Below are 57022 nucleotides of genomic sequence, written 5' to 3'. Positions count from 1 at the left end.
GCGCGGGCCGGGGATCGGGCAGAAGCGGGAAGGCGCTGTCGCGCGCGGCGCGCTGGGGGGCCGTCGCGGCGGCGGGCGCGGGCTCGCCGCCCGCCCGGTCGGTCTCGTGCCGCTCCCAGGGGCCGGCGCCCAGGGTCACTTCGGAGACGCCCTCGGGCGCGCGCAGGATCTCGTCGTAGAAGGCCGCGGCGCCGCCCTCGGCGGGCACCAGGGTCACGCCCTGGGCCTCGAACTTGGCGCGCACGGCCTCCGAGACCATGCCCGCGCCGAACTTCGTGGCGTCCCAGGGGCCCCAGTTCACCGCCAGCGCCCGGCAGTCCGGCCAGCGCGCCGACAGCGCCGCGGCGATGCGGTTCAGAAGCTCGTTGGCGGTGGCGTAATCGGTCTGCCCGGAGTTGCCGTAGCGCCCGGCGACCGAGGCGAACAGCGCGCAGAAGGATGGCGGCGCGGCGTCGAGCCCGGCAGCCAGCGCCAGCGCGCCCATGACCTTGGTCTCGACCACGCGGTCCCAGCTTTCGGGCGTCTTGTCCTCGATGCGGCGGTCCTCGATCACGCCGGCGCCATGCAGCACGCCGTGGACCGGGCCGAGCTCGGCCAGGAGCGCCGCGACCGCGGCGGGATCAGCCATGTCGCAGGCGCGGTAGTCGACCGAGGCGGCCCCGAGTGCCGCCAGATCGGCCAGGTTGGCGCGGATCTCGCGGTCGCGCTGGATCACCGAGATGGCGCGGTCGATGGCGGCGGGCGTGGGTTTCTCGCCCCGGGCCTTGGCCGCGCCGGCGAGGTGACGGCGCAGCGCCCCGGCATCGGAGAGAGCCGCCAGTTCGGGGGCCTCGGGCTCCGGCGGCTCGGAGCGGCCGATCAGCACCAGCCGGGCACCGGCGCGGGCGAAGGGGCGCAGCACCTCGGCGGTGATGCCCCGCGCGCCGCCGGTGGCCAGGATCAGCGCGCCGGGCGGCAGGTCGCGGGCGGGACGGTCGGCGACCTCCTCGGGGCGGCTGCGGAAGACATGGCGCTGCCCCTCGGGGTAGCCGACCTCGATCCGGGCCTCGGGGGCGGAGAGCTCCTCGAAGAGCCGCGCGGCCATCTCATCGGGCGCGAGCGCGGGGTCGAGGTCGACCGCCCGGGTGCGCGCCTCGGGCCATTCCTCGCGCAGCGACTTGGCCAGGCCGGTGGCCCCGCCCGCGAGCATCAGCCCCCGGGCCCCGCTGCGCCCGAAGTCGCCGCCCAGCGCCGAGGCGAAGACCACCCGGCCCTGCTTCAGCCCGTCGGCAAAAGCCCGGACCAGCCGGTAGGCGCTTTTCTCCGTGCGGGCGAGCGCGTCACGCCAGGCGTCGCGCCCGGCCTCGAGCGCCAGTGGCGCGGCGTCGAGCGGGGCGAGATGCACAAATCCCGCGGGGGCCCCCTCGAGCGCCACGGGCGCCGCGGCCTCCTCGGCGGTCAGGAGCCGCGCCTTGGCCCCCGCCGCATCGATCCGGGCGGCCAGCGCCTCGGCCACGCCGCCCGCGTCGCGGGTCAGCAGGTAGAGCCCCTTCGGCAGGGGCGCCGTCGCCGGGCCCGGCTGGGCCTCGGCGGTGATGACGAACCGGGGCGGTCGGGGCGCATCCGCGCGCTCCGCATTCTCCGCCCCGGCGGGATCAAAAGGGACCGGCGCCCCTTCCTTCTCGAGATGCGCGGTCAGCGTCTCGACGATGGCGCCCAGGGTCTTCTGGGCGTTCAGCGTCTCGCCGATCGGCGCGGCCGCCGCGGATTGCGGCGCGGGCAGCGCCTTGACCAGCGCGCCCACGATCTCGAGCCGCTTGATCGAGTCGATGCCGAGGTCGGCCTCGATGCCCTGCTCGAGGTCGAGCATGTCCGAGGGGTAGCCGGTGCGGTCCTCCACGATCTCGAGGAGCAGCGCGGTGATGCCCTCGCGGTCGAGGCCGGCGCTTGCGGCGGGTGCCTCGGGCTTCGGCGCGGGCGCGGGTGCTGCCGGCGCCGAGGCGGCGGCGGGCTGCGCCGGCGGCACGGGCGCCGCGGGCTGGGCCGGCGGCGCGACCGGCGCGGTAACGGCGGCGGCGGGCGCTGGCTGCGGTGCGGGCGCCGGGGCCTGGGCCGGGGCACTCAGCACCGCCTGGGGTGCCGCGGCCACGGGCCGGGCCATGGGCCGGGCGGGACGCGCGCTGCGCATCGGGACACCGGCCCCGAGGCTCGCGAGCATCACCCGCTCCTGGATCTCCAGGAAGCGCGTCATGGTGGACTGGAACCCGGCCATGATCGCCTCGGCCGGACTGTCGAAGGTCTGAGGATAGACCGCCTCGCTACGAGACAGGTCCTGCGGGCTCTGGTCCATGATGGTCTCCTTTCCGGGGCCAGTCGGAGCGCCCGCCAAGCTGGCGGGGGCGTGGGACGCGCCGGCAGCGGGCGCGAGGGGCGGAAGCGTCACGCCGGTCAGGGGCGCGGCACCGGGGGTCTCGGGGGCGGATGCGGGGGCGGCGGCCTTGCGGGCCTCGATCTCCTCGAGGGTCAGCACCGGCAGCGGCGGGCCGTCGGCCGGGCGCGCGCCCGAGCCGTTCAGCATCCAGATGTTGCGGCCCGGGGCCTCGGGCAGCTCGATCGCGCCCTTGAGCGCCACGATCCGCGCGTCGCGGCCCCGGAAGAGCCGCGCGAGGTCGAGCGACGCGCCTTCGGACAGAAGCTGCCCCAGCGCCGCGAGGACACCCTTCAGGCCGCCCTCCTCGTCGTCGGTGACGATGGCGGCGTGATCGGCCTCGCCCAGGATCTGCCGGACCATGCCGGCATGGGCGGCCTTGGGCCCGACGCTCAGGAAGACCCGCGCGCCGTCGCGGTGCATGGCCTCGACCTCGGCCACGAATTCCACCGGGCGCGAGAGCTGCCGCGCCAGGGTCCGGCGCACGGCCTTGGGTTCGGGATCGTAGGGCGCGGCGGTGGTATTGGCGTAGACCGGGAAGCGCGGCGCGGCGACCGGCAGCTTGTTCAGGAAGCCCGCCAGCCGCTTCTCGGCGGGGGCGACGATCTGCGAATGGAAGGCCGCGCCCACCGGCAGGAGCCGGACCGACAGGCCCTCACCCTCGGCCTTGGCGCGGGCCGCCTCGATGGCGGCGCGGCTGCCCGAGAGGATGCTTTGCTCGGGCGCGTTGTGGTTGGCCACGCAGAGCCCCTCGATGCCCTCGATCAGCGCCTCGATCCGGGCTCGGGGCGCGCGCACGGCGGCCATGGTGCCGAGATCCGCGCCCTCGCCCGCCTCGACCATGAAGCGGCCGCGGGCCCGCGACAGCTTGATCAGGTCGCCGCGCGTCAGCGCGCCGGCGGCATGCAGGGCGACGAACTCGCCGTAGCTGTGCCCGGCGGCCATGTCGGCGCGCAGGCCCAGCCCCTCGAGCAGCGCCCAGAGCCCGGCCTCGACGGCGCCCAGCGCGGGCTGCGCCATGTCGGTGCGGGTCAGCGCGGCGGCGGCGGCGGCGCGGGCCTCGGCGTCATAAGCGGCCTCGGGCAGGATCGCCCGGCTGAGCGGCTCGCCCAGCGCGGCGTCGGCCTCGGCCAGGCTTTCGGAGAGCTCGGGCAGCAACGTCGCGAGATCGGCGAACATCTCGGGGTATTGGCTGCCCTGGCCGGGGAAGATCAGCGCGAGCTTGCCGCCGGAGGCCAGGCGCGGGGCCTCGGACCAGCTCGCACCCGGGGGCAGCTTGCCGCCCTCTTCCAGCGCGGCGATCAGCGCACCCATGCGCGCCGCCAGCGTCGCGGGGTCCGAGACCACCAGCGTCGCCGTCAGCCCCGAGGCGGGCGCCGCCTCCCAGAGGCTGCGCGCGAGGTCGGCGAGCTCCGGTGCCCAGCCCTGCCCCAGCCGGTCGAGCTGGGCGCGGATCTGCTGGACCACGGAGCGCGCCGAGGCGCCGCGCCAGACCAGGAGCTCATGCGGCCAGCGCCGCCGCGCGGCGGGCCTGAGCGCCGGGATCGCGCGCTTGGCGTCGTGTTCCTCCAGCGTGACGTGGAAATTGGTGCCGCCGAAGCCGAAGGCCGAGACCCCGGCCCGGCGCGGCAGGGCGCCCGCGTTCCAGGGCCGCGCGCGGTCCACGAGGTAGAGGGGCAGCTCTTCCTCCAGCAACTTCTCGTTCGGCGCGCCCTCGCGGCCATGCGGCGGCAGCACGCCGTGGTGACAGGCCAAGGCCGCCTTGATCATGCCCGCGATGCCCGCGGCGGCCTTGGTATGGCCGATCTGGGTCTTGACCGAACCGATCGCCGCCGAGCGCGGCGCCGCCCCGGCCGAGGTCAAAAGCCGGGTCACGGTCTCCATCTCGGCGGTGTCGCCGACCACGGTGCCGGTGCCATGGGCCTCGAAGAGGCCGACCGTCTCAGGCCCGTAGCCCGCCATCTCGTAGGCGCGGCTGAGCGCGCGGATCTGCCCGTCGGGATGCGGGGCGGTCATCGACTTGGCCTTGCCGTCCGAGGAGCCGCCGACGCCCTTGATCACCGCGTAGACGCGGTCGCCGTCGCGCTCGGCATCGGCGAGGCGCTTCAGCGCCACCATGGCGAGCCCCTCGGAGATCGCGATGCCGTCGGCCCCGGCCTCGAAGGAGGCGCAGCGCCCGCGCGGGCTGAGCGCCCGGGTCTTGGAGAAACACAGGTAGCCGAAGGGCCCCTGCACGGTGTCGATGCCCCCCGCCAGCACCATGTCCGAGCGCCCGGTCTCGAGCTCGAGCACGCCCTGGTAGACCGCCGCGAGCGACGAGGCGCAGGCCGCGTCCACGGTGTAGTTCACCCCGCCGAAATCGAGCCGGTTGGCGGTGCGCCCGGCAGCGACGTTCAGCAGGATCCCGGCGAAGCTGTCCTCGGTCCATTCCGGCAGGTAGCCCGCCGCCTCCGGGTCGATCCCGCCCAGGAAGCGCGGCATCTCGGAGCGCACGGCGTATTGCGCGCCCACGTCTCCCGCCCCGCCCGAGGCGCCGAGGATCACCGAGGTCCGCAGCCGCGGCCCCTCGATCCCGGCGGCGCCGGTCAGGCCTGCGTCGTCGAGGCAGCGCCGCGCCACCTCCAGCGTCATCAGCTGCAAGGGATCGAGCGACTTCACCGCCCGCGGCGGGATGCCATAGGCCATCGGGTCGAAGGGCATGTCCTCGATGAAGCCGCCCCAGCGCGAATAGATCTTGTCCGGCACGCTGGGATCGGGGTCGAAGTAGATGCGCCAGTCCCAGCGGTGCGCCGGGATCTCCGAGATCGCCGCCCGCCCGTCGAGCAGGTTCTCCCAGTATTCCCGGAGGTCACGCGCGCCCGGCAGAAGCGCCGACATGCCGACGATGGCGATATCGGCGGGCTCGGGGGTCTTGGGCCGCGCCGGGCCCCGGTCCTCGGTGGCGGTGCCGGCGATCTCGCGCAGGCGGGCGGCGCCCTCCTCGCAGATGCCGCGGTGCAGGCTGCGGATGTCGGTCAGCCCGTGCCGCAGCTGGGCGACCTGGCCGATCATATACATGCCCTCGGCCTGCTGGCGGTCGACCGGCACCTCGCGCAGCGCGTCGCCCTGGCGTTCGGTCGCCTTGGAGGCGATGCGCAGCCGGCCAAGCGTCAGGCTCTCCAGCTCCTCGCGCATGTCCTCGGCGCCGGTGCCCGCGGCCTCGAGCGCCCGGCGCTTGGCGGCGAACTCCTCGGCAAAGGGCGTGAGCGCCGCGCGGCTGGCATGGCCCGCGCCGGTCTCCAGGGTCACCGTCTCCGAGCAGGCGAGCAGCGTGTCCTGGAAGGTCTCGGCGATGGCGCCGTCGCGCACGGCCTCTTCGGTGAAAAGGTAGGCGGTGCCGATCAGCACGCCGACCTTGACCCCGCGCGCGGCCAGCGGCGCGGCGAAGGCGCCGACGATGGCCGCCGAAGCGGCGTCATGGATGCCGCCCGCAAAAAGCACCGAGATCTCGGCGGCGGTCTTCTTGTCGGGCACCTCCTCGAGCAGGGTGCGGACCATGTTGTCCCAGAGCACCAGCGAGGACATCGGCCCGACGTGGCCGCCGCATTCGCGGCCCTCGAAGACAAACCGCCGCGCGCCCTGTTCGAGGAACATCGACAGGAGCCGCGGCGAGGGCACATGCAGGTAGGAGGGGATGCCATCGCCTTCGAGCGCGATGGCCTGGTCGGGACGCCCGCCCGCGATCAACGCGAAGGCGGGCCCGTGTTTTCGGGCGACCGCCACCTGTTCCTGGACCAGTTGCGAGGGCGCGAAGCCCAGGAGCCCGACGCCCCAGGGCTTGCCCGCGAGCCGCTGGGCCACATCCGCCAGCAGTGTGTCGGCCTGGGCCGGGCGCATCAGCGCCAGCGCCACCATCGGCAGGGCGCCCCCCTCGGCCACGGATTGCGCGAAAGGCGCGGTGTCCGAGACCCGCGTCATCGGCCCCTGGACGATGGGGAACTCGGTGCCATGGTCGGCGGCCAGCGGTGTGCCTGCCCCAAGAATGTCGGTATCGGCGGCCCGGGCCACGGCCTCGGCGGAAAGCCGGTCGAGCGCCGCGCAGAGCCGCCCGAGCCCGCCGTAGCGCTGTGCGAGGTCCGGCGCGAAGGCCGCAGCCTGGCCCATGGGCGCAAGCTGGCCCGCGGCGAGGTCCCAGCCGAAGGCCGCTTCGGCGCGGGTGGCCTCGGCCCCGGCGCTCTCCGCAGCGGCCAGCGCCGCGCGCAGCCCGGCGGCGGCCTGGCGGCCCGGCGCCTCGACGCCGCGTCAGCGGATGCCCGCGCGACCCTCGATCAGCGCGGTCTCGCCGCCGGTCATCCGCGCCAGCACCGGGGCCAGCGCCTCGCCCAGCGCGCATTCGCGCAGCATCAGGCATTGATCGTCGAGCACCACGCCCGCCGCGCCCCCGGCGCGCACCGCGCCGGCCGAATGCAGGCCGATGCCACCGCGGGCATAGACCGTCGCGGCCCCCGCCGCGCGGGCCTGTTGCAGCAGGATAAAGGTGGTCGCCTCGCCGACCCGTCCACCGGCCTCGTGGCCCTTGAGGACCACGCCCTGGGCCGCCGCCGGACCGGCGAGCCGGTCGTCCCAGGCGATGGCTTCCAGGAGGACCGTGAGCCCCGCCGCGCGCAGGGCATCCAGCGGCTCGGGCGCCGCCAGTGCCGCCTCGGCCGGCAGGATCACCAGCCCCAGCCCGCGCGCCTTGTAGAGCCCGGCAAGCCGCGCCGCCGCCTCCATGTCGGTGATCTGCAGGCCCCATCCCACGGGCGCCGCCTCGGCCAGCCGGTCGAGCCCGGCCTCGAGCGCGCCTTCGGCCAGCGGCAGTTCGGCATTGAAGACCCCGGTGCGGCCCGCCCGCTGCGCCGCGATGGCCAGTGACGGATCGCCGGTCCCGGCGGGGGTCAGAACGAGAATGCCGAAGGGATGGGTCATGTCGCGTCTCCGGATGCCGCCGAAATATGGCGCTCCTGTCAGGTTTTCTTGGCCGCGGCCGGGGGCGGGGTGGTCTCCGTCACCTCCGCGTCGGGAATGTCGCTGTCCTGGGACTGGGCGCCCTCGAGCGCGTCGAGCCGGGCCTGGAGCTTGGCGATGCGCTCTTCCAGCGCCTCGCGCAGCTGGCCGGGGGCCGGAGCCGCACCGCCACCGCCCGCAGCACCTGCGCCCGCGCCGCCGGCCTTCTCGGCGAGGAGCCGCCGGAGAAGCGGCCGGTCCTGGCCGCCGCCCGCGCCGCCCGCAGCCCCGGCGCCGCCGCCCGCGAGCCGGGCCCCAAGCCCGCCGCCGAGACCGCCGCCGCCCAGCCCGGCGCCACCGCCAAGCCCGCCGCCGCCCGCCGCGCGGGCCTTCAGACGTTCACGCAGACCGCCGCCGCCGAGGCCGCCGCCGCCCAATCCGCCGCCGCCAAGCGCGCCGCCGCCGCCAAGGCCACCACCCGCAGCACCGCCGCCGGCCTGGCGTTCGGCCAGCATCTTGCGAAGGAAGGCGCCGCGCTCTCCGCCCGGGCCCGCCGCGCCGCCGCCGCCGACACCCTGGTTGTTCAGAAAGGGCCGCTGCGCCGCCCCGGGACCGCGCCGTTCGCGCAGCCGTTCCAGCGCCGCCCGGCGCTTGTCGTCGTCGTCATGTGCCATCGTTCCGCTCCCCTATGACACACCGGACGCGGCCCCGACGGGGCGACGGCCCGTGCTAATACATCACATCAAACTGGCCTTTCTCGGCCGTGCCCCCTCCACGAAGGGGACCTCGAATACCTTGTCGTGCATGACCGGCCCGTGCCCGAAATAGCCCCCTTCCCCGAAGGCCTCGCCGTGGTCGCCCATGATCATAAACCAGGTGTTGGACGGCGCCTTGTCGAAAAGCGCCCCCAGAAGCTCGTCGAGGTAGTCGACGCAGCGGATCTGCTGCTGGTGCAGCCCGCGCATAACCTCGTCCGAGAAGAATTCCTCGAGGCTCATCGCCTTGCCGGGACAGACCCGCCCGCCCGCGTCGCCGCCCTGCGCCAGCGTCTTGGCCACCCCGTGCAGCCCCGAGATATGCGGCAGGGCCTCGTCCTTGAGCATATAGGGGTAATGGGTCTCGCCGAGGTTCAGGAAATGGAAGCTCGGATGGTCCCGGGAAAAGCTGATCTCCTCGATCATGCCGGCGAAATCATTGTGGTTCGACATGAGCTTGTAGTCGTCGAAGGCGTTCGAGATCACCGTCTGCGGGTTCAGGACCGGCATCGAGACCCGCGCCACGGTGCGGTAGCCGTATTGCCGCAGCATCCCCGGCAGCGAGAGCTGCGGCAGGAAGGTCTCGAAGGCGAGATCGGGGATCTCGAGCCGGTCGGACCACTTGGCGAAATCCTCCTTGTAGACCTCGGAGGCATAGACCTTGGCGGGCGAGAGATGCGGCACCAGCCCCATCATGAAGGTGTAATGCGAGGGTGCCGTCCAGGAGGCATAGGCATGGCGCTGCTCGATCTCGCCCAGGCGCCGCAGGTTCGGCGCCGCGGCGGCCATGACGCTGTCATACCGGCAGGAATCGTAGGTGATGAGGACGAGGTTGCGAGGCATCCCGCGCCCCTCCTCAGCCGGCGGCCGCTTCGCGGCGGGCCGCGAGCCGCGCCCGGAGCGCGTCGCGCCGGTCACCGCCCCGCTCCTGCCGGGCCGAAAGCTTCTGCGCGATGCTGTCGCGCAGGAGAACGGCATGGGCGGCGGCATCCTCGGGCACCTCGGCCTCGGCCAGGGTCTTCAGCTCGGGATGCGCCTCGCAGAGCTGCGCGGAGTTCAGGATCGCGGCGCGGTAGCAATCCACCGCGTCGCGGTTGCGCTCCATCGCCAGGTAGACGTCGCCCAGCGCCTTCTGCACGAAGCCCGAGCGCCGCGCCTTGGGGCCAAGCTTGGTCAGCATCGCCAGCGCGTCGCGGTGGCGCCCGGTCTGGGCGCGGGCCTGGGCGGCGCGGATCGTGGCGCGCAGGTTGTTGGGCTTGAGCGAGATGGCGCGGTCGAAGCTCTTGAGCGCCTGGGCGTGATCCTCAAGCTCGCTTTGCACCTGGCCCAGCGCCTGGTGCACCGGCACCCGGTCGGGCGCCAGCGCCGCGGCGCGGTCGAGCGCCTCGCGGGCGGCGGACAGATCGCCCTCTTCGCGGTAGATCCGGCCGAGCTGGAAATGCGGCATCCAGAGGTCGGGATTGATTTCCGAGACGCGGCGCAGCTCCTCGGCGGCGGCCGAGGTCTCGCCGGCCTTGGCGAGATGCGTCGCCAGCGCCATGCGCAGCCGCACCTCCTGGGGATTGTGCAGCACCGCGTCGCGCAGGAGCGCCAGCGCCTCTTCGGGGCGGCCCTTCTGCTGCAGCAGCCGCGACTTGCGCAGATAGGCCGCCGAGGCGGTGGGATCGAGGTGGATGGCGGTTTCCAGCTCGGCCATGGCCTCGTCGGTGTCGCCGAGCTTGCCCAGCATGCCCGCGCTCAGGATCTGCGCCGGCACGAGGTCGGGCTTCAGGGCCTGGGCCTCCTGGAAGTGCTCGAGCGCGCGCTGGGGGTCGTCGAGCTTCTCGAAGACCCGGCCAAGGCCCAGGTGGGCGACCGCAAGATCGGGCTGCGCCTCGAGAAGGTCGGTGAAAATGTCCCGGGCGCTGTCGATGTCGCCCTCTTTCAGGGCGGCCATGCCGTCTTTCACGCGTTCGCGCAGAAGCGCCTGACTTTCCCGACCAAAACGACGGTCCGACATCATAAAAACTCCCGGCAGCAGGGGCAGCCCCTGGGTCCGCCTCGTCCAATTTCAAGAGAGGTTGACGAGGCGTAATCGGTATAAAAGCTGCCGGGTTGTCCGTCTACTCCGGTAAGCCTGACCTTGACCGGGATCCGGCCCTCGGAGCGAGGCGGAAAAACCGTGGCAGATTTGCCCAAGCCCTTGAAACATTGGTGAATGCGGTCGGTCCCGGCGGGCGGGAACCCGTGTTCGCGCTGCAAGCAAAACGTGAATATGACACGAACTGTGACCCATGCGCCGCAGCATCTGCTGCGGAAACGAGCAGTAGTCGCGGAAACGAATCACCCCGTTGCGGGGTGACTATCGCGCGAATCAAGGCGAAGCGGCTGATTCCAGAGGGATTCGGCAGAGGATTGCCGACGGGGCGTTTTTACCCCGCGACGGACCGGCGCGGGCGGCATGTCCGCCGCCCGATCGGGCGCTTCGCCATAGTCTCTACCCCGCCGCCGCTCAGGTCACCCGCGCGCGGCTCTGGTATTCCTCGGCGCGCCAGAGCTCCTCGCCGATCACCTCGGCGATGACCTCGACCGCCGCGTCGATGTCGCCGGCGTCGAGGTAGAGCGGGGTGAAGCCGAAGCGCATGATGTCGGGCGCGCGGAAATCGCCGATCACGCCGCGGGCGATCAGCGCCTGCATGGCGGCGTAGCCCTCGGGGAAGCGGAAGGAGACCTGGCTGCCGCGCTGCGCCGGGTCGCGCGGGCTGGCCAGTTCCAGCCCTGGGCAGCGCGCCTCGACGCCGGAGATGAAGCGCTCCATCAGCGCCACGGCCTCGGCGCGGACATCCTCCATGGAGACCGCGTCCCAGACCCGCAGCGCCTCTTCCAGCGCGGTCATCTGCACCACCGGGGGTGTGCCGACGCGCATCCGCTCGATCCCCGGCGCGGGGCGGTAGTCGAGGTCGAAGGCGAAGGGCGCGTCATGGCCGAGCCAGCCCTGCAGCGCGGGCTGCGCCTCCTCGGCGAGGTCGGAGCGCACGTAGATGAAGGCCGGGGCCCCGGGGCCGCCGTTGAGATACTTGTAGGTGCAGCCCACCGCGAACTCCGCGCCCGAGGCGGTCAGATCCACCGGCAGCGCCCCGGCGCTATGGGCAAGGTCCCAGATCATCACCGCGCCGGCGTCCTGCGCGGCGCGGGTCAGCGCCGCCATGTCGTGCCGCCGCCCGGTGCGGTAGTCGACCTCGGTCAGCATGACGGCGGCGACCTCGGGGCCCATGGCCTCGGTCACCTCCTCGGGGGCGACCACGCGCAGCTCGTGGCCCTGCCCCAGGGTCCGCAAGAGCCCCTCGGCCATGTAGAGATCGGTCGGGAAGTTGCCGCTGTCCGAGATCACCACCCGCCGGTCGGGCCGCATGGCCAGCGCCGCGGCCAGCGCCTGGTAGACCTTGATCGAGAGCGTGTCGCCCATGACCACCGAGCCCGGCGGCGCGCCGATCAGCCCCGCCACCCGGTCGCCGACGCGGGCGGGCTGGCCCATCCAGTCAGCGGCGTTCCAGCCCCGGATCAACATCTCGCCCCATTCCTCGCGCATCATCGTCGCGGTGCGCTGCGCCACGGCGCGCGGCAGCGGCCCCAGCGAATTGCCGTCGAGATAGATCACGCCCTCGGGCAGGTGGAACATCTCCTTGCGGGTCACGGTGGGCATGTCTCAAAGTCCTCCTCGGACGCTCCAGAGCTCGGGAAAAAGCTCCACGTCCAGCATCTTGCGCAGATAGACCACGCCGCTCGTCCCGCCGGTGCCGCGCTTGAAACCGATCACGCGCTCGACGGTGGTGACATGGTTGAACCGCCAGCGGCGGAAGTAATCCTCCAGGTCCACCAGCTTCTCGGCCAGCTCGTAGAGCGTCCAGTAGCGGGTGGTGTCAAGGTATACCTCGCGCCAGGCGGCCTCGACCTCGGGCACATGGGCATGCGGGGCGCGGCGCTGGTAGGCTGCGTCCGGCAGGTCGTGGCCGGTCGCCCCGGCCAGCGCCTCGAGCGTGACGTGGTAAAGCGAGGGCCGCGCCAGCTCCGCCTCGAGCAGCGCCAGCACGTCGGGGCGGTGGTCGTGCACCTTCATCAGGTTCAGGTTGCGGTTGCCCAGCACGTATTCGATCAGCCGGTATTGATGCGACTGGAAGCCCGAGGACTTGCCGAGGCTCTCGCGGAAGGTCGTGTAGTCGCTGGGCGTCATGGTGCGCAGCACGTCCCAGGCCGAGTTGAGCTGATCGAAGATCCGCGCCACCCGCGAGAGCACCTTGAAGGCGGGCTGGAAGGCCCCCGCCGCGATGGCCTCGCGCGCGGCGTTCAACTCGTGCAGCGCCAGCTTCATCCAGAGCTCGCTGGTCTGGTGCTGGATGATGAAGAGCATCTCGTCATGCGCCTCGGACAGGGGCGCCTGGGCCGAGAGAATGCGGTCGAGCCCGAGGTAATCACCGTAGCTCATGTCCCGGTCGAAGGACATTTGCGCGCCGTCGTCTTCGGGGTTGTAGGGATCGGACATGGGCGAGCTCCGGGGCGGGCGTGGCGGGCGCCGCTCGGGCGCCCGGATGGCAGGGTGTCGGGCCAAGGCGCGGCCGGGGCCGGACCCAGGCGGTCCGGCGGCGCGGCGCTCAGGCGGGCAGGACGGCGGTGGCCTCGATCTCGACCAGCGCCTCGTCCTCGATCAGGGCGGCGACCACGACCATGGTCATGGCCGGGAAATGATAGCCCATGACCGCGCGATAGGCCGCGCCGATCTCCTTCTGGCGGGCGAGGTATTCCGTCTTGTCGGTCACATACCAGGTCAGCCGGGTGACATGCTCCACGCTGCCGCCGGCCTCTTCGACCACCGCGGCGATGTTGCGCAGCGCCTGGGACATCTGCCCGATGAAGTCATGGGTCTCGAAGACCTGCTGGGCGTTCCAGCCGATCTGCCCGCCGACATAAAGCGTGCGGCCCTCGGCCAGGATGCCGTTTGCGTAGCCCTTGGCGGGCTTCCAGCCCTCGGGATGGATGGGGATCAGGGCCACGGCCTCACTCCTCCTTGTAGGTTTCCAGTATCGAGCGGCGCGGCTCGGGCCAGCGGCGCGAGGTCATGTGGTCGAGGTCGACCAGGATCAGCGTCACCCGGGCGGTCAGCCGCGGCTCGCCCTCGGCGCTGGCGGCGATCTCGAGATCGAGGCTCGCCCCGCCGATGCGCTGCACGGTGAGACGCCAGTCGAGCACGTCGCCGAGGCGCGAGGGGGCGTGGAAGTCGGTCTCCATCTTGCCCGCCGGCACGCCGACGCGCTCGGCCACATGCATCTGGCCGAAGGACCAGCCCACGGCCTCGGCGAAGAAGGTCTCGACCGTGGCGTTGATCATCTCGAAATAGCGCGGGTAGAAGACGATCCCCGCGGGGTCGCAATGCTGGAACATCACCGGGATGCGGTGCTCGAAGGCGGCCATGGCTCAGCTCCCTGTCGCGGCAGTTCGAAGCATCGGGCGGTCCTTTCCGGCAAAGCGCGCTAGGTCCTGCCACGCATGGGCGCGCGGATCCCGCGCGTGACCCTGTCAATGTCCCCGCCCGGGCTAAAAATTTCAAGCCTAAAGTTTTAGGCTTGAAATGATTGCCCGGGTTTGGGAGTGTCGAAGCCAGTCTACTGGGAGGACAAGGCGATGAAGACCGTCTGTCTGGGCGGCGGCCCCGCCGGCCTGTATTTCGCCATCAGCCTGAAGCTGCGCCAGCCCGAGGCCGAGGTCGTGGTGATCGAACGCAACCGCGCCGACGACACCTTCGGCTGGGGCGTGGTGCTCTCGGATGAGACCCTCGACAACCTCGAGAAGAACGACCCCAAGAGCGCCGCCGCGATCCGCGGCCATTTCGCCTATTGGGACGACATCAAGGTGGTCAAGGAAGACACGGCCATCACCTCCACCGGCCATGGCTTCTGCGGGCTCGGGCGCAAGACCATGCTGCTCCTGCTGCAGGAGCGCGCCCGCGAGCTCGGCGTCGAGATGCGCTTCGAGACCGAAGTGGAGGACATCGAGGCCCTGCGCCGCGACTACGACCTGGTGGTCGCCGCCGATGGGGTGAACTCCAAGACCCGCAAGGCCTACGAACACGCCTTCCGCCCCGAGATCGACACCCGCGCCTGCAAGTTCGTCTGGCTCGGCACCCACGCCAAGTTCGACGACGCCTTCACCTTCATCTTCAAGAAGACCGACGCGGGCTGGATCTGGGCCCATGCCTACCAGTTCGACGCGGACACGGCGACCTTCATCGTCGAATGCGCCGAGGACACCTGGCGCGGCCTCGGCTTCGACCAGATGGACCGGGAGGCGATGATCGCCCGCTGCGAGGAGATCTTCGCCGATCACCTCGGCGGCCATGCGCTGATCTCCAACATGAAGCACCTGCGCGGCTCGGCCTGGCTGAACTTCAACCGGGTGCTCTGCGAGACCTGGCACCACGAGAACGTGGTGCTTCTGGGCGACGCCTCGGCGACCGCGCATTTCTCCATCGGCTCGGGCACCAAGCTGGCGCTCGAAAGCGCCATCGCCCTGGCCGAACTGGTGACCGAGAAACCCACGCTGGAGGCCGCCTTCACCACCTACCAAGAGGACCGCCGCCTCGACGTGCTGCGCCTGCAGTCTGCGGCGCGCAACTCCACCGAGTGGTTCGAGGAGGTCGAGCGCTACCTGCACCTCGACCCGGTGCAGTTCAATTATTCGCTGCTGACCCGCTCGCAGCGCATCAGCCACGAGAACCTGCGCCTGCGCGACGCCAAGTGGCTGCGCGAGGCCGAGGAGTGGTTCCAGGCCCAGGCCGGGGCCAACGGCGTGCACCGCGCGCCGATGTTCGCGCCCTTCCAGTTGCGCGACATGCGGCTGAAGAACCGCGTCGTGGTCTCGCCCATGGCGCAGTACAAGGCCAAGGACGGCTGCCCCACCGACTGGCATTTTGCCCATTACGCCGAACGCGCCAAGGGCGGCGCGGGCCTCGTCTACGTCGAGATGACCTGCGTCTCGCCCGAGGGCCGGATCACCCCGGGCTGCCCCGGGCTCTACGCACCGGACCACGAGGCCGCCTGGCGGCGGCTGACCGATTTCGTGCATGCCGAGACCGACGCCAAGCTCTGCATGCAGATCGGCCACTCGGGCCGCAAGGGCTCGACCCAGCTCGGCTGGGAGGAGATGGACGCCCCGCTGCCCGAGGGCAACTGGCCCACCATGTCCGCCTCGCCGATCCCCTGGGACGAAGGCCATGCCGCGCCGAAGGAGATGGACCGCGCCGACATGGACCGGGTGCGCGACGAGTTCGTCGCCGCGGCACAGATGGCCGACCGCGCGGGCTTCGACATGATCGAGCTGCACGCCGCCCACGGCTACCTGATCTCCTCCTTCATCTCGCCGACCTCCAACCGGCGCGAGGACGACTACGGCGGCCCGCTTGAGAACCGCATGCGCTACCCGCTCGAGGTCTTCCGCGCCATGCGCGCCGCCTGGCCCGAGACCAAGCCGATGTCGGTCCGCATCTCCGCCACCGACTGGGTCGGCGACCGCGGCGTCGAGGGCGAGGAGGCGGTGGAGATCGCCGCGATGTTCCGCGCGGCCGGGGTCGACATCGTCGACGTCTCGGCGGGCCAGACCAGCGTCGAGGCAAAGCCGGTCTACGGGCGGATGTTCCAGACGCCCTTCTCCGACCGCATCCGCAACGAGCGCGGCATCCCGACCATGGCGGTCGGCAACATCTACGAGCCCGACCACGTCAACTCGATCCTGATGGCGGGACGCGCCGATCTTGTCTGCCTCGCCCGCCCGCATCTCGCCGATCCCTACTGGACGCTGCATGCCGCCGCCGCCCTGCAGGACGAGGAAAGCGCCTGGCCCCTGCCCTATCTGCCCGGCCGCGACCAGATGCGCCGCCTCGCCGAGCGCGGCGAGGGCCTGGGGATCCGGGTATGAGCGATCTCACCGGCAAGACCGCGCTGGTCACCGGCGGCGGCACCGGGCTCGGTGCCGACCTCGCCCGGCGCTTCGCCGAGGCCGGGGCCCAGGTCTGGGTCGCCGGCCGCCGCGCCGCGCCGCTCGAGGCCCTGGCCGCCAGCCATCCCGGCATCCAGGCCGCCCCCGCCGATGTGACCGACGAAGCCTCGGTCGCGGCGCTTTTCGACAGAACCGGCCCCTGCGAGATCGTCCTGGCCAATGCCGGTAGCTCGCTCAGCGCGCCCTTCACCCGCACCAGCGCCGAGGACTGGCGGCAGATGGTCGAGGTCAATCTGACCGGCGCCTTCCTGACCCTCAGCGAGGCCGCCCGCCGGCTCGGCAAAAAGGCCCCCTGGGGCCGGCTGATCGCCGTGGCCTCCTCGGCCGGGCTCAAGGGCTATCCTTACGTCTCCGCCTATGCCGCCTCGAAACACGGGGTGATCGGCATGGTGAAATCCGCCGCGCTGGAGTTCGCCCGGACCGGCGTGACGGTGAACGCGCTTTGCCCCGGCTTTCTCGACACCGAGATGACGGAACGCTCGATCGCCAATATCACCGAGAAGACCGGCATGAGCCCCGAGGCCGCCCGCGAGAGCCTGGAGAAGATGAGCCCCCAGCGCCGCCTGATCCGCCCCGAAGAGGTCAGCCGCGCCGCCCTCTGGCTCTGCGGCCCCGGCTCCGAAGGCGTGACCGGCCAGGCCATCGCCATCGCCGGCGGCGAGGTCTGAGACCAGCCCCGCCCCGAAGCGCAACCGCCCTTCCCCCCTCACATTCCGCGCGCCCACCGCAGACCCGGCGCGCCACCCCCAGCCCTTCAGCTTGTGCAAATACCTCGGAGAGCGCGAGAGGCAGAGCCTCTCGCCCGGCCCAGGGGGCCGGCGCTAGCGCCGCGCGCGGACCGCGGAGAACCCCGCCATGGCCGCGTAGCCGCCGACGATGGCGCGGCGATCGGCCTCGGTCAGCACCCTCTCGATGTCGCGGAACCCGGCGGGAGCCAGCTTCTCGACCACGTCGATCACCCGCTCGGGCCCGCCGGCGCGGTTGGTGCGCACGATGTCGGCGGTCTTCGGCAGACGCTCCTTCTCGTAGTCCCAGAGCGCCGCGCGGGGGTGTTCGGCGCGGGCCAGCGCATCGGCGAGGCAGCGCGCGTCGAGCACCGCCTGGCTCGCGCCGTTGGAGCCCACGGGATACATCGGATGCGCCGCATCGCCCAGAAGCGTCACCCGCCCGAAGGTCCAGCGCGGCAGCGGGTCGCGGTCGGCCATGGGGTATTCGTAGATCGCCGGCGCCGCCTGGACGAGCGCGCCGATGTCCATGCCGGGCACCGAGAAGCGCAGCGCATGCGGCAGCACCCGCGCGAGCGGCGCCTGCCGCGACCAGCTGTCGGGCGGCGGGGTCGCCACGGCGGGGTCCTTCACGCGCACGTTGACCACGAAGTTCATCAGCTGCCGGTCGCCCTCGGGCGGGGCGATCGGATAGAGCACCACCTTGCCGCCGAGCCCGCCGCCGATGGCCATGCTCTCGCCGTCCTGCCAGATCGGCCAGTCGGCGGCGCCGCGCCACATCACCACGCCCTGCCAGGAGGGCGCGCCCTCGCCGGGGTAGAAGGTCCGGCGTCCGGCGGAATGGATGCCGTCGGCGCAGATCAAGACCTCGGAGCGGGTGGTCTCGGCGGCCCCGCCCGCCACCGCGTCGGTGAACTGCGCGGTGACCCCGGCCTCGGTCTGCACGAAGCCCGAGAGCCGCCGCCCGGTGCGGACCGCCTCGGGGCCGAGCCGTTCGATCACCGCGTCGTGCAGCACCTTCTGCAGCCGCCCGCGGTGGATCGAGAACTGCGGCACCTCGTGGCCCGCGTGCATGCCGCGCAGCTCGGACCAGACCTCCTGGCCATGTTTGGTCAGATACGTCAGCCGCCGGGTCCGCACCCCGACCCGGTCGAGCGCAGGCAGCAGCCCCAGCGCGGCAAACTCGGCGATGGCATGGGGCAGCACGTTGATCCCGACGCCGACCTCGCGGACCTCGCGGGCGGCCTCGTAGATCACGCAGGGCACCCCGCGCGCATGCAGCATCAGCGCCGTGGTGAGCCCGCCGATGCCCGCCCCCGCGATCAGGACCAGCATGGGCTCAGTCCTCGTCGTCGGGCGGCAGGAAGTCGACCTCGTGTTCCGCCGAGACCGCGACCACATCCGCCGGGTTGGCCTCGGGGCCGAGGTTGTGCAGCGCCCAGAACAGGTCGTAGAGCCGCCGCGAGGGCGCCACCCAGAACAGCGATTTGATCGTGCTGTCGGTCTTGTTGAAGATCCCGTGCGGAATGCCGCGCGGCAGACGGATCAGGTCGCCCGGCTCGGCATAGGCCTCGACCCCGTTCAGAAGCAGGTCGAAGCGGCCCTCGAGCACATAGATGAACTCGTCCTGCGTGGGGTGGATATGCGGCGGCACGAAGGTGCCCTTGGGCAGGGTGGCGTGCCAGCCGAAGGAGGCGGCGCTTTTCTGCTTCGGCACATAGGTCTGGCCGAGGATGTTCCAGGAGATGTCGTCGATCCCGGTATGGGAGCGGGTGACGCCGGGCAGCATGGTCATGGGTGTCTCCTTCTGGGCTCAGACATGCAAAAAGCGGTTCTTCACGTCGGGCGTGGCGAGGATGTCGGCGGTGCTGCCGGTCCAGACGATGCGGCCCTTCTCGATCACCACGTGGCGGTCGGCGAAGCGGCAGAGCGCGTCGACGTTCTTGTCGATCACCAGGATCGCCTCGCCCTCGGCCTTGAGCCGCTCGAGGCAGGCCCAGATGTCGGCGCGGATCAGCGGGGCGAGCCCCTCCGTCGCCTCGTCCAGCACCACCAGCCGGGGGTTGGTCATCAGCGCCCGGCCGATCGCCAGCATCTGCTGCTCGCCCCCCGAGAGCTGGTTGCCCATGTTGCGACGCCGCTCCTCGAGGCGCGGGAAGAGCCCGTAGATCTTGGCGAGGTCCCATTTGCCCGGCCGCGCGGTGGCGCGCAGGTTCTCCTCGACCGAGAGGGTCGGGAAGATCTGCCGCCCCTCGGGCACGAGGCCGAGGCCGGCATGGGCAACCCGGTGCGGTTCGGCGCCGGTCAGGTCGGTGCCGTTGATGCTGATCCGGCCCGCGCGGGGCTTCAGCATGCCGAAGATCGACTTGACCGTGGTGGTCTTGCCCATGCCGTTGCGGCCCAGAAGGGTGACCACCTCGCCCTGGCCGACCGAGAGGTCGATGCCGAAGAGGATGCGACTGTCGCCATAGGCGGCTTCCAGGGCTTCGACGGTCAGCATGGGCCTCTCCTTTCCGGCATATGCCCGCCCGGCACGCGGCAGGGCCCCGGGCGCGAGTGCGACGCCTTGGGGGCCGCGCCGGGCCGGACGGGCCCCGCGCCGCGCGCCCTGCGGCGGGCGGCAGGGAGGCCGGGGTGCGGCGCGAGGGACGCGCGCGCGGGGATGGGATGTGGGGCGGGGTGCGCCCGGAGGGCGGCGCGGCGCGCGGGAGGGCTGACAGGCAGCCCCCCGAAGGCAGGCACCGTGTGTGGCACGGCCAGGACCGCCCCAAGCGGCCCCTTCATGCGCTCCGCGCCGCTCATGCCTCGGCCTCCTCTTCCTCGCCCAGATAGGCGGCGCGGACCTGCGGGTCCGAGCGGATCTCCTCGGGCGTGCCGGTGGCGATGATCCGGCCGTAGACCAGGACCGACACCCGGTCGGCGAGGCGGAAGACCGCGTCCATGTCGTGCTCGATCAGCAGCATGGTGAAGCGCCCCTTCATGCCCATGAGCCGGGTGATGAAGGCATCCGCGTCCTCGCCGCCGACGCCCGCGAGCGGCTCGTCGAGCAGCAGCGTCCTGGGATCGGTCGCCAGCGCCATGGCCAGTTCCAGCCGCCGGTGCTCGCCGTGGCTGAGCGCGCTTGCGGGCAGATCGGCGCGCTCGTCGAGGCCGGCCTCGGCCAGGGCCTTCAGCGCCGCGGTGTTCAGCGCCGTCTCGCCCGCGACCGGCGCGAAGAAGCGGAAGCTCGAGCCCTCGCGCGCCTGCACCGACAGGGCGACGTTCTCGAGGACGGTGAAGCTCGGCAGCACCTGGGTGATCTGGAAGCTGCGCGCCAGGCCCAGGTGCACCCGCTCGGGCATGGTCGCCCGGGTTATGTCGCGCCCGTCGAGGGTGATCCGCCCGCTGTCCGGCGCGAGCTGCCCCGAGAGCTGCGCCACCAGCGTCGTCTTGCCCGCGCCGTTCGGCCCGATGATGGCGTGGATCTCGCCCGGCTCGATGGTCAGGCTCACGTCGTCGGTGACCTTGAGCGCGCCGAAGCTCTTGTCGAGATGGGTCATCTCAAGGCGGCTCATCGCTTGCGCCTCCCGATCTGTTCGACGAGCCCGGTGATGCCGCGCGGGCTGAACAGCACCATGAGCACCAGGAACAGCCCGAACCAGAGCTGCCAGTGGTCGGTGACCATGCCCAGGAACTCTTCAAGAAGCAGCGCCGCGACCGCCCCGCCGATGGCGCCGGTCAGCGTGCCGATGCCGCCCAGGACCACCATGACGATCAGCTCGCCCGAGCGGTGCCAGGACATGAAGGCAGGCGAGACGAACTCGGCCTGGTTGGCCAGGAGCACCCCCGCGACCGAGGTCATGCAGCCCGAGATCACGAAGGCGGTCAGCTGGTAGCGGAAGGGCGCGTAGCCGATCGCCTCCATCCGCGTGGCATTCTCGCGGATGCCGGTCAGCACCCGCCCGAAGCGCGAGCTGACGATGCGGTGGCAGAGTGCAAAGAGCGCGATCAGCAGCGCCAGCGTCACGTAAAACAGCGTCACGTCGTTCTCCAGCATGTCGCTGCCGAAGATCGTCGACCGGTTGGACAGCCCGTAGCCGTCGTCCCCGCCATAGGCCGAAAGCGAGATGAAGAAGAAGAAGGCCATCTGCCCGAAGGCCAGCGTGATCATGATGAAATAGACCCCGCGCGTGCGCAGCGAGATCGCGCCGGTCACGAAGGCGAAGACCGCCGAGACCAGGATCGCGCCCAGCATCTGCAGGAAAAGGTCGTTGACCCCGTAGCTCGACAGGATCGCCACCGCGTAGGTGCCGAAGCCCAGGTAGGCGGCATGGCCGAAGCTGACCATCGCGCCGTAGCCCAGGATCAGGTCGAGCGCGAGCGCGGCGATGGCATAGGCCAGGATGCGGGTCGCGACCAGCACCAGGAAGGGATCGCCGAGCGCGGTCACCACCGGCGGCACCAGCGCGAAGAGCACGAAGAGGACGGCGGCGGCCTTGACCCGGGGCGCGATGGCCGGGGCCCGGCGCGGGGCGGCGCTGACTGTCGTCTCGGCCATCAGGCGCGCCCTCCGAAAAGACCCGCGGGCTTGGCGAAGAGGATCACCGCCATGAGGATGTAGACCAGCATCGGCGCCAGCATCCGGCCCGCCTGCCCGGCCGCCGCCGGGTCCAGCACCTCGCGCAGGAGGATCGGCCCGAAGACCCCGCCGAGCGTGTCGACCACGGCCACCAGGATCGCGCCGAGGAAGGCGCCCTTGATCGAGCCGATGCCGCCGATCACCACCACGACGAAGGTCAGGATCAGCACGCTTTCCCCCATGCCCGTGTCGACCGAAAGGATCGGCGCGATCAGCGCGCCCGCGAGGCAGGCCAGCACCGCGCCCAGGGTGAAGACCACCGCGAAGAGCTTGCCGATGTCGATGCCCAGCGCCGAGACCATGGCCCGGTTGGTGGCGCCTGCGCGCAGGAGCATCCCGATGCGGGTGTAGTTCACCATCAGGAAGAGCCCCGCCGCGACACCCAGCCCCGCGACGATGATCGCGATGCGGTAGACGGGATATTGCAGCGGCCCCATGAGCGGCACCGAGCCCGAGAGAAGCTCGGGCATCGGCACCGAGAGCGGCGAGACTCCCCAGACGATCTTCACCGTCTCGTTGGCCATCATCACCAGCCCGAAGGTCGCCAGCACCTGGTCGAGATGCGAGCGCGTGTACAATCGCCGGATCACCACCAGTTCGAGGATCAGCCCGACCGCCACCGCGGCGGGCAGCATCAACAGGAGCCCCCACCAGAAGCTGCCGGTCCAGGCCGCGAAGGTGGCGACGAAATAGGCCCCCACCATGTAGAGCACCCCGTGGGCGAGGTTGACCACGTCCATGATCCCGAAGACCAGGGTCAGCCCCGCGGCGATCAGGAACAGAAGCACACCGAGCTGAACCCCGTTCAGGAGTTGAAGCACGAAGAGGTTCGTCATGGACGTGGTCTCCTCAGGCCAGGCCCTTGGGGCTCACTCCATGCCGCACTGGTCGGCGTAGTTGTCGACGTAATCGTCGAAGATCTTCTCGACGATCGAGGTCGCGTAGCGGCCATCGTCGCGCTTCACCGCCTCGACCAGGTAGAAGTCCTGCACCGGGTAGTTGTTCACGCCGAAGGAGAAGTCGCCGCGCGGGCTGTCGAAGTCGGCCTCTTTCAGGGCCGCGCGCAGGGCGTCGCGATCGGTGAGCTCACCGCCGATCTTGCCGACCGCCGAGTTGATCAGCTGCGCCGCGTCATAGGCCTGCATCGCATAGGTGCCGGGCACGTAGTCGTATTTCTCGATGAAGGCCGAGACGAAGGCTTCGTTGGCGGCGTTGTCGAGATCCGGCGCCCAGTTCTGGCCGCCCAGAAGGCCGACCGCGGCGTCCTGCGTCGCGGGCAGCGTGGTCTCGTCGACGGTGAAGGCCGAGAGGAACGGGATCGAGGAAAGCCCCGCCTGGTCGTATTGCTTCACCAGGTTCACGCCCATGCCGCCCGGCATGAAGGTGAAAAGCGCGTCGGGCTGGAAGGCCGCGATCTGCGCCAGCTCCGAGGAGAAGTCGAGCTGCCCGAGCTCGGTGAAGACCTCGCCCGCGACGCCGCCGGTGTAGGAGTTCTTGAAGCCCGCCAGGCTGTCCTTGCCGGCCTGGTAGTTCGGCGCCATCAGGAAGACGTTCTGGTAGCCCTGCTGCTCGGCATAAGCGCCCATGACCTCGTGGTTCTGGTCGTTCTGGTAGGAGGTGACGAAGAAGTTCTCGTTGCACTCCGCGCCGGCGAAATTCGAGGTGCCGGCATTGGTCGAGATCAGGATCGTGCCGGTCTCGGTCACCGGCTGGTGGATCGCCACCAGGATGTTCGAGAAGATCGGCCCGACCACGAAGTCCACGTTCTCGCGCTGGACCAGCTCGCGGGCGTCGTCGGCGGCCTTGTCGGGGCGCTGCTCGTCGTCGATCACGACGATCTCGGTCTCCATGCCGCCCAGTTCGCCGATCTGCTCGGCGCCCAGCATGAAGCCGTCGCGGGCCTGTTTGCCCAGCGCGGCGGCGGGGCCGGACAGGGTGTAGACAAGGCCGATCTTCAGCACGTCGTCCTCCGCCGAGGCGGGCACGTCCTGCGCCTGGGCCGTGGTGGCAAGCCCGGCCGCAAGCGCGGTCGTCAGAAGGAGTCTGGTCGTCAGGGTCATGGATGGTCTCCCGTGTTGGTGAGGTGGCCGCGCCGTCTGTCGGGCGTCGTGCCAAGGCTTAGTGCCGGTCCATTGAGGGCGCGATCGCCCCGTCCCGCAAGTATTTTTCCATCCGCGCCCCAGCGGTGCGGCGCAGCCCGTAGACGTGATCCTGACCAAGGTCGATTAGTATTTCAAGCTCAAACCTTTTTTGCTTGAAATAATTTTTGCCCCTGCCTAGCCTTTGATCTGCACAGGCGGCTAAAGGAGGCCGGAGGCGTGACCACACCCGGGATCGACAAGCAGGCGCCGCGCGGCGGAACCGCCGAGGAGCGCGCCAAGGCGCGGCTGCGCCTCTGGCTCAGGATGCTCAAGAGCACCCGCCGCGTCGAGGCCGTCCTGCGCGACCGGCTGCGCACCGAGTTCGACACCACCCTGCCCCGCTTCGACGTCATGGCCGCGCTCGCGCGCTACGAGGAGGGCCTGAAGATGAGCGCGCTTTCGGGCGTGCTCCGGGTCTCCAACGGCAATGTCACCGGCATCGTCGACCGGCTCGCCGAGGACGGGCTGGCGGTCCGCGTGCAGGTGCCCGGCGACCGCCGCGCCTCGCTGGTGCGGCTGACCCGCAAGGGCCAGGAGGAGTTCGCCCGCCAGGCCGTGGCCCACGAGGGCTGGGTCTCCGAGCTTCTGCAGGATTTCGACACCGAAGAGGCCGACAGCCTCTCGGACCGCTTCGAGGCTGTCAGCCACCGGGAGGAGACCAGATGAGAACCGACACCAGGCATTTCCGCTGCAGCGTGGAGAACGGCGTGGCGACGCTCTGCCTCGACCGGCCCGAGCGCAAGAACCCCCTGACCTTCGACAGCTACGCCGAGCTGCGCGACTGGTTCCGCGAATTGCATTACGACGACAGCGTGCGCGCGGTGGTCTTCGGCCCGAACGGCGGCAACTTCTGCTCGGGCGGCGACGTGCACGAGATCATCGGCCCCCTGACCGAGATGTCGATGAAGGAGCTTCTGGCCTTCACCCGCATGACCGGCGACCTCGTGAAGGCGATGATCAACTGCGGCACCCCGGTGATCGCCGCGGTCGACGGCATCTGCGCGGGCGCGGGCGCGATCATCGCCATGGCCTCGGACATGCGCATCGCCACGCCCGGTGCCAAGGTCGCCTTCCTTTTCACCCGCGTCGGGCTGGCGGGCTGCGACATGGGCGCCTGCGCCATGCTGCCCCGGATCATCGGCCAGGGCCGCGCGGCGGAGCTTCTTTATACCGGGCGCGCCATGTCGGCCGAGGAAGGTCAGGCCTGGGGCTTCTGGAACCAGGTGGTGCCCGAGGGCGAGTTGTCCGAGGCGGCGCAGAAGCTGGCCGGGAAAATCGCCGCGGGGCCGAACTTCGGGCATATGATGACCAAGACCATGCTGAACCAGGAGTGGTCCATGTCGCTCGACCAGGCGATCGAGGCCGAGGCCCAGGCCCAGGCGATCTGCATGCAGACCCAGGACTTCACCCGCGCCTACAAGGCCTTCGTGGCCAAGGAAAAACCCGTCTTCGAGGGCGACTGATGGCCGACCGCAGCTACCTTGACTGGCCTTTCCTCGAGCCCCGGCACAAGGCCCGGGCCGAGGCGCTCGACGCCTGGATGGCGGGCTACGGGCCCATCGACCACGCCGAGACCGACGCCGCCTGCCGCGACCTCGTCGCCCGGCTCGGCGCCGACGGCTGGCTCGAGGCCACCGCCGTGGACCCTGCCGATCCGCAGCCCTTGGACGTGCGCGGGCTCTGCCTGTCGCGCGAGACGCTGGCGCGCCACGACGGGCTGGCGGATTTTGCCTTCGCTATGCAGGGGCTCGGCACCGGGGCGATCTCGCTTTTCGGCACGCCCGAGCAGCAGGCCGAGTGGCTGCCGCTGACCCGCGCTGGCAAGGCGATCTCGGCCTTCGCGCTGACCGAGCCGCAATCGGGCTCGGACGTGGCCAATTCGACCATGACCGCGCGCGACGACGGCGACGCCTGGGTGCTCGACGGCGAGAAGACCTGGATCTCGAACGGCGGCATCGCGGATGTCTACACGCTCTTCGCCCGCACCGGCGAGGGGCCGGGGGCCAAGGGCCTTTCCGCCTTCGTGGTGCCCGCCGACACGCCCGGCCTGAGCATCGCCGAGCGGCTCGACACCATCGCGCCGCATCCGCTGGCGACCCTGCGCTTCGAGGGCGCGCGGCTGCCCAAGTCGGCGCTGATCGGCCAGCCCGGCCAGGGCTTTAAGATCGCTATGTCGGTGCTCGACGTCTTCCGCACCACGGTCGCCGCGGCCGCCCTGGGCTTCGCCCGCCGGGCGCTCGACGCGGCGCTGAGCCGGGTGACCACCCGCGAGGTGCAGGGCCAGCCGCTCTCCGAACTGCAGATGGTCCAGGGCCATATCGCCGAGATGGCGCTGCGCGTCGATGCGGCGGCGCTCCTGGTCTACCGCGCCGCCTGGGCCAAGGATCAGGGCGCGCCCCGGGTCAGCCGCGAGGCGGCCATGGCCAAGCTCTATGCCACCGACGAGGCGCAGAAGGTGATCGACGCCGCGGTCCAGCTGCACGGCGGCGACGGCGTGCGCTCGGGCGAGGTGGTCGAACGGCTCTACCGCGAGATCCGCGCGCTGCGGATCTACGAGGGCGCCTCGGACGTGCAGAAGGTCATCATCGCGCGGCAGACGCTCGGCGCCGGGGCCTGAGGCGGCACGACAGGGCCCCGCGGGGCCGGCACAAGGGAGGGTAGAATGGCGGCACATACGGCGGACGAGCTTCTGGGCCCCTCGGCCCATACCGACACTTTCGCGCGGGACAACCTGCCGCCGGTCGAGCAATGGCCGGACTTCCTGCTGGCGGGCTTCGACTATCCCGAGCGCATCAACGTCGGTGTCGAGCTGACCGACGCCATGGTCGCCCAGGGCCACGGCGACCGCACGGCGCTGATCGGCAACGGGCGGCGGCGCACCTACAAGGAGCTGACCGACTGGACCAACCGCCTGGCGCATGCGCTGGTCGAGGACCTGGGCGTGAAGCCCGGCAACCGGGTGCTGATCCGTTCGGCCAACAACCCTGCCATGGTTGCGGTCTGGCTCGCGGCCACCAAGGCCGGGGCGGTGGTGGTCAACACCATGCCGATGCTGCGCGCGGGCGAGCTCGCGAAGATCGTCGACAAGGCCGAGGTGACCTTCGCGCTTTGCGACACGAGGCTGATGGACGAGATCGTCACCTGCGCCAAGACCAGCGCGCATCTGAAGACCGTGGTGGGCTTCGACGGCACCTCGAACCACGACGCCGAGCTCGACCGCCTGGCGCTGCAGAAGCCGGTGCAGTTCGAGGCGGTGCCCACGGGCCGCGACGACGTGGCGCTTCTGGGCTTCACCTCAGGCACCACCGGCGCGCCCAAGGCCACCATGCATTTTCACCGCGACATCCTGGCCATCGCCGACGGCTATGCGAAAGAGGTGCTGGGCGTCACGCCCGAGGACATCTTCGTGGGCTCCCCGCCCCTGGCCTTCACCTTCGGGCTGGGCGGGCTCGCGGTCTTTCCGCTGCGCTTCGGCGCGGCGGCGACGCTCCTCGAGAACGCCTCGCCGCCGAACATGATCGAGATCATCGAGACCTACCGCGCCACGGTCTCCTTCACCGCGCCCACTGCCTACCGGGTGATGCTGCGCGCCATGGAGGACGGGGCCGACCTCTCAAGCCTGCGCGCCGCGGTCTCGGCGGGCGAGACACTGCCCGCGCCGGTCTACGAGGACTGGATCGCCAAGACCGGCAAGCCCATGCTCGACGGCATCGGCGCCACGGAGATGCTGCATATCTTCGTCACCAACCGCTTCGACGACCACCGCCCGGCCTGCACCGGCAGGCCGGTGACGGGCTACGAGGCCAAGGTGATCGACGAGGCGGGCGCCGAGGTGCCGCGCGGCACCGTCGGGCGGCTCGCGGTGCGCGGGCCCACCGGCTGCCGCTACCTCGCCGATCCGCGCCAGGCCGATTACGTCAAGGACGGCTGGAACGTCACCGGCGACGCCTTCGTCATGGACGCCGACGGCTACCTGCATTTCGCCGCGCGCAACGACGACATGATCATCTCCTCGGGTTACAACATCGCCGGGCCCGAGGTGGAGGCGGCGCTCCTGTCGCATCCCGCGGTTGCCGAATGCGCCGTCGTCGGCCAGCCCGACGAGGAGCGCGGCGCGGTCGTGGAGGCGCATGTGGTCCTGGCCGAGGGCACCCGTGGCGACGACGCGCTGGTCAAGGCCTTGCAGGACCACGTGAAAGCCGAGATCGCGCCCTACAAGTATCCCCGCCGGGTGATCTTCGCCGAGGCCCTGCCCAAGACCGAGACCGGGAAGATCCAGCGCTTCCGCCTAAAGGGCTGAGGCGCTCCTGCCCGCCCCCGCCTTTGACGCGCGGGGGGAAAGCCGCTATCTGAAGGCCATTCTCAGGGCGGGGTGCAATTCCCCACCGGCGGTGACAGCCCGCGAGCGCCATCCCTCGGGATGGGTCAGCAGATCCGGTGAAATTCCGGGGCCGACGGTGACAGTCCGGATGGGAGAGAATGACGCGCGCGGCTTCTGGCCGTGCGTCTCTGACGCTCTGGGATCTTGTCATGTGGAAAGGAACCAGAGCTGTGACAAAATCCCCTACTTTCGCCTTCATCCGCGCGCGCTGGCACGCGGAGATCGTCGACCGCGCGCTCGAGGGCTTCGAGGCCCGGCTGGCCGCGCTCGACCCCGAGGCCCGGGTCGAGGTCTTCGACGTGCCCGGCGCCTTCGAGATGCCGCTCCTGGCGCGGAAGCTCGCCGAGACCGGCCGCTATCAGGCCGTGGCCGCCGCCGCGCTGGTGGTCGACGGCGGGATCTACCGGCACGATTTCGTGGCCAGCACCGTGGTCTCGGGCCTGATGCAGGCGCAGATGGAGACCGGCGTGCCGGTTCTGTCCGTGTCGCTGACCCCGCACCACTTCCAGCCGACCGAGGAGCACGAGGGCTTCTTCTCGGAGCATTTCGTGAAGAAGGGCGCCGAGGCGGCGGAGGCGGCCGTGTCGATCGCAAGCCTGCACGCGGGGCTGGAGGCGGCTCCAGCGGCGGCGTCCGCGGCGGCGTGAGGGTGGCGGCATCAGCCGCGGTGTAAGTGTGGCGCGGGCGGTTGTGGTGAGGCGGGGGCGCCTTGCTCCGGCTCCGCTTCGATGACGGGGTGCGGCGGCAACGCCGCGCCCTGCGTTCCCGCCTTTGAGGCCCGTCAGTAGCCCCCTGCCCCACCGCTCGACGTCCGCAGAGAACCGGTGACCCCACCCCCGGTCGCAAGCCCGCGCACCAGAGGGTGCGCGCCGGACCGGGGGCCGGCGCTGCTGCCCTACGAGCAAGGCGCTTTATCCCAGCAAGGTCAGGGCTAGCGAAACGCTAAGCGCGCCACCCGAAGGAGCGCCGGCCCATCGGGCCGGTCCGGCGCGCGCCCGGCATCTTCGATGCTATTCGGGCGCAAGAGAGCGCGGTCAGTGCGTAGTCCGCAGGTCAGGCGCCGAGGGGCTGCTGCAAGCACCAAAGGCGCCCCCCCCCCCTCAGCGCCCACCCCCTCACGCCGCATACCGCCGCGCCATCTCCCGCACCGGGGTGCTGCGGATCGCGGCGGCGTGGCCGGCGGTACCGAAGCCCGCGAAGCGGTCCTCGCAGAGCGCCCGCACCCCGGCCATGGCCGGCGCCATGTATTTCCGGGGATCGAACTCACCTGGGGTCTCGCTCAGCGTCCGGCGCACCGCGGCGGTGATCGCCAGCCGGATGTCGGTGTCGATGTTCACCTTGCGCACCCCGTGGCGGATGCCGCGGCGGATCTCCTCGAGCGGCACACCCCAGGTCGGGCGGATCTCGCCGCCATGGGCGTTGATCTCGGCGCAAAGGTCCTGCGGCACCGAGGACGAGCCATGCATCACCAGGTGGGTGTTCGGCAGCCGCTTGTGGATCGCCTCGATCACATCCATCGCCAGCACATCGCCGTCAGGCGCGCGGGTGAACTTGTAGGCGCCGTGGCTGGTGCCCATGGCCACCGCCAGGGCATCCACCCCGGTGTCGGCGACGAAACGCGCCGCCTCGTCGGGGTCGGTCAGCAGCTGCTCCCGCTCGAGCTTCTGGGTCGCGCCATGGCCGTCCTCCTGGTCGCCCATCCCGGTCTCGAGCGAGCCCAGGACGCCCAGTTCCCCCTCGACCGAGACCCCGGCGGCATGGGCGATGCGCACCGCCTCGGCGGTGATCCGGGCGTTATAGGCGTAATCCGCGGGCGTCGTGCCATCGGCCTTGAGCGAACCGTCCATCATCACCGAGGTGAAGCCGTGCTGGATCGCGGTCACGCAGGTGGCGATGTCGTTGCCATGGTCGAGATGCACGCAGACGGGGATATGCGGATACATCTCGGTCAGCCCGTCCAGGAGCTTCGACAGGATCAGGTCGTTGGCATAGGCGCGGGCGCCACGGCTCATCTGCAGGATCACCGGCGCGTCGCAGGCATCCGCGGCGGCCATGATCGCCAGCCCCTGTTCCATGTTGGAGATGTTGAAGGCGGGCACGCCGTAGTCGTTCTCGGCGGCGTGATCGAGCAGTTGGCGCAGGGTGATGCGGGACATGAGGGTCTCCTTACTCGGTGAGATGGGCGTGCAGACGGGCAAGCTCGTCTCTCGCGCCGAAGAAAAGCGGGGTCTTGTCGTGGATCCCGGCAGGGCTGCGGTCGAGGATCGGCCCGGCACCGTCCGAGGCAGCACCCCCGGCCTGTTCCATCAGGAAGGCGATGGGGAAGGCCTCGTAGAGAAGCCGCAGGTGGCCTTTTTCGTAACCGGGGCGCGCATCGGCGGGATAGAGAAAGACCCCGCCCTGGATCAGGATGCGGTGCAGGTCACCCACCGCCGCCGCGATCCAGCGCATGTTCGTGTCGCCCCCGCGCGGGCCGGTGACCCCGGCCCGGGCCTCGGCCAGGTAGGCGCGCAGACCGGCTGCCAGGTGCCGCTCGTTCGAGGCGTTGTAGGCCAGCATCTTCGTGGCGGGCGGCACCTCGGCGCGGGACCGGGTGAGCCGGAAGACCCCGTCGCGCGGGTCGAGCGTGGCGAGGCTCACGCCGGCGCCAAGGCTCACGCCCAAGTCGGTGCTGTGCCCGAAAGAGACATAGCCCGCCGCGACCATCTCGCGGCCCGGACGCAGGAAGCTCTCGCCCTTGGGGAAGATGCCGAAGAGAAGCCCCAGCGGCGCGCCGATGCCGATGCTCCCGGAGCCGTCGATCGGGTCGATGACCACGTCCCAGTCGCCCTTCTCGTTGAGGGTGATCGGGTCTTCCGCCTCTTCCGAGACCACCCGCGCGACGGAGGTGCGCGCAAGCGCGGCGACCATGTGGTCATGCGCGGCGAGGTCGAGCGCCTTCTGGCTGTCGCCGCTGGCGTTCCGGCCGGTCTTGGCTGCCGGATCGCCCGGCAGGCCCGCAAGCGCGAGGCGCAGCGCGATGGGCCGGGCGGCCTCGGCGATGGCTTGGACGACCTCGGTCAGGCCCGGCGCCCCTTGGCCCTCGAGATGGTCGGAGAGCGCGGGCGCGCGGGCCTCTGGGTCGTCGGTCGGGGTGAAGAGCGGGCCTTGGGTCATACGGGCACCACTTGGGGTGCTTTGGGCGCGCAGGCTTCGCGGGGCGCGTGGAGCACGCGGGCCACGCGGAAGGCGCGGAAGGCGCGGAAGGCGCGGAAGGCGCGGAAGGCGCGGTCTTCCGGGGTCCGGCTGGGCAGCGCCCGGCGGTCAATGGGCATGGTGAGTCCCTCCTCGATCTCAGCGCAATGTTATATATCGCGTTATAAATCACAAGTTAGAATCACAAAATAACATCAATTATGTTGCATCACACAGATTCGATGTTATCTTCAGGGATAACGCAGCAGCAGGAGGGCGCGCGGTGAAGCCTGAAGACCGCCGGCAGGAAATCGTGGAACTGCTTGTCGACCTGGGCTCGGCGAGCCTCGACGACCTGTCGCGCCAGTTCGGCGTCTCGAAGATGACCATCCACCGCGACCTCGACGAGCTCGAACAGGAGGGGCTCCTGCGCAAGATGCGCGGCGGCGCCACCATCGAGGCCTCGGGCCAGTTCGAGAGCGATTTCCGCTACCGGATGCGCAGCGCCGGCGAGGAGAAGCGCCAGATCGCCGAACGCGCGGCGCGCTTCCTCGAGCCGGGCATGAGCGTCATGGTCGACGACGGCTCGACCTCGCAGCAGCTCCTTTCGGCGCTGATCGAGCTGCGCCCGCTCACGGTGATCACCAACAACCACGCCCTGATCGAGGGGCTGGCCGGCGCCTCGGGCATCGAGCTGGTGGCGCTCGGCGGCACCTATTCGCGCAAGTTCAACGGCTTCTTCGGCGTGGTCACCCTGACTGCGCTGACCAACCTGCGGGCCGACGTGGCGCTTCTGTCGACCTCGGCCATCGACGGGCACACCGCCTTTCACCAGGACCAGGAGGTGCTCGAGGTCAAACGCCGGATGATCGCCTGTTCGGCGAAAAGCTACCTCATGGCCGATCACGGCAAGTTCGGGCGCACAGCGCTGCATTACGTCACCGACCTCGACGCCTTCGACGGCGTCGTCACCAGCAGCGCCCTGACCGAGCCGCGCGCGGCGGCGCTGCGCGACCGCGGCATCGCGCTGCATTTCCACGAGGAGGGCTGAAGATGGCCGAAGCCGCAGGCCGCTGGATCGGCACGAGCTGGAAGATGAACAAGACCCTGGATGAGGCGCTGCGCTTCGCCGAGGGGCTGCGCGGCGCGGCGCCTAACCCGCGCATCCAGCGCTTCGTGATCCCGCCCTTCACCGCCCTGCGCGAGGTCAAATCGGCGCTCACCGAGACCGACGTCGCCGTCGGCGCGCAAAACATGCATTGGGACGACGCCGGCGCCTGGACCGGCGAGGTCTCGCCGCTCATGCTGACCGACTGCGGGCTCGACCTGGTGGAACTGGGCCATTCCGAGCGCCGCACCCATTTCGGCGAGACCGACGAGACCGTCGGGCGGAAGACCGCGGCCGCGCTGCGCCATGGCCTCACGCCGCTCATCTGCATCGGCGAGACCGCCGAGGAGAAAGCCGCCGGTGAGGCCGACGCGGTGCTGACCCGCCAGGTGGAAAGCTGCCTCGCCGGGCTGCCGCCCGAGCTGGCCGCGCGCCCGATCCTTCTGGCCTATGAGCCGGTCTGGGCCATCGGCGCCGGCGGCACGCCCGCGACGCCGGGCTATGCCGAGGCCCGCCACGCCCATATCGCCGGGGTCGCCCGCGCGGCGCTCGGCCGCCATGTGCCCTGCCTCTACGGCGGCAGCGTGAACCCCGGCAATTGCGCCGAACTCATCGTCCGCGACCATGTCGACGGGCTCTTCATCGGGCGCTCGGCCTGGGAGGTCGAGGGCTACCTCGACATTCTCGACCGCTGCGCCCGCGTCATCTGAGGAAAGGACCCCACCATGAAACTCGCCATCGCAGGAGACAGCGCCGGCGCCCCGCTGGCCAAGGTTCTGGCCGAGCACCTCGGCGCCAAGCAAGGCTTCGAGGTCGCCGAGCTTTCCGACCCGCCCGCGGGCGGCGAATATTACGCCAATCTCGCCGACCGGGTCTGCGCGCAGGTGCTCGACGGCACCTATGACCGGGCGATCCTCTGCTGCGGCACCGGGATCGGCGTCTGCCTTTCGGCCAACAAGGTGCCGGGCATCCGTGCTGCCCAGACCCATGACACCTATTCCGCCGGCAAGGCCGCGACCTCGAACAACGCGCAGGTGATCACCATGGGCTCGCGCGTCGTGGGGGCGGAACTGGCGAAGGACATCGCCGAGGCCTTCCTCGGCGCGGCCTTCGACCCCGAGGGCAAATCGGCCGGCAACGTGCAGGCGATCGACGCGCTCGACCGGAAGTATCACACCGCCTGAACGGGGCGGCGCGCGGGGCTTTGGCCGCGCGCGGCTGTCTTGGAGGAGAGTGAGAGACCCGGGGCGTTCGAGAGAGCGCCCCGGGTTTTCTTTGGTTCAAGCGATGGCCGGGTGGCGCCCTGCGTTGAAGCGTGCCGAAAGGGCTGCGCCCGAGAGCCCGCCGATCAGCCCGCCGCCCCGCGCGGCTCCCCCGTCAAAGCCGCACCCCGTGCCGCTCTTCCAACAGCCGCTGCGTCTCGGAGAGCTCCCTCTCCCGCCGCGCATCGTCCCAGCCCAGCGCCTCGCCCAGGATCTCCGCGATGGCCTCCAGGTCGCGCCCGGTGAGCCGCCCGGTGATCGCCAGCGTCGTCCGCCGCAGCACCACGTCGGCCAGGTGCACGACCTGTTCGTGCCGCGCGATCCAGTCGATCTCGCCGCGGGAGTAGCCCGGGGCATCGGCCAGCGGCGCGGCCCCCGGCCCCTCGTGGCCCGCGATCCGCGCCGCCGTGGTGCCGTAGCGATCGAGCAGCACCGCAAGGCGGGCTTCCTCGACGCCGCTCTCCCGCGCGGCCTCGGCCAGCCAGGACGCCCGCGCCGCAGCGCCTTTCGGAAAGTCCCGCCCGCCGCCGATCGGCAGCTCGCGGGTCGAACGCTCGCGCCCGCGCCCGAGGCGCGCCAGCACCGTGTCGGCGACCTCTTCCGAGAAGCCCCGGAAGGTCGTCCACTTGCCGCCCACCATGGAGAGGATCGGGAAGCGCCGCGCGCCCTCGGGTTCTGCCACCGGGGCGGAATGGTCCCGGCTGATCAGCCCCGGCGCGGTCCCGTCCGAGGCCGGCAGGGGCCGGATGCCGCTGTAGCGCGCGACGATCTGGCCCGCGTCGAAGCTGAGCCCCGGCAGGAGCCCCCGCAGGCTCTCGAGGAAATAGGCGGTCTCGGTCTCCTCGCAGCGCACCGCGTCGGGGTCCTCGGCGGGGATGTCGGTGGAGCCCACCAGCGCCCGCCCGAGGTAGTCGAAGACCAGGCAGATGCGCCCGTCGTCGGCCTCGAAATAGATCATCCGTCCGGCGAGCTGGCGCACCAGATCGGGGTGGTCGAGCAGGATATGCGAGCCTTTGGTGCCGCCGATCAGCTTCGAGGGCGCGCCCATCAGCGCGTTGACCTTGTCGATCCAGGGGCCAGCGGCATTGACCACCACGCGCGGGCGGGTGGTCAGGCTGCCGCCACCCGGCAGGTCGAAGCTCAGCGCCGCGCCGTCGCCGGGGCGCAGCGCGGTGGCGTTCAGCGCCCTTGAGCGGGGGTTGGCGGCGGAGCCCTCGGCCACCAGTTCCCAGACCAGCCGCTCCGGCGCGGTCACGGAGGCGTCGTAATAGGTGCCGGCGGCGACGATCCGAGGCGTCAGCGCGGGCAGCTTCTCCAGCGCCCGGCCCCGGCGCCAGAGCGCATGGCGCGGCATGACCCGGGCGCGGCGGCCGTAGAAGTCGTAGAGCGCGAGCCCAATCTTCACCAGAAGCGCGCCCCGGCTGCGCGGCGCCTGCTTGGCCCCGAAAAAGGTCCGAAGCGCCGCGCCGATGCCGCGCGTCCAGGAGAAGATCGGGATCACCGTGGGCAGCGGATGCACCAGGTGCGGGGCGTTGCGCAGCAGCAGGTTCCGCTCCAGCGTGGATTGCGCCACCAGGCCGAACTCGCCGGTCTCGAGGTATTTCAGCCCGCCGTGGATCAGCCGCGAGGGCGCGGCGCTGCTGCCCGAGCCGAAGTCGCCCTTGTCGACCAGCAGGCAGTCGACGCCCTGGGCGCAGAGGTCGCGGTAAAGCCCCGCGCCGTTCACCCCGGCCCCGAGGATCACCACCTCGTAATCGCCCGTCTCCGGCGTCGCGCTCATGTCCTGTCCTCGTGCTCGCTCAGGGCTTCGATCTTCTCCCAGACCGGGGTCAGCGCCGCTGCGGCCTCGGTGTAGAGCGCGTAGCGCGCGGCATAGGCGGCGGTGCGGTCGGGGTCGGGGGTATGCGCTGTCTCCAGCGCGGAAAGGTCGCGCGGGTCGTCGAATGGGCTCTGCCAAAGCCCCGCCGCCGCGCCCGCGCAAAGCGCCGCGCCCCAGGCCGCCGCCTCGCCGGTGGCCGAGGTCAGCACCGGCAGGCCGGTCACATCGGCCATGAGCTGGGCGAAATCGGGATTGCGCGAGACGCCGCCGGTGAGCCGCAGGCGGTCGAAGGGGAAGCCCTCGCCCAGGGCGTCGATATGATGGCGGTGGTTGAAGGCGATGCCTTCGAGCACCGCGCGCAGAAGATCGCCGCGCCCGTGCCAGCCGCGCAGGCCCAGGAACCCGCCGCTCGGCCCGCCGCCCTGCGGGCTGCCGTAGAGGTAGGGATGGAAGATCGGCCCGCCGGGCGCGGGTGCCGTGGCGCGCATCTCGGCGGCCAGCGCGGCGTGATCCGGTGCAGCCTCCCCGTCGCGGCAGAGCGTCTCGGCGAACCAGTCGTAATTGGTGGTCGAGGCCGGAGAGATCGACATGGCGTTCCAGGTGCCCGGCGCGATGCCGTTGCGACAGAACCAGCGCGCGTCCCGGCGCGGGCTGTCGCAGATCACCTGGTTGATCGAATAGGTCCCGGCGACCACGTCCGCGGCGCCCGCGCGCTGCCCGCCGATGCCCAGCGCCGAGGCGGTCACGTCGTGCAGCCCCGCCGCGACCGGCGTGCCCGGGCGCAGCCCGCAGCGCCGGGCGGCGGCCTCGGTGACATGGCCGACCACCGCGTCGACGGGGCTCGCGGGCGGCAGCGCGGGCTTGAGCGCCTCGAGCCCGTAAAGCGCCAGCGCCTCGGGGGTGTAGTCCTGGGTCTCGAGCGCGGTGAAGGCGGTGCTGGCCTCGGTCCGGTCGGTGCCGATCTCGCCGGTCAGGCAGAAGCGCAGCCAGTCCTTGCAGGAGAGGATATGCCCGATCCGGGCGAAGCGGTCGGGCTCCTCCCGGGCGATCCAGGCCAGGAGCGCCGAGGGGGCGGAGGCATGCGGCACCTGCCCGGTGAGCGCCAGCGCGCGGTCGGCGATGCCCTCGGCGCGCCAGGCCGCGACCTGCCCCTCCGCCCGGCTGTCGAGCGACAGGATCGCGGGGCCCAGCGGGGCCTTGTCGCGGTCAAGAAGGTAGATCCCGTCGCCATGGGCGGTGGCGGCGATGGCGGCGACCTCGCCGGGGTCGATGCGGGCCTCGGCGATCACCTCCGAGATGGCCTCGGCGGTGGCCGCCCAGAGCGCGTCCATGTCGCGTTCGACGTGGCGCGGGCGGGGCACGTCGCGGGGCACGCGGCGGCGGGCGACCGCGAGCTCGCGGCCGTCACCCGAGAACAGCACCGCCTTGGTGACGGTCAGGCCGCTGTCGAGGCCGATCAGGCAGGCCATGGCGCGCCCTTTCGCGGTTGGGGGTCGGTTGTAAAGCTGCGGGACGGCGCGGGACGGACCGAAAAGAGGCGGCCAACCTCAACCGCCCTCTCGCCCCGCCCGGGCGTGGCGCGGCTCATGCCCGGCGCAGCGGGGCGACGACCACCTCGGCCCCGCCGGCGCGGATGCGTTCGAGGTGGAAGGCCGGGGTCTTCTCGTCCACGATCACCGCGTCGAAGTCGCGCAGCGCTACCAGCCCGTGCAGGGCGCGGCGCTCGAACTTGGTGTGGTCGGCCAGGAGGATCCGCCGCTTGGCCGAGTCGAACATCGCGCGCTTGGTGTCGACCATCTCGGGCGACTGGTGAAAGACGATGTCGTCGATGATCGCCGAGATCGACATGAAGAGCGTGTCGGCCCGGAGCCGCCCGATCTCGTTGGTGGTCATCCGCCCCATGAAGGCGTGGCACCACTTGTGGAACTGCCCGCCGAGCCCCAGGAGCGTCACGTCCCGCAGGTCGCTGAGCTCGGCCATCAGCCGCAGCGAATTGGTGATCACCGTGAGCGGCGTCTTCGCCGCCAGCAGCGGCGCCATCTGGCCCACGGTGGTGCTGTCGTCCATGAAGATCGCCTGCCCCGGCTCCACGAAGTCGAGCGCGGCGGCGGCGATGGCGGCCTTCTCCTCGGACTGGCGCACGGCGCGGTAGACGTCGCTGGCCTCGATCAGGCTGGTCGGCGCCGCCGAGACGATGCCGCGGGTCTTCCGCAAAAGCCCGCGCTCGGCCAGGTCGTCGAGGTCGCGGTGGGCGGTCATCAGGGAAATGTCGTAGCGCGCCGCGAGATCCTCGATGCGCATGGTGCCGGCCTCCATCACCGCCTCGGCGATCATCTGGCGGCGGGCGAGCTGGCGCGCCTGGCGGCTGTCGCCGGGCACCTCCTCGGCCATCAGCTGGTCGATCGCTGCGGGATCTTTTCGGTCGGTCATCACATGCTCGGGTCCAAGCGGTGCGGAGAGGGATCCGGCGGGCCCGGGAGAGAGGGCCCGCCGGTGCCAGCGCTAGGGCGCGCTTAGCCCGCCATGCCTTCCAGGGTGAAGGGGGCGGTGTATTGATCGACGTTGTCCGGGGTGATCAGCACGCAGTCGAAGAGCTGCTTCTCGGTGTCGACCATCGGCTCGCCGTTCTTGATGTAGTAGTCGGCCTGCTTGACCGCCTCGGCGGAGAAGACCGCCACCGGCTGCAGCACCGAATAGGCCATCTCGCCGGCCTTGATCGCCTCGACCGCGTCGGGCGAGCCGTCGAAGCCGCCGACGGTGACATTCTCGAGCTTGCCGGCTTCCTTGAGCGCCGCGATCGCGCCCAGCGCCATCTCGTCGTTGCCCGAGATCACCGCGTCGATGTCGGGGTTGGCCTGCAGCATGGACTGCATCTTGTTGTAGCCCTGGGTGCGGTCCCAGTTGGCCACTTCCTCGGCCACCTTCTCGAGGTCGGGATACTGGCTCAGCACGGTCTCATAGCCGTTCGAGCGGGTCGCGGCGTTGTTGTCGGCGGGGTTGCCGAAGAACTCCACGTAGGTGGCGCTGTCGCCCACCGTCTGCACCCACTGCTGCGCGCCGAGCGCCGCACCCTGGGCGTTGTTCGACACCAGCTGCGCGATGGCGATGCCGCTTTCGTTGATCTCGGCGTTGACGAGGAACACCGGGATGTCGGCAGCCACGGCCTTCTTCACCGCGCCGATCGAGCCGTCGGCATTGGCGGGATCGAGGATGATCGCCTTGGCCTGGTTGGTGATCGCCGTGTCGATCAGGTTCGACTCGGTGTTGGTGTCGCCCTTGTGGGCCGAGACATTGGCCTTGTAGCCCAGTTCCTCGGCGGTGGCCTTGGCGACCTCGCCCTCGGTGAACCAGTAGGGGTTCGAGGGGTCGGTGACGATGATCGAGATCAGCCCCTGGTCCTGCGCGAAGGCGGCGCCGGAGAACAGCGGGGCCGCGGCCAGGGCGGCGCCCATCAAGATGCTCTTTCTGCGGGTAAACATGTGGTCTCACTCCCTTGGTCTTATGTGCCGGTGAGGCACGGTTGGTGCCGGGTCCCCGGCGGTGGTGAAGCTGCCGGCGGACCGGCCTCGTGGTGCGGCGCGGTGGCCGGGGGGCGGGCCTCAGGCCTTGCCCCCGGCGCGCGGCGCGCTCTTGGCGGCGGCGGGCTTCTTTTTCTTGCCGCCGCTGTACTGGATCGAGTTCAGAAGCACGGCGAGGACGATGACCGCGCCGGTGAAGACGGTCTGCCAGTAGGAAGACACGCCGATGATCACGAGCCCGTCCGAGAGGAAGCCGATCACGAAGGCCCCGAGCAGCGTGCCGCGCACGCCCCCGCGCCCGCCGGTCAGCGCCGCCCCGCCGATCACCACCGTGGCGATGGCGGTCAGCTCATAGGTGGTGCCCGCGGTCGGCCCGGCCGAGGTGAGCTGCGAGCTGAGGACCAGCCCCGCGATGGCCGCGCAGATGCCCGAGAGGACATAGACCGTGACCTGCACGCGCTTGACCGGCACGCCCGAGAGCTCGGCCGCGCGGGCGTTGCCGCCGGTCGAATAGATCCAGCGCCCCAGCGCCGAGCGGTTCAGCATCAGGCTGCAGAGGATCGCCACCAGCACCATGACGATGACGCCGATCGGCACACCCCAGAGCCGGTTGAAGCCCAGCCAGTCGAAGCCGGTGTTGCCCAGCGCGGGCTCGCCCGCGAGGTCGTTCATGGTCAGACCGTTGGTCAGAAGCAGCGCCACGCCGCGGGCCACGTAAAGAAGGCCCAGGGTGGCGACGAAGGCCGGCACCTTGAAGAAGGCGATCAGCACGCCGTTGATCAGCCCCACGAAGGCGCCCACCGCGCAGGTCAGGATCACCACGACCCAGACCGGCGGATAGAGGATCACCCCCGCCCATTCGATGGTGATGCCCTGCATCAGGAAGCCCGCGCAGACGCCCGCGAGCGCCAGGGTCGAGCCGACCGAGAGGTCGATGCCCCCGGTCAGGATCACCAGCATCATGCCGATGCCGAGGATCCCGAAGATCGCCACGTGGCTCGACATGATCAGGAAGTTGTTGGTCGAGAAATAGACCGGCGACAGGATCGAGAAGACGATGATGATCGCCACGAGCGCGAAGAAGGCGCGGCCTTCGAGCAGGGCGCGGCCGAGGCTGAAGTCCTCTCCGAAGAGGCCGCCGCGTTTCGCCGTGGATGCGGGCATGTCGGTCATGAGGGTCGTCCCCTTGCTGGTGTCTTGCCGCCGGGCCGGGCCGGGGCGCTATGGGTCATGCGGGGGTGGCTCATCGCGGCCCCGCGCCGCCGCGCAGCGCATCGGTGATCTCGCGCGCGGTGTGTTCGTCGGTGATCAGGCCCGAGAGCATCCCGCTGGCCAGGACGGCGCGGACGGCGCCAACCTTCATGCGGCCGCCGGCCACGGCGACCACCCGCGCGCGGTCGAGATCGGCGCGCGGCAGGGTCAGGATGCGTTCGGTCAGCTCGGTCTCGACCGGGCGGCCCGCGGCGTCGAAGAAATGGCCCATGGCCTCGCCGACGGCGCTGGCCTCGGCCAGGGCGGCCATCTCCTCGGGCGTGACCATGCCGGTCTTCACCAGTTCCGCCTCGGCGTCGACGCCGCCGATGCCCACCACCAGGAGGTCCGCGGCGCGGGCCTGGTCCTGGGCGGTGGCGGCCTCCTTCTGGCCCAGAAGCACCGCGCGGTCGGCGGCGGAATTGGCCATGAAGGGCACCGGCATCAGCGTGGCGGTGCCGCCGGTCGCCTCGGCCAGGCGGTTGACCACCTGGTGCGGGTTTGCCTCGGACTGGCGGGTCAGCCCGCCCATGAGCGCCTGCACCCGGACCTCGGGCGCGGAAAGCGCGGGCAGCGCCTCGGCGCAGGCCAAAAGCGTCCGTCCGTGGCTCACCCCGAGCGACAGGTCGGGTTTGCGCCCGATCTCGCCGGCCAGGAAGGCCGCGCCCGCGGCGCCCAGGGGCGCCAGCGGCAGGTCGTCCTGGTGCAGGTCGCTGACCACTTCGCAGAGGTCGAGCCCGTAGGCCTCGGCCAGGTTCTGCTCGAGGTCGACCTCGCCCGAGGCCGCCATGATCTGTTCCTTGGTGGCGTCAGGCCCGAACTCGGCGGAAATCTTGCCCTTGTGCATGACGATGATGCGATGCGCGATCGACAGGCATTCGGTCACTTCCGAGGTCGAATAGATCACCGCGAGCCCGCGCTCCGCCCCTTCCGAGAGCAGCCGGAAGACCTCGGCCTTGGCGCCGATGTCGATGCCGCGCGAAGGCTCGTCCAGCAGCACCACCTCGGGCCCGGTGGCGAGCATCTTGCCGATCACCACCTTCTGCTGGTTGCCGCCCGAGAGCGAGCCGATGGCCGCGTCGCCGCCGTCGGTCTTGATGGTCACGTCGCGGATCGCCTCGTCGACCAGCGCCTTCTCGGCGCGCTTGGAGGTGAAGAGCCCGCGGGTGAAGGCCCCGATCGAGGCCAGCGAGAGGTTCTGCCCGACGCTCATGGTCTGCACCAGCCCGTCGCGCTGGCGGTCCTCGGGGGTCAGCACCAGCCCGCGCGCGATGCGCTCGGCAATGGAGAGCCCGGCCACGTCCTGGCCGTGCAGCAGGATTCGCCCGCCCGAGGGCTTCAGCCGTCCGGCGACGCATTCCATGGTCTCGGTGCGGCCCGCGCCCATCAGCCCGTAGAGGCAGACGATCTCGCCCTTGCGGACGCTCAGCGACAGCCGGTCGACGAGGTCGTAGCCCTTGTTGCCGGGCGCCGGCACCGAGAGGTTGTCGATCTCGAGCGCGGTCTCGCCGAAGTCGTAGCCCGTGGGCGGCGCGCCCAGGTCGAAATGGTCGCCGACCATGTGCCGCACGATCCATTCCAGGTCGATCTCGGCGCGCGGGGCGAAGGCGGTCATATTGCCATCGCGCAGGACCACCGCGTGATCGGTGATCTCCAACGCCTCCTCGAGGTGGTGCGAGATGTAGACGATCGAGACGCCGCGCGCGGTCAGGTCGCGGATCACCTTGAAGAGCACCTCGACCTCCGAGGCCGAGAGCGCCGAGGTCGGCTCGTCCATGATCAGGATGCGCGAGTTGACCGAGAGCGCGCGGGCGATCTCGACCACCTGCTGCTGGCCCAGGCGCAGGTCCTCGACCGGGGTCAGCGGGTCGATGTCCTCTTCGAGCTCCTCCATCAGCGCGCGGGCCTGGCGGGCCTCCTCGGCGTAGTCGACGCCCGCCGGGCCGATGATCTCGCGGCCCATGAAGATGTTGTCGCGCACGTTCATGTTGGGCGCGAGGCTCAGCTCCTGGTGGATGATCGAGATGCCCAGGTCGCGGGCCTCGGCGGCGGAGCCGAAGCTGACCGGCTGGCCGTCCAGCACGATGTCGCCCGAGGTCGGCCGGATCACCCCCGAGAGAATCTTCATCAAGGTCGACTTGCCCGCGCCGTTCTCGCCGAAAAGCGTCGTCACCTGGCCCTTGTGGACGTCGAAGTTCACGCCCTTCAGCGCGTGCACGCTGCCATAGGACTTGGCGACGTTCTGGGCCGAGAGGACGACCGCGCCGGTCTGCGCTTCGATGGGCTCGTGACGGGTCATTCGACCGACAGCTCCACCGGCGTGACCAGCCAGTTCTTCGGGTTGATCAGCTTGAAGGCCCCGGTGACGGTGATCGTCTTGCCGGTCAGATTGGCGGTGTCGACCCCGGCCAGGACTTCCTCCTTCATGGCGTTGTTGATGGCCGCGCCGGCGTCCTGATACTCGATCTGATTGGTGAACTGGCCGAACTCGATGTCGCCGGTGGCGTCGCGCAGCTCGGTGCCGTTGATCGCCGGGCCGGTCTGGACGCGGATGCCCATGCCCTCGGGCAGGCCCTCGACGTCGACGGTGTAGATGCCCGACTTGGCCTCGCCCGCGACGCCGGTGAAGGTGACCGGGACGACCGGGCCGAAGCCCTCGCCGACGCCGAACTCCTGGCCCGCGGCGGTGGAATCCTCGGCGACCGCGGCGGCCAGCTCGGGGGCCGGGACGGCGCGCTCGAGGATGCTGTCGCGGATGCGCGGGAACTGCGCCTGGCCGTAGCTGGCCGGGTCGAAGACCTCGTCCTGCACGTCTTCCTCGGAGCCGATCACCACCACCTTGGTGTCGAGCGCCATGGCGGCGAGGATCGCCACCAGCGCGGCGCCGCCGAGCAGCGTCTTGAGGGAGAGGCGGGCCGCGCCGGGGCGGCCGGGATCGGCGGGAGTGCTCATGGCTCGGACCTTTCCTCCGTCGGTCGAGGCGCGGCAGCCCGGGACAGGCCGGACCGGCGCGGGAAATCTGTTGTCAGGGGGTCTTGGCCGGCGCGGCCCCTGTCGGGTGTCCGCGCGTCCTGGCGTCTATGCGGGACGCCGCCGCCTCCTCCCCCGGACCCGTGGTGCCGCGCCCTCCTCGCGCCGGCATCAGGGCCCCAGACCGGGGTTTCGGAGGGGATGCGCCCCACCTCGGCCCGCGACCTTGTGAGATAACAATGTTAAATTCACGGCGGCCTGTCAATTGATTCTTGTGATCGGCGGGACGGGCTGGTGTGAAGAAGATGAGGTCGCGCGGCTTTATGAGGGCTGCTGAAGGGCCGGACAAAGAGGGCTTGGCGGACAGGAATCCGGCACTCAAGACTCTCCGTAACCATTGTTTTTATAAGTTTTTAAGGACGCCCCAAAGGTTCGAGCCACCCGCCCCACCCCACACACCGCCACACCAGCACATCCCCTGAGACCACCCACAAAAGAATCCGCCCCAAGCGTTAGCCCACCTGAGAACATCACACCGATTATGTGATTTTCTTGACCGCTCCGCCCGCATGAAGTATTTTTCGTAACATGAAATTTCTTGCGACTCACCCAACCGAGTCGCCGGGCCACCACCCAGGGAGAGCCGCATGGGCGCAGAGGGACGACAGCCGGGACAGCGCAGCGCCGCCGAGCAGAGCCTCGCCGTGCGCGCCGCCTGGCTGCATCACGCCGGCGGGCTGACCCAGGCCGAGGTCGCCGCAAGGCTCGGGGTCTCGGCGGTCAAGGCGCATCGCCTCGTGCAGCTCGCCAACCAGATCGGCGCGGTGCGCGTCTCGGTCGAGGGCGACGTGGTCGAATGCCTCGAGCTCGAGGCCCAGCTTTCCGCCCGCCACGGGCTCACCGACTGCCGCGTGGTCCCGGACCTCGGCGAGGAGGGCCTGCCGCTGCGCGCGCTCGGCCCCGCCGGGGCGCAGCTTCTCGAACGGGCCGTGCATGATCCCGCGGTCGGGCTGATCGGGCTCGGCCACGGGCGCACCCTGGCCGCCGCCATCGCCGCCCTGCCCCGGCTCGAGGCGCGCGACACGCGCTTCGTCTCGCTTCTGGGCGGGCTGACCCGGAACTACGCCGCCAACCCGCATGACGTGATGCACCAGCTGTCCGCAAAGACCCGGGCCGAAGCCTATGTCATGCCGGTGCCCTTCTTCGCCAATACCCCCGCCGACCGCGAGGTTCTCATGGCGCAGCACGGCGTCGCCGAGGTGGCGGCGCTGGCGCGGCAGGCGGCGCTGTATCTCGTGGGCATCGGCACGGTCCGGGCCGACACCCAGCTTGTCGCCTCGCGCATGGTCGCCCCCGAAGAGATCCACGCCGTCGCCGCGCGCGGCGGCTGCGGCGAGATGCTGGGGCATTTCTTCGACGCGACGGGCGCGGTGGTCGAGACCCCGCTCAGCGCCCGCACCGTGGCGCCGCCGCTCTCCGAGCTGGGCGGCCGCCGCGTGGTCGCCATCGCCGGCGGGCCGGACAAGACCGAGGCCATCGCCGCGGTCCTGAAAAGCGGCCATCTGAGCGGGCTGATCACCGACGAGGCCAGCGCCCGCGCGCTTCTGGCCCGCGACGCGGCCTGAGGGGCCGCCAGGAGGAGGAGCACGACGTGGCAGAGAGGGATCTTCTGATCGGGCTCGACGCCGGAACCTCGGTGGTCAAGGCGGTGGCCTTCGACCTCGGGGGCAGCCAGGTGGCCGATGCCTCGGTCCTGAACCACTACCGCAGCGGCGCCGACGGCGCGGCGGTGCAATCGCTCGACCAGACCTGGGCCGACGCGAGCGCCGCGCTGCGCCGCCTGGGCGAGGCGGTGCCCGACCTGGCCCGCCGCTGCGCCGCCTTGGCGGTCACGGCCCAGGGCGACGGCACCTGGCTTGTCGATGCCGACAACCACCCCGTCGATGACGCCTGGCTCTGGCTCGACGCCCGCGCCGCCCCGACCGTGCGGCGGCTGGCCTCGGGCGCAGCGGACCGCGCGCGCTTCGAGGCGACGGGCACAGGGCTCAACACCTGCCAGCAGGGCGCGCAGATGGCGCATATGGACGCTTTTCACCCCGCGCTTCTGGACCGCGCCGAGGTGGCGCTGCACTGCAAGGACTGGCTCTATCTCAACCTCACCGGGGTGCGGGCGACCGATCCCTCCGAGGCCAGCTTCACCTTCGGCAACTTCCGCAGCCGGACCTATGACGACACGGTCATCGCGGCGCTGGGTCTCGGGCATCGGCGGCACCTCCTGCCGGAGATCCTCGACGGGACCGAGGTGACGCATCCGCTGACCGAGGACGCCGCCCGCGAGACCGGGCTGCTGCCCGGCACGCCGGTCAGCCTGGGCTATGTCGACATGATGATGACCGCGCTCGGCGCGGGCGTGCACACCGGCGACGCGGGCGCGGCCTGTTCGACCATCGGCTCGACCGGGGTGCACATGCGCGCGGTCACCGCCGAGGAAGTGCATCTGAACGCCGAGGGCACCGGCTACGTGATCTGCGCGCCGGTGCCGGGGCTGGTCACCCAGGTGCAGACCAACATGGCCGCCGCGCTCAACATCGACTGGGCGCTGCGCGTCGCCGCCGACCTGATGAGCGAGACCGGCCACCCGCATGACTACGCCGACCTCGTGGGCCGGATCGACGGCTGGATGGCCCGCGCCCAGCCCGGGGCGCTGATCTACCACCCCTATATCTCCGAGGCCGGGGAACGCGGCCCCTTCGTCAACGCCGAGGCGCGGGCGGGCTTCATCGGGCTCTCGGCGCATCACCGCTTCGCGGACATGATGCGCGGCGTGGTCGAGGGGCTCGGGCTCGCGGCGCGGGACTGCTATTCCGCCATGGGCGGCATGCCGCGCGAGCTGCGCCTGACCGGCGGGGCCGCGCGTTCGGCGGCGCTGCGCGGGGTGCTGGCGGCGGCAACCGAGGCGCCGGTGCGGGTCTCGGCCCGCGAAGAGGCCGGGGCCGCGGGCGCCGCGATGATGGCCGCCGTGGCGATCGGCGCCTATCCCGACATGGACGCCTGCATCGCCCGCTGGGTGACGCCGCTTCTCGGCGCGCCCGAGGCGCCAGACCCTGAATTGGTCGAGACCTACCGCGGCATCTTCCCCGCCTATGTCGCCGCGCGCGAGACCCTGCCGCCGGTCTGGGACCGGCTGGCCGAGGCCCGCGCCGGCGCGGCTGCCCCGGCCCGGGACGAAGCCACTGACATGACGCTCGACGCGACCGCGCGGGCCACCTGACCGGAGTGAGACCATGACCCAATCCCAAGACGTCGACCTGTTCGTCATCGGCGGCGGCATCAACGGCGCGGGCATCGCCCGGGACGCCGCGGGCCGCGGCCTGAGCGTGGTGCTCTGCGAGAAGGACGACCTGGCCGAGGGCACCTCCTCGCGGTCCGGCAAGCTGGTGCACGGCGGGCTGCGCTACCTCGAATATTACGAGTTCCGGCTGGTGCGCGAGGCGCTGATCGAACGCGAGGTGCTGATGAACGCCGCGCCGCATATCATCTGGCCCCTGCGCTTCGTGCTGCCGCATTCGCCCGACGACCGCCCGGCCTGGCTGGTGCGGCTGGGGCTGTTTCTCTACGACCACCTGGGCGGGCGGCAGAAGCTGCCCGGCACCCGCACGCTGAACCTGCGCCGCGACCCCGAGGGGGCGCCGATCCTCGACCGCTACACACGCGGGTTCGAATATTCCGACTGCTGGGTCGACGACGCCCGGCTGGTGGTGCTGAACGCGGTCGATGCCGCCGAGCGCGGCGCGACGGTGCTGACCCGCAGCCCCTGCGTCTCGGCCCGCCGCGAGGACGGCGCCTGGACCTGCGTGACCCGCGACAGCCTGACCGGAGAGGAGCGCAGCTACCGCGCCCGCGTGGTGGTTAATGCCGCCGGCCCCTGGGTCTCGGACGTGATCCAGCGGGTCGCGGGGGCGAACTCCAGCCGCAACGTCCGGCTGGTGAAGGGCAGCCACATCATCGTGCCGAAGTTCTGGGAGGGGCCGAACTCCTACCTGGTGCAGAACCACGACAAGCGGGTGATCTTCATCAACCCCTACGAGGGCGACAAGGCGCTGATCGGCACCACCGACGTGCCCTACGAGGGCGACGCCGCCGACCCCGAGATCTCCGACGACGAGATCGACTATCTGCTCGCCGCGGTGAACCGCTACTTCAAGGAGAAGCTGCGCCGCGAGGACATCCTCGAGACCTTCTCGGGGGTGCGGGCGCTCTTCGACGACGGCCAGGGCAACCCCTCGGCGGTGACCCGCGACTATGTCTTCGACCTCGAGGAGCGCGACGGCGCGCCGCTGCTGAACGTCTTCGGCGGCAAGATCACCACCTTCCGCGAGCTCTCCGAGCACGGGCTGCAGAAGCTCGCCCATGTCTTCCCGAAGATGGGCGGCGACTGGACCCATGACGCCCCCCTTCCCGGCGGCGACATGGCAGGCGCGGACTACGATCTCTTCCGCGAGCGGCTGAAGGCCGACTACCCCTGGATGCCGCGCGAGCTGCGCCAGCACTACGGGCGGCTCTACGGCACGCGCACGGCGTTGATCGCGGGCGGCGCGACCGGGCTCGAGGGGCTCGGCCGGCATTTCGGCGGCCAGCTCTACGAGGCCGAGGCGCGCTATCTCATGGCGCATGAATGGGCCCGGCGGCCCGAGGACGTGCTCTGGCGCCGGACCAAGCATCGGCTTGACCTGAGCGCCGCGGAACAGGCCGCCTTCGCCGATTGGTTCGCGGCCCAGGCGCAGGAGGCCGCCTGATGCCGCTGACGCTTTCGCTCAACACCAACCCGCTGGTGAACCGTTTCGCCGAGCCCGCCGACCTGATCGAGACCACCGCGCGCGATCTGCGGCTGCGCGACCTGCAGCTTACCCATGAGTTCATCAATCCCTCCTGGCCGGCCGCGACCCTGCGCCGGCTGACCCGCGAGATGGACCGCGCCTGCCAGCGCACCGGCGTGCAGGTGACCTCGGGGATGACCGGGCCCTACGGGCGGCTCAACCACTTCGGCCATCCCGACCCGGAGGTGCGGCGCTACTACGTCGAGTGGTTCAAGACCTTCGCCGACATCATCGGCGATCTCGGCGGGGCCTCGGTCGGCACGCAGTTCGCGATCTTCACCTTCCGCGACTACGACGATCCGGCGCGGCGCGAGGAGCTGATCCGCATCGCCATCGACTGCTGGGCCGAGGTGGCCGACCACGCGCAGTCGGCGGGCCTGGAGTATGTCTTCTGGGAGCCTATGAGCGTCGGCCGCGAGTTCGGCGAGACCATCGAGAGCTGCCTGGCGCTGCAGGACCGTCTGAGCGCCGCCAAGATGGCCGTGCCGATGAGGATGATGGCCGACATCGACCACGGCGACGTGACGAGCGCCAATCCCGCCGATTACGACCCCTACGCCTGGGCGCGGGCGGTGCCCAAGGTCTCGCCGATCATCCACATCAAGCAGTCGCTGATGGACAAGGGCGGGCACCGGCCCTTCACCGCGGAGTTCAATGCCAAGGGCGCGATCCAGCCCGCGCCGCTGCTCGAAGCCTTCGCCGAGGGTGGGGCCGAGGACAACGAGATCTGCCTGGAGCTCTCCTTCAAGGAGCGCGAGCCCAACGACCGCGAGGTGATCCCGCAGATCGCCGAAAGCGTGGCCTTCTGGGCGCCGCATATCGACAGCGGGGCGGGGGATTTGAAGGTGTGAGGGGGTTGGGGGGTGAGGGCTTCCGGTGGGTGGCCCTCGCACCCCGGGCAGCACCTGAAGCGTTGTGCGCTAATCCTAGACGCCGGGCGCCATTGGAGAGCGGCGAGCCCAGCCTCTGCACGCGCCCTGTCACACTGACCTTCACACGATAGCGCTCCGGTGCAGCCAGCCCCCCCTTATTACGCCCGAACAGCATCGAAGATGCTGGGCGCGCTTGCTGCGAGGTCAGTGGGCTCGGCTTCTACCAGGGCGAATTATTACCGGCATCGGCAGCCAAGCACCTCCGCGCAGCCAGCGCCTCTTGCGCCCGAATAGCACCGAAGGTGCCGGGCGCGCGCCGGACCGGCCCCTTGGGCCGGCGCTCCTTGGGATGGCGTGCTTAGATCGCCCCTAGCCCTGACATTGCTGGGATAAAGCGCTTCGCTCGGAGTTCGGAAGCGCCCGCCCCCGGTCCGGTGCGCGCCCTCTGTTGCGCTGGTTGTGAGGGTAGAGGGTCTCGAGTGGCGAGGGGGACGCGTCGAACAGCCGGGGGCTCGGTGCCACCGGGACGTGACCGGCCCAGCGCAACCAAACGGAACCGTTCGTCGGGCCGGTCAATAGCGCTCGCCTATCAGTCGGCGCGCGCGCATCGGCACGCGCCTGTCGGCGTCGGTCCGCGCCCGCTCACGTCGGGCCGCACCCATCCACTCCTGTCATCTTCCGCTCGCGCCAGCCCGCTCCCACGCCCCCAAACAAGAAAACCGGGCGGCGGACCGCCCGGCTCTCGACCGTTCGGAGGGCCCGGCCGGAGGGCGCACCCGCCGCCCGGCCGGGGACCGATCAGAACGGGCTGTCGGGGTAGTAGAAGTCTTCCGCGTTCTCCTCGGTGATCAGCACCGAGCCGATGGTGAAGGCGCCCGAGACCGGCGCGTTGGAGACCATGCCGACCGCGGTCATCTCGATCGCCGTGGCGATCATCGCGGGCGGATAGGTGACATTGGCGGGGATCATCTCGTCACCCTCCATCACCCGCTGGACCATCTCCTTCATGCCCGCACCGCCCAGGACGAACTGCACGTCCTCGCGGCCCGCCGCCTCGATCGCGGCCAGGACGCCCACGGCCATGTCGTCATCCGAGGCCCAGACCGCGTCGATCTGCTCGTGCTTCTGCAGGAAGTCCTGCATCACGTTGAAGCTGTCGTCGCGGTTCCAGTTGCCGTGCTCCATGTCGATGATATTGATGCCGGAGCCCTCGATCGCAGCCTCGAAGCCCGCCACGCGCTCGTTGTCGATGGTGGTGGGGATGCCGCGCAGCACGACGATGTCGCCGCCCTCGGGCATCTTCTCGGCCATGTATTCGCCCGCGACGCGGCCGAAGCCGGGGTTGTCGCCGGCGACGTAAAGATCCTCGACCCCTTCGACCGAAAGACCGCGGTCGACCACCGTGACCCAGGTGCCATTGGCCGCCACCGACTGGATCGGCGGGGTGAGCGGGTCGCTCTCGAAGGGCAGGACCACCAGCGCGTCGATGTCGCGGGTGGCGACCATGTCCTCGATGTCGTTGACCTGGGCGCCCGCGTCCGAGGCCGCCGCCAGCACGAAGTCGAGCTGCGGATAGGCCTCCTCGAGACGCTTCACCGTCTCCTGGGCGTGGAAGTTCATGCCCCCGGCCCAGCCGTGGGTCGCAGCCGGGATCGACACGCCGATCACAGTGGTGTCGTCCTGCGCCCAGGCCGGGCCCGCGAGCGCCAGCGCCGTGCATCCGGCGAGAACCGTCTTCATGTAGCTCATGTGGTTTCCTCCCTTTGGATCGGCCGGGGCTCAGCCCTTGGCCTTGGCTTCCCGCTGCAGAATGACCGCGAGAATGATGATGACCCCCTGGATGGCGCCGTTCAGATAAGGCGACACGAGGTCGGTCAGATTCAGGATGTTGTCGATCAGGCTCAGGATCAGCACGCCGATCACCGTGCCCCAGACCCGGCCGAAGCCGCCCTTGAGCACCGTGCCGCCGATGATCACCGCGGCGATGGCCTCGAGCTCCCACAGAAGCCCGGTCGAGGCCGAGGCCGAACCCAGGCGCGGCACATACATGATGGTCGCGATGCCCACGAGCAGGCCCAGCATGGCGTAGGTCAGAAGCCGCGTGCGGTTCACGTCGACGTTGGAATAATGCGCCACATCGGCGTTGGAGCCGGTGGCCGCGCAATGCCGTCCGAAGCGCGCGCGGCTCATCAGGAGCTCGCCCAGGATCACCACCAGCGCGAAGACGATGATCGGCCAGGAGATGCCCAGGATGCCCTCGAAGTAGACCGGCCGGTAGAAGGTGCGCAGCCCGAAATCGAGGCTCAGCGTGCCGCCGTCGGCAAGCCAGGTCACCAGGCTGCGGTAGATGCCCATGGTGCCGAGCGTGACGATGAAGGCCTCGATCCCGACGGTGGTGATGAGAAAGCCGTTCAGAAGCCCCGCCGCGATGCCCGCGACGATGGCGACCGCCATGCCGAGCAGGATGATCGGCACGCCCACCCCCAGGGTCGGCAGCGCGGCGTTCATCACCAGGATCATCAGCCCCGCGATGAAGGCCGCCATGGAGCCGACCGATAGGTCGAGCCCGCCTGCGGTGATCACGAAGGTCATGCCGACCGCGATGATGCCGATGAAGGCCGAGCGCGCGAGCACATTGGTGATATTCGCCGCGCCCAGGAAGTTCGAGTTCAGCGCCGCGCCGATGGCGATCAGCACGATCAGCGCCAGGATCGGGCCCAGGACGCTCATCGAGGGCAGTGTCCAGCGCGGCGCGCTATTGGTGGTTTCCGTGGTCATCAGGCGACCCTCCCTGTCTCCTCGGCCCCGAGCCCCATGGCCAGGCGCACGATCGCATCCTCGGTGATCCGGTCCCCGGACAGCTCGCCCGCGACCCGGCCGGTGCGCATCACCAGCACCCGGTCGGCCAGGCCGATGACCTCCTGCATCTCGGAGGAGATCATCACCACGCCGTGGCCCCGCGCCGCGAAGGCGCGCAGGAAGGCGTAGATCTGCTGCTTGGTGCCGATGTCGATGCCGCGCGTCGGCTCGTCGACGATCAGGATGCGCGGCTCAGACTGCATGATCTTGGCCAGCAGGAGCTTCTGCTGGTTGCCGCCGGACAGGTTGCCCACGGCCATGTCGCGGCGCCCGGCCCGGATGTCGAACTCGGAGATCGCGCCGTCGAGCGCGCGCTCCTCGGCGGCGCGGTCGATGATCAACCCGCCGAAGCGCGCCAGCGCCTGCAGCGTCAGGTTCACCCGCATGGTCTTTTCCAGCAGGAGCCCGCGCAGCTTGCGGTCCTCGGTCAGGTAGCAGAGCCCGCGCGCCAGGGCGTCGGCGGGCCGGGTGATCGTCACGGTCTCGCCTTCGACGGTGATCTCCTCGGCGCGGGCGGGGCGCAGCCCGCAGAGCCCCTCCATGGCCTCGGTCCGGCCCGAGCCGATCAGCCCGGCGACGCCCAGGATCTCGCCGTGGCGCAGCTCGAAGCCGACGCCCTCGGCATGGCCGGGCACATCGAGGCCCGCGACCCGCAGCATGACCGCGCCGGGCTGTCCGTCCTTCTCGGGGTAGAGGTCCGAGACGTCGCGCCCGACCATGGCGGTGGCCATGGCGTCCTCGCTGATCGCCTCGGCGCGGGTGTCGCGCACCACCGCGCCGTCGCGCAGCACGGTGACGTGATCGGCGATCTCGGAGACCTCCCCCAGCTTGTGCGAGGTGAAGAGCACCGCCGTGCCCGCCTCGGTCATGGCGCGGACCTGCTGGAACAGGATCTCGGTCTCGGCGCCGGTCAGGACGGCGGTCGGCTCGTCCATGATCAGCACCCGCGCGTCGCGGCTGAGCGCCTTGGCGATCTCGACCATCTGCTTGTCGGAATTGGAAAGCTGCGCCACCCGCGTGTCGGGATGGGCGCGGCACATCACCCGGTCGAGGTATTGCCGCGTCAGGGCCCGCATCCGCGCCTTGTCGAGGAAGGGACCGCGCCGCAGCTCGCGGCCGAGGAAGATGTTCTGCTCCACGGTGAGCTGTTCGGCGAGGTTGAACTCCTGGTGGATCATCACGATCCCCGCCTCCTCGCCGTCGTGCAGCGAGCCGAAACTGACCTCTTGCCCGTCGAGCAGAATGCGCCCGGCGCTGGCGGGCTGGTAGCCCGCGAGGATCTTCATGGTGGTCGACTTGCCCGCCCCGTTCTCGCCGATCAGCGCCAGAACCTCGCCGGCGCGCAGGTCGAGGTCGACGCCATGCAGCACCTCGACCGGGCCGAAGCTCTTGCGCACCTCGCGGAGGCTCAGGACGGGCTCGCCGGTCATAGCGCCACCCAGCCCGCGTCCTCGCGCGCCGAGGCGACGCAGGCGCGGATGAAGGCCATGCCCTCCTGCCCGGCGGCGAGGCCCGGCAGCTTGCCCATGACCTCGGCGCGGGGGGCGCCGTCCTGGACCGCGCGGATCGCCCCGGCGGCCTCGGTGTAGAGGTTGGCGAAAGCCTCGAGGTAGCCCTCGGGATGGCCGGGCGGGATGCGGCTGACCGCGACCCCGGCGTCATGGGCGCCCGCGCCGTTGCGGGTGATGCGGCGGCTCGGTTCGCCATGCGGGGTGAACCAGAGGTGGTTGGGGTTCTCCTGCCCCCATTCGAGCCCGCCCGCATCGCCGAAGAGCCGCAGCCGCAGCCCGTTCTCGCAGCCCGGCGCGACCTGGCTGCACCAGAGCATCCCCCGCGCGCCGCTGGCGTAGCGCAGCATCACATGGGCGTTGTCGTCGAGCTGCCGCCCGGCGCCGAAGCTCTGCAGGTCGGCGGCGAGCCGCTCGGGCCGTTCGCCGGTCACGAAGGCGGCGAGGTTGTAGGCATGGGTGCCGATGTCGCCGATCGCGCCGCCCGCGCCCGAGCGCGCCGGATCGGTGCGCCATTCGGCCTGTTTGACGCCCTCGGTCTCGACCGCGCCGGTCATCCAGTCCTGCGGGTATTCCACCTGCACCACGCGCAGCCGCCCCAGCGCGCCCTCGGCGACCATGGCCTGGGCCTGCCGGACCATCGGGTAGCCGGTGTAATTATGGGTCAGGATGAAAAGCGCGGGGCTGTCCGCCACCGCCTCGGCCATGGCCTCGGCATCCTCGAAGGTGGCGGTCAGGGGCTTGTCGCAGATGACGTGGATGCCGCGTTCGAGAAAGGGTTTCGCCGCGGCGAAATGCAGGTGGTTCGGGGTAACGATGGCCACCGCCTCGATGCCGTCGGGACGGGCGGCCTCGGCCTCGGCCATCTCCTCGAAACTGCCGTAGCTGCGCCCCGGGTCGAGACCCAGCGCCTTGCCGCTGGCGCGCGCCTTCTCGGGCGTGGAGCTGAGCGCCCCCGCCACCAGGGTGTAATGCCCGTCGATGCGGCTTGCGATGCGGTGCACGCCGCCGATGAATGCGTCGGCGCCGCCGCCGACCATACCCAGTCGGATCGGTGTCATCGGTCCAGTCCCAGAAGCTTGCGGTTGGTCTCGGCGTCGACCTCGCCGCCGGCGAAATCGTCGAAGGCATGCGGGGTCACGCGGATGATCTGGTCGCGCACGAAGGCGGCCCCTTCGCGGGCGCCGTCCTCGGGGTGCTTGAGGCAGCATTCCCATTCCACGACCGCCCAGCCGTCGAAATCATTGGCCGCCATCTTCGAGAAGACCGCCCCGAAATCGACCTGCCCGTCGCCCGGAGAGCGGAAGCGCCCGGCACGGTTCACCCAAGACTGGTAGCCGCCGTAGACCCCCTGCCGCCCGGTCGGATTGAACTCCGCATCCTTGACGTGGAACATCTTGATGCGCTCGGCATAGATGTCGATGTTGTCGAGGTAATCGAGGCACTGCAGCACGTAGTGCGAAGGGTCGTAGAGCATGTTGCAGCGCGCGTGCCCGTCGAGCTTCTCGAGGAACATCTCGAAGCTGATGCCGTCGTGCAGGTCCTCCATCGGGTGGATCTCGTAGCAGAGGTCGACGCCGCAGTCCTCGGCGTGGTCGAGGATCGGCCGCCAGCGCGCGGCGAGCTCGTCGAAGGCGGTCTCGACCAGGCCCTCGGGGCGCTGCGGGAAGGGATAGACGAAGGGCCAGGCGAGCCCGCCCGAAAAGGTCACATGCTGGCCGATGCCCAGCGCCTTCGAGGCGGTGAGCGCCTTTTTCACCCGGTCGACCGCCCAGTCGGTGCGTGCCTTGGGCTTACCCTGCACTTCCGGGGCGGCGAAGCCGTCGACCCAGGCGTCATAGGCGGGATGCACGGCGACGAGCTGGCCGAGGATATGGCTCGAGAGGTCGCTGACCTCGACGCCATTGGCCCGCGCGGTGCCGATCCACTCGTCGCGGTAGTCCTGCGACACCGCCAGTTGGTCGAGGTCGACCAGCCGGCTGTCCCAGACCGGAACCTGCACGCCGGCATAGCCGCAATCGGCCGCCCAGCGGGTGATGCCGTCCCAGGAATTGAACGGGGCCGCATCCCCGGCGAATTGCGCCAGGAACAGGCCGGGGCCCTTGATGGTCTTCATATGTCCTCCCTTTGCCGGGCCGGCCCCGCTCCTCCGGGGTGGTCGACTCGGCGTTATGTAATCGATTACATCACCCCTGAGGCTTGCAGGCAAGCCCCCGCTTCGCCTTAACCGCCGAAAAACCCGGAGACCCCATGGCCCCGAAAACCCGCATCGCCGATGTCGCCGCCGCCGCGGGCGTCTCCACCGCCACGGTGAGCCGCGCGCTCTCGGCGCCCGGGGTGGTGGGGCCCGAGACCCTGAAGAAGGTCATGGCCGCGGTCGAGGCCACCGGCTACCGGGTCAATGCCGCCGCGCGCGACCTGCGGCGGCAGCGGGCGCGCTCGATCCTGGTGCTGGCGCCGAACCTCGCCAATACCTTCTTCAGCCGCATCATCGCCGCGATCCAGGAGGTCGCGGGCCAGGCCGGGCTGGCGGTGCAGATCTCCGACAGCCGCGCCGGCCCCGAGGTGCTGCAGAGCCTTGGCCATGACGGCCGTGCCGACGGGATCATCCTGCTCGACGGGGCGCTGCCGCCCGAGATGGTGCGCGGCTGGCGGCTGCCGGTGGTGCAGCTTTGCGAATGGAACGACGCCTATGAGCTGCCCGCGCTCGGCATCGACAATGCCGCCGCGGCGGGGCTGGCGGTGACGCATCTGGCCGACCTCGGCCATGGCGCGATCCTGCATGTGGCGGGCCCGCCCGAGAACGTGTTGAGCCGCACCCGCGAGGCGGGTTTTCTTGCCGCCGCCCGGGCGCGCGGCGTCGCGGCGCGGGTGCTGCCCGGCGATTTCACCATGGCCTCGGGTGCCCAGGCGGCGCGCGACTGGCAGGCCATGGCGGACCGCCCGAGCGCGGTTTTCACCGCCTCCGACGAATGCGCCTTCGGCTTCATCTCCGAATGCGCCCGGATGGGCATCGCGGTGCCAGGCGAGGTCAGCGTGATGGGCTTCGACGACGTGGAGTTCGCGGGCCATTTCATCCCGCCGCTGACGACGATCCACCAGCCCCGCGCCAAGCTCGGCCGCGCCGCGGCGGAGCGGCTGGTGGCGGCGCTCGAGGAGGGGGTGCCGCTTGGGTCCGGGCACGAGACCATCGCGCCGCACCTGGTGGTGCGCGGGACGACGGCGGCGGCGGGGTGAGTGAGGTGGGGGTTTGGGTGGGGGGATTGCTGGGACGCTTCGCTGGGGACTGGGTGTGAGCTCATGGTGATTGGTAGGGGGCAGTTTGAGACCTGGAGCCAAGCTGACTCTCCGCCCTCCTCCCTGAAAGGGGGCGCCCTAAGCCGCTCAAGCCCGCAAACCCCTCAAACGCTTCTCCCGGCGCATAAGCCTGCCCCCCCCTCACAACCAGCCCACCAGAGGGCGCGCACCGGACCGGGGGCCGGCGCTGCCGACCTCTGAGCTGCGCGCTTTATCCCAACAAGGCCAGGACTAAAGACGAACTAAGCTCGCCACCCCAAGGAGCGCCGGCCCATCGGGCCGGTCCGGCGCACGCCCGGCCTCTTCGATGCTATTCGGGCGCCAGGGGCGCTGGCGGCACCGGGGTGCTTGAGTGCAGACGCCGGTTCAAATACATCCACTGGGAAGCCGACCCTCCACCCTAGCAACAAGAACATCAGAGGGCGCGCTCCAGACCGGGGGCCGGCGCTGCTGCCCTCCGAGCTGCGCACTTTATCCCGACAAGGTCAGG

The 57022-nt window shown here is 70.6% G+C and carries 46 protein-coding genes and 1 riboswitch (1 of these 47 cut by a window edge); of the genes, 15 read left to right on the top strand and 31 right to left on the bottom strand.

Annotated elements, in window-relative coordinates; genetic code table 11:
• The 9 genes from ACX938_RS08535 to ACX938_RS08495 all read right to left on the bottom strand — a co-directional run.
• Window positions 1-6550: the 5' portion of an SDR family NAD(P)-dependent oxidoreductase gene (locus tag ACX938_RS08535; protein WP_459430731.1), read on the bottom strand. 905 nt of this gene lie to the left of the window's left edge; the window shows 6550 of its 7455 coding nt (coding positions 1-6550); its start codon is at window positions 6548-6550; the stop codon falls past the left edge of the window.
• A 138-nt stretch (window positions 6551-6688) separates the two neighbouring features.
• On the bottom strand, window positions 6689-7354 hold the full coding sequence (locus ACX938_RS08530; protein ID WP_459430730.1) for a hypothetical protein: 666 nt from the start codon (window positions 7352-7354) through the stop codon (window positions 6689-6691).
• A gap of 38 nt (window positions 7355-7392) precedes the next feature.
• Entirely contained in the window at window positions 7393-8046 is a 654-nt protein-coding gene (locus ACX938_RS08525) for a hypothetical protein (protein ID WP_459430729.1), read from the bottom strand.
• Window positions 8047-8109: 63 nt separating this feature from the next.
• Window positions 8110-8970 carry a sulfatase-like hydrolase/transferase gene (locus ACX938_RS08520; RefSeq protein ID WP_459430728.1) on the bottom strand — a complete coding sequence of 287 codons (861 nt, stop codon included), beginning with the start codon at window positions 8968-8970 and terminating at the stop codon, window positions 8110-8112.
• A gap of 13 nt (window positions 8971-8983) precedes the next feature.
• The gene (locus ACX938_RS08515; protein ID WP_459430727.1) at window positions 8984-10063 is read right to left on the bottom strand and encodes a tetratricopeptide repeat protein; all 1080 of its coding nucleotides are present in this window, start codon (window positions 10061-10063) and stop codon (window positions 8984-8986) included.
• Window positions 10064-10618: 555 nt separating this feature from the next.
• Complete coding sequence (gene kynU / locus ACX938_RS08510) at window positions 10619-11809, bottom strand: kynureninase (protein ID WP_459430726.1); 1191 nt, start codon at window positions 11807-11809, stop codon at window positions 10619-10621.
• A gap of 3 nt (window positions 11810-11812) precedes the next feature.
• The gene (locus ACX938_RS08505; protein ID WP_459430725.1) at window positions 11813-12646 is read right to left on the bottom strand and encodes a tryptophan 2,3-dioxygenase; all 834 of its coding nucleotides are present in this window, start codon (window positions 12644-12646) and stop codon (window positions 11813-11815) included.
• Between the two features lie 109 nt (window positions 12647-12755).
• A complete protein-coding gene (locus ACX938_RS08500) occupies window positions 12756-13154 on the bottom strand; it encodes a RidA family protein (protein ID WP_232754007.1) in 399 nt (132 codons plus the stop codon).
• Between the two features lie 4 nt (window positions 13155-13158).
• On the bottom strand, window positions 13159-13572 hold the full coding sequence (locus ACX938_RS08495) for an acyl-CoA thioesterase (RefSeq protein ID WP_232754008.1): 414 nt from the start codon (window positions 13570-13572) through the stop codon (window positions 13159-13161).
• Between the two features lie 210 nt (window positions 13573-13782).
• Here ACX938_RS08495 and ACX938_RS08490 point away from each other — a divergent pair, with 210 nt between their 5' ends.
• Both ACX938_RS08490 and ACX938_RS08485 read left to right on the top strand, forming a co-directional pair.
• A complete protein-coding gene (locus ACX938_RS08490; RefSeq protein ID WP_459430724.1) occupies window positions 13783-16071 on the top strand; it encodes a bifunctional salicylyl-CoA 5-hydroxylase/oxidoreductase in 2289 nt (762 codons plus the stop codon).
• Window positions 16068-16820, top strand: a complete 753-nt coding sequence (locus tag ACX938_RS08485) for an SDR family NAD(P)-dependent oxidoreductase (protein WP_459430723.1) — start codon at window positions 16068-16070, stop codon at window positions 16818-16820. Before ACX938_RS08490 ends, ACX938_RS08485 begins: the two co-directional genes overlap by 4 nt.
• 153 nt (window positions 16821-16973) lie before the next feature.
• Here ACX938_RS08485 and ACX938_RS08480 read toward each other — a convergent pair whose 3' ends face one another.
• The 7 genes from ACX938_RS08480 to ACX938_RS08450 form a co-directional block, all read right to left on the bottom strand.
• Window positions 16974-18212 (bottom strand): flavin-dependent oxidoreductase, encoded by a 1239-nt coding sequence (locus ACX938_RS08480; RefSeq protein ID WP_459430722.1) that lies wholly within the window; start codon window positions 18210-18212, stop codon window positions 16974-16976.
• Between the two features lie 4 nt (window positions 18213-18216).
• On the bottom strand, window positions 18217-18666 hold the full coding sequence (locus tag ACX938_RS08475; RefSeq protein WP_459430785.1) for a cupin domain-containing protein: 450 nt from the start codon (window positions 18664-18666) through the stop codon (window positions 18217-18219).
• A 24-nt stretch (window positions 18667-18690) separates the two neighbouring features.
• A complete protein-coding gene (locus tag ACX938_RS08470; RefSeq protein WP_232754011.1) occupies window positions 18691-19377 on the bottom strand; it encodes an ABC transporter ATP-binding protein in 687 nt (228 codons plus the stop codon).
• A gap of 298 nt (window positions 19378-19675) precedes the next feature.
• Complete coding sequence (locus tag ACX938_RS08465; RefSeq protein ID WP_232754012.1) at window positions 19676-20431, bottom strand: ABC transporter ATP-binding protein; 756 nt, start codon at window positions 20429-20431, stop codon at window positions 19676-19678.
• Entirely contained in the window at window positions 20428-21414 is a 987-nt protein-coding gene (locus tag ACX938_RS08460; RefSeq protein ID WP_459430721.1) for a branched-chain amino acid ABC transporter permease, read from the bottom strand. The genes ACX938_RS08465 and ACX938_RS08460 overlap by 4 nt, the downstream gene beginning before the upstream one ends.
• The gene (locus ACX938_RS08455) at window positions 21414-22331 is read right to left on the bottom strand and encodes a branched-chain amino acid ABC transporter permease (protein ID WP_232754014.1); all 918 of its coding nucleotides are present in this window, start codon (window positions 22329-22331) and stop codon (window positions 21414-21416) included. Before ACX938_RS08455 ends, ACX938_RS08460 begins: the two co-directional genes overlap by 1 nt.
• A 33-nt stretch (window positions 22332-22364) precedes the next feature.
• On the bottom strand, window positions 22365-23555 hold the full coding sequence (locus ACX938_RS08450; protein ID WP_459430720.1) for an ABC transporter substrate-binding protein: 1191 nt from the start codon (window positions 23553-23555) through the stop codon (window positions 22365-22367).
• Window positions 23556-23900: 345 nt separating this feature from the next.
• Here ACX938_RS08450 and ACX938_RS08445 point away from each other — a divergent pair, with 345 nt between their 5' ends.
• The 5 genes from ACX938_RS08445 (at window position 23901) to ACX938_RS08425 (ending at window position 28664) form a co-directional block, all read left to right on the top strand.
• Complete coding sequence (locus tag ACX938_RS08445) at window positions 23901-24302, top strand: MarR family winged helix-turn-helix transcriptional regulator (RefSeq protein ID WP_232754140.1); 402 nt, start codon at window positions 23901-23903, stop codon at window positions 24300-24302.
• On the top strand, window positions 24299-25099 hold the full coding sequence (locus ACX938_RS08440) for an enoyl-CoA hydratase family protein (protein WP_232754016.1): 801 nt from the start codon (window positions 24299-24301) through the stop codon (window positions 25097-25099). The genes ACX938_RS08445 and ACX938_RS08440 overlap by 4 nt, the downstream gene beginning before the upstream one ends.
• Window positions 25099-26253, top strand: a complete 1155-nt coding sequence (locus ACX938_RS08435) for an acyl-CoA dehydrogenase family protein (protein ID WP_459430719.1) — start codon at window positions 25099-25101, stop codon at window positions 26251-26253. Before ACX938_RS08440 ends, ACX938_RS08435 begins: the two co-directional genes overlap by 1 nt.
• Window positions 26254-26298: 45 nt before the next feature.
• Window positions 26299-27936 (top strand): AMP-binding protein, encoded by a 1638-nt coding sequence (locus ACX938_RS08430; protein ID WP_459430718.1) that lies wholly within the window; start codon window positions 26299-26301, stop codon window positions 27934-27936.
• A 54-nt stretch (window positions 27937-27990) separates the two neighbouring features.
• Window positions 27991-28121: riboswitch (FMN riboswitch) on the top strand.
• A gap of 66 nt (window positions 28122-28187) precedes the next feature.
• Window positions 28188-28664: a 6,7-dimethyl-8-ribityllumazine synthase gene (locus ACX938_RS08425; protein ID WP_459430717.1), complete on the top strand. Its 477-nt coding sequence runs from the start codon at window positions 28188-28190 to the stop codon at window positions 28662-28664.
• Window positions 28665-29132: 468 nt separating this feature from the next.
• On the opposite strand, the gene fba is transcribed toward ACX938_RS08425, so the two are convergent.
• The 3 genes from fba to ACX938_RS08410 are packed head-to-tail and all read right to left on the bottom strand — an operon-like array spanning window position 29133 to window position 31331.
• The gene (gene fba, locus ACX938_RS08420) at window positions 29133-30173 is read right to left on the bottom strand and encodes a class II fructose-bisphosphate aldolase (RefSeq protein WP_459430716.1); all 1041 of its coding nucleotides are present in this window, start codon (window positions 30171-30173) and stop codon (window positions 29133-29135) included.
• A 10-nt stretch (window positions 30174-30183) separates the two neighbouring features.
• Window positions 30184-31173 carry a class 1 fructose-bisphosphatase gene (locus tag ACX938_RS08415; protein WP_459430715.1) on the bottom strand — a complete coding sequence of 330 codons (990 nt, stop codon included), beginning with the start codon at window positions 31171-31173 and terminating at the stop codon, window positions 30184-30186.
• Window positions 31170-31331 carry a hypothetical protein gene (locus tag ACX938_RS08410; protein WP_459430714.1) on the bottom strand — a complete coding sequence of 54 codons (162 nt, stop codon included), beginning with the start codon at window positions 31329-31331 and terminating at the stop codon, window positions 31170-31172. Before ACX938_RS08410 ends, ACX938_RS08415 begins: the two co-directional genes overlap by 4 nt.
• 143 nt (window positions 31332-31474) lie before the next feature.
• Between ACX938_RS08410 and ACX938_RS08405 the strand changes: the two genes are divergently transcribed.
• Genes ACX938_RS08405 through derI form a run of 3 tightly spaced genes read left to right on the top strand, consistent with a single transcriptional unit; the run spans window position 31475 to window position 33483 of the window.
• Window positions 31475-32242, top strand: a complete 768-nt coding sequence (locus tag ACX938_RS08405) for a DeoR/GlpR family DNA-binding transcription regulator (RefSeq protein WP_459430713.1) — start codon at window positions 31475-31477, stop codon at window positions 32240-32242.
• A 2-nt stretch (window positions 32243-32244) separates the two neighbouring features.
• Window positions 32245-33009: a triose-phosphate isomerase gene (locus ACX938_RS08400; RefSeq protein ID WP_459430712.1), complete on the top strand. Its 765-nt coding sequence runs from the start codon at window positions 32245-32247 to the stop codon at window positions 33007-33009.
• A gap of 15 nt (window positions 33010-33024) precedes the next feature.
• Complete coding sequence (derI, locus tag ACX938_RS08395) at window positions 33025-33483, top strand: D-erythrulose-4-phosphate isomerase (RefSeq protein ID WP_459430711.1); 459 nt, start codon at window positions 33025-33027, stop codon at window positions 33481-33483.
• 193 nt (window positions 33484-33676) lie between these two features.
• Here the strand turns inward: derI and ACX938_RS08390 are convergent, their stop codons facing one another.
• The 7 genes from ACX938_RS08390 to ACX938_RS08360 all read right to left on the bottom strand — a co-directional run bounded on the left by ACX938_RS08390 (window position 33677) and on the right by ACX938_RS08360 (window position 43101).
• Window positions 33677-35341, bottom strand: a complete 1665-nt coding sequence (locus ACX938_RS08390) for a glycerol-3-phosphate dehydrogenase/oxidase (protein WP_459430710.1) — start codon at window positions 35339-35341, stop codon at window positions 33677-33679.
• Window positions 35338-36849 (bottom strand): FGGY-family carbohydrate kinase, encoded by a 1512-nt coding sequence (locus ACX938_RS08385; protein ID WP_459430709.1) that lies wholly within the window; start codon window positions 36847-36849, stop codon window positions 35338-35340. Before ACX938_RS08385 ends, ACX938_RS08390 begins: the two co-directional genes overlap by 4 nt.
• A gap of 115 nt (window positions 36850-36964) precedes the next feature.
• Entirely contained in the window at window positions 36965-37810 is an 846-nt protein-coding gene (locus tag ACX938_RS08380; RefSeq protein ID WP_459430708.1) for a DeoR/GlpR family DNA-binding transcription regulator, read from the bottom strand.
• An 83-nt stretch (window positions 37811-37893) separates the two neighbouring features.
• Window positions 37894-38832, bottom strand: a complete 939-nt coding sequence (locus tag ACX938_RS08375; protein WP_459430707.1) for a substrate-binding domain-containing protein — start codon at window positions 38830-38832, stop codon at window positions 37894-37896.
• A 147-nt stretch (window positions 38833-38979) separates the two neighbouring features.
• Window positions 38980-40071 (bottom strand): ABC transporter permease, encoded by a 1092-nt coding sequence (locus tag ACX938_RS08370; protein ID WP_459430706.1) that lies wholly within the window; start codon window positions 40069-40071, stop codon window positions 38980-38982.
• Between the two features lie 70 nt (window positions 40072-40141).
• Entirely contained in the window at window positions 40142-42448 is a 2307-nt protein-coding gene (locus ACX938_RS08365) for a sugar-binding domain-containing protein (RefSeq protein ID WP_459430705.1), read from the bottom strand.
• Entirely contained in the window at window positions 42445-43101 is a 657-nt protein-coding gene (locus tag ACX938_RS08360; RefSeq protein ID WP_459430704.1) for a DUF2291 family protein, read from the bottom strand. Before ACX938_RS08360 ends, ACX938_RS08365 begins: the two co-directional genes overlap by 4 nt.
• Window positions 43102-43766: 665 nt before the next feature.
• On the opposite strand from ACX938_RS08360, the gene ACX938_RS08355 reads away from it, so the two are divergent.
• Genes ACX938_RS08355 through ACX938_RS08340 form a run of 4 tightly spaced genes read left to right on the top strand, consistent with a single transcriptional unit; the run spans window position 43767 to window position 48847 of the window.
• Entirely contained in the window at window positions 43767-44744 is a 978-nt protein-coding gene (locus tag ACX938_RS08355; protein WP_459430703.1) for a sugar-binding transcriptional regulator, read from the top strand.
• Between the two features lie 26 nt (window positions 44745-44770).
• A complete protein-coding gene (locus ACX938_RS08350) occupies window positions 44771-46390 on the top strand; it encodes an FGGY family carbohydrate kinase (RefSeq protein ID WP_459430702.1) in 1620 nt (539 codons plus the stop codon).
• Window positions 46391-46403: 13 nt separating this feature from the next.
• Window positions 46404-47915 carry a glycerol-3-phosphate dehydrogenase gene (locus ACX938_RS08345; RefSeq protein WP_459430701.1) on the top strand — a complete coding sequence of 504 codons (1512 nt, stop codon included), beginning with the start codon at window positions 46404-46406 and terminating at the stop codon, window positions 47913-47915.
• Window positions 47915-48847, top strand: coding sequence for a TIM barrel protein (locus ACX938_RS08340; RefSeq protein WP_459430700.1), 933 nt, complete (start codon window positions 47915-47917; stop codon window positions 48845-48847). The genes ACX938_RS08345 and ACX938_RS08340 overlap by 1 nt, the downstream gene beginning before the upstream one ends.
• 819 nt (window positions 48848-49666) lie before the next feature.
• On the opposite strand, the gene ACX938_RS08335 is transcribed toward ACX938_RS08340, so the two are convergent.
• From ACX938_RS08335 to ACX938_RS08315, 5 genes are read right to left on the bottom strand one after another with little or no spacing between them, the layout of a single operon-like run.
• Complete coding sequence (locus tag ACX938_RS08335) at window positions 49667-50608, bottom strand: ABC transporter substrate-binding protein (protein ID WP_459430784.1); 942 nt, start codon at window positions 50606-50608, stop codon at window positions 49667-49669.
• A gap of 39 nt (window positions 50609-50647) precedes the next feature.
• A complete protein-coding gene (locus ACX938_RS08330) occupies window positions 50648-51646 on the bottom strand; it encodes an ABC transporter permease (protein WP_232754036.1) in 999 nt (332 codons plus the stop codon).
• The gene (locus tag ACX938_RS08325) at window positions 51646-53157 is read right to left on the bottom strand and encodes a sugar ABC transporter ATP-binding protein (RefSeq protein WP_459430699.1); all 1512 of its coding nucleotides are present in this window, start codon (window positions 53155-53157) and stop codon (window positions 51646-51648) included. Before ACX938_RS08325 ends, ACX938_RS08330 begins: the two co-directional genes overlap by 1 nt.
• The gene (locus tag ACX938_RS08320; RefSeq protein ID WP_459430698.1) at window positions 53154-54296 is read right to left on the bottom strand and encodes a Gfo/Idh/MocA family protein; all 1143 of its coding nucleotides are present in this window, start codon (window positions 54294-54296) and stop codon (window positions 53154-53156) included. The genes ACX938_RS08325 and ACX938_RS08320 overlap by 4 nt, the downstream gene beginning before the upstream one ends.
• Window positions 54293-55351 carry a sugar phosphate isomerase/epimerase family protein gene (locus ACX938_RS08315; protein ID WP_459430697.1) on the bottom strand — a complete coding sequence of 353 codons (1059 nt, stop codon included), beginning with the start codon at window positions 55349-55351 and terminating at the stop codon, window positions 54293-54295. The genes ACX938_RS08320 and ACX938_RS08315 overlap by 4 nt, the downstream gene beginning before the upstream one ends.
• A 134-nt stretch (window positions 55352-55485) precedes the next feature.
• Here ACX938_RS08315 and ACX938_RS08310 point away from each other — a divergent pair, with 134 nt between their 5' ends.
• Window positions 55486-56472 (top strand): LacI family DNA-binding transcriptional regulator, encoded by a 987-nt coding sequence (locus ACX938_RS08310; protein ID WP_459430696.1) that lies wholly within the window; start codon window positions 55486-55488, stop codon window positions 56470-56472.
• Window positions 56473-57022: the final 550 nt, after the last annotated feature.

The sequence above is a fragment of the Roseivivax sp. genome (assembly GCF_054552075.1).
Note: the sequence above shows the minus strand (reverse complement) of the source record. Positions and strands in the feature narration are given on the sequence as shown.

What these genes read in the sequence shown, in the direction of transcription:
- ACX938_RS08355 (WP_459430703.1), top strand. Translation starts at nt 43,767, where the DNA reads ATGGGCGCAGAGGGACGACAGCCGGGACAGCGCAGCGCCGCCGAGCAG.
- ACX938_RS08310 (WP_459430696.1), top strand. Translation starts at nt 55,486, where the DNA reads ATGGCCCCGAAAACCCGCATCGCCGATGTCGCCGCCGCCGCGGGCGTC.
- ACX938_RS08525 (WP_459430729.1), bottom strand. Translation starts at nt 8,046, where the DNA reads ATGGCACATGACGACGACGACAAGCGCCGGGCGGCGCTGGAACGGCTG.
- fba (WP_459430716.1), bottom strand. Translation starts at nt 30,173, where the DNA reads ATGTCCCGCATCACCCTGCGCCAACTGCTCGATCACGCCGCCGAGAAC.
- ACX938_RS08430 (WP_459430718.1), top strand. Translation starts at nt 26,299, where the DNA reads ATGGCGGCACATACGGCGGACGAGCTTCTGGGCCCCTCGGCCCATACC.
- ACX938_RS08330 (WP_232754036.1), bottom strand. Translation starts at nt 51,646, where the DNA reads ATGACCACGGAAACCACCAATAGCGCGCCGCGCTGGACACTGCCCTCG.
- ACX938_RS08515 (WP_459430727.1), bottom strand. Translation starts at nt 10,063, where the DNA reads ATGGCCGCCCTGAAAGAGGGCGACATCGACAGCGCCCGGGACATTTTC.
- ACX938_RS08315 (WP_459430697.1), bottom strand. Translation starts at nt 55,351, where the DNA reads ATGAAGACCATCAAGGGCCCCGGCCTGTTCCTGGCGCAATTCGCCGGG.
- ACX938_RS08400 (WP_459430712.1), top strand. Translation starts at nt 32,245, where the DNA reads ATGGCCGAAGCCGCAGGCCGCTGGATCGGCACGAGCTGGAAGATGAAC.
- ACX938_RS08410 (WP_459430714.1), bottom strand. Translation starts at nt 31,331, where the DNA reads ATGCCCATTGACCGCCGGGCGCTGCCCAGCCGGACCCCGGAAGACCGC.
- ACX938_RS08485 (WP_459430723.1), top strand. Translation starts at nt 16,068, where the DNA reads ATGAGCGATCTCACCGGCAAGACCGCGCTGGTCACCGGCGGCGGCACC.
- ACX938_RS08465 (WP_232754012.1), bottom strand. Translation starts at nt 20,431, where the DNA reads ATGAGCCGCCTTGAGATGACCCATCTCGACAAGAGCTTCGGCGCGCTC.
- ACX938_RS08365 (WP_459430705.1), bottom strand. Translation starts at nt 42,448, where the DNA reads ATGACCCGTCACGAGCCCATCGAAGCGCAGACCGGCGCGGTCGTCCTC.
- ACX938_RS08370 (WP_459430706.1), bottom strand. Translation starts at nt 40,071, where the DNA reads ATGACCGACATGCCCGCATCCACGGCGAAACGCGGCGGCCTCTTCGGA.
- ACX938_RS08380 (WP_459430708.1), bottom strand. Translation starts at nt 37,810, where the DNA reads ATGACCGACCGAAAAGATCCCGCAGCGATCGACCAGCTGATGGCCGAG.
- ACX938_RS08325 (WP_459430699.1), bottom strand. Translation starts at nt 53,157, where the DNA reads ATGACCGGCGAGCCCGTCCTGAGCCTCCGCGAGGTGCGCAAGAGCTTC.
- ACX938_RS08320 (WP_459430698.1), bottom strand. Translation starts at nt 54,296, where the DNA reads ATGACACCGATCCGACTGGGTATGGTCGGCGGCGGCGCCGACGCATTC.
- derI (WP_459430711.1), top strand. Translation starts at nt 33,025, where the DNA reads ATGAAACTCGCCATCGCAGGAGACAGCGCCGGCGCCCCGCTGGCCAAG.
- ACX938_RS08475 (WP_459430785.1), bottom strand. Translation starts at nt 18,666, where the DNA reads ATGCTGCCCGGCGTCACCCGCTCCCATACCGGGATCGACGACATCTCC.
- ACX938_RS08470 (WP_232754011.1), bottom strand. Translation starts at nt 19,377, where the DNA reads ATGCTGACCGTCGAAGCCCTGGAAGCCGCCTATGGCGACAGTCGCATC.
- ACX938_RS08345 (WP_459430701.1), top strand. Translation starts at nt 46,404, where the DNA reads ATGACCCAATCCCAAGACGTCGACCTGTTCGTCATCGGCGGCGGCATC.
- ACX938_RS08335 (WP_459430784.1), bottom strand. Translation starts at nt 50,608, where the DNA reads ATGAAGACGGTTCTCGCCGGATGCACGGCGCTGGCGCTCGCGGGCCCG.
- ACX938_RS08520 (WP_459430728.1), bottom strand. Translation starts at nt 8,970, where the DNA reads ATGCCTCGCAACCTCGTCCTCATCACCTACGATTCCTGCCGGTATGAC.
- ACX938_RS08375 (WP_459430707.1), bottom strand. Translation starts at nt 38,832, where the DNA reads ATGGGCGCCGCCCTGGCCGCGGCCCCGCTGTTCTCCGGCGCCGCCTTC.
- ACX938_RS08460 (WP_459430721.1), bottom strand. Translation starts at nt 21,414, where the DNA reads ATGGCCGAGACGACAGTCAGCGCCGCCCCGCGCCGGGCCCCGGCCATC.
- ACX938_RS08390 (WP_459430710.1), bottom strand. Translation starts at nt 35,341, where the DNA reads ATGAGCGCGACGCCGGAGACGGGCGATTACGAGGTGGTGATCCTCGGG.
- ACX938_RS08495 (WP_232754008.1), bottom strand. Translation starts at nt 13,572, where the DNA reads ATGGCCGCCTTCGAGCACCGCATCCCGGTGATGTTCCAGCATTGCGAC.
- ACX938_RS08450 (WP_459430720.1), bottom strand. Translation starts at nt 23,555, where the DNA reads ATGACCCTGACGACCAGACTCCTTCTGACGACCGCGCTTGCGGCCGGG.
- ACX938_RS08530 (WP_459430730.1), bottom strand. Translation starts at nt 7,354, where the DNA reads ATGACCCATCCCTTCGGCATTCTCGTTCTGACCCCCGCCGGGACCGGC.
- ACX938_RS08505 (WP_459430725.1), bottom strand. Translation starts at nt 12,646, where the DNA reads ATGTCCGATCCCTACAACCCCGAAGACGACGGCGCGCAAATGTCCTTC.
- ACX938_RS08480 (WP_459430722.1), bottom strand. Translation starts at nt 18,212, where the DNA reads ATGCTGGTCCTGATCGCGGGGGCGGGCATCGGCGGGCTCACCACGGCG.
- ACX938_RS08385 (WP_459430709.1), bottom strand. Translation starts at nt 36,849, where the DNA reads ATGGCCTGCCTGATCGGCCTCGACAGCGGCCTGACCGTCACCAAGGCG.
- ACX938_RS08415 (WP_459430715.1), bottom strand. Translation starts at nt 31,173, where the DNA reads ATGACCCAAGGCCCGCTCTTCACCCCGACCGACGACCCAGAGGCCCGC.
- ACX938_RS08440 (WP_232754016.1), top strand. Translation starts at nt 24,299, where the DNA reads ATGAGAACCGACACCAGGCATTTCCGCTGCAGCGTGGAGAACGGCGTG.
- ACX938_RS08340 (WP_459430700.1), top strand. Translation starts at nt 47,915, where the DNA reads ATGCCGCTGACGCTTTCGCTCAACACCAACCCGCTGGTGAACCGTTTC.
- ACX938_RS08455 (WP_232754014.1), bottom strand. Translation starts at nt 22,331, where the DNA reads ATGACGAACCTCTTCGTGCTTCAACTCCTGAACGGGGTTCAGCTCGGT.
- ACX938_RS08360 (WP_459430704.1), bottom strand. Translation starts at nt 43,101, where the DNA reads ATGAGCACTCCCGCCGATCCCGGCCGCCCCGGCGCGGCCCGCCTCTCC.
- ACX938_RS08490 (WP_459430724.1), top strand. Translation starts at nt 13,783, where the DNA reads ATGAAGACCGTCTGTCTGGGCGGCGGCCCCGCCGGCCTGTATTTCGCC.
- ACX938_RS08435 (WP_459430719.1), top strand. Translation starts at nt 25,099, where the DNA reads ATGGCCGACCGCAGCTACCTTGACTGGCCTTTCCTCGAGCCCCGGCAC.
- ACX938_RS08445 (WP_232754140.1), top strand. Translation starts at nt 23,901, where the DNA reads ATGCTCAAGAGCACCCGCCGCGTCGAGGCCGTCCTGCGCGACCGGCTG.
- kynU (WP_459430726.1), bottom strand. Translation starts at nt 11,809, where the DNA reads ATGCCCACCGTGACCCGCAAGGAGATGTTCCACCTGCCCGAGGGCGTG.